Consider the following 57,015-nt stretch of genomic DNA (forward strand, 5'->3'; position numbering starts at 1 on the left):
ACGCCGATATCGATGAATTGCGGGTCGAGCACCACCCGGCAAAAACTTTCGCGCACGGCTTTCATCGCGGCTTCAGCGTTCTTGGGCCCGGACAGGCTGATGGCCTGGACGTTGACCATCGGGTAGGCCGCCCGTGCCAGCGCCTGTTGCAGGTCGCCGACGCTGTTGACCGGCAACACCAGCCGCGTGTCGCTGGCCAGTGGTGGCAATTCCTGGGAACCCTGGTTGCCGCAGCGCTGGACCTGGCTGCGGTATTGATTGATCGAGTCGACCAACAGGCTTTCTTCACCCGCCTGCGCCTGGGCGGTAAACACCAGACTGGCGGCCAGCGTCGTAAGACCCATCATCAATGACAGAACGCGCATGGACGTTTCCCTTGAGCTTGAAAGTGCCCATGATGCGTGATGAAGGGGCATCCATGCACCCGTTGGTCCGAACTTTTTACCTCAGTTCTTGAATGCCGAGTGTTTACGGCCCTGATCGCACAAGGCAAACACCACCACCAGCAGGGACGAGATGGCGAGAATTATCACAACGCCATCAGTGGAGTGGGTGGCCGACGCCGCGACCATCGACAACGCCCCTAATGGCGCGAGGCCACCTGCGATCGCGGTGCCGATTTCACGCCCGGTGCCAAAGCCTGAAGAGCGGGTTTGGGTCGGGAACTGGCGGCTCAGGAACGAACCCTGCGGCGCAAACATCATCGGTGCAAGGATGCCGGTGCCCACGCCGATGGCAATGTAGATCATCAGGCTTTCACCGGTGTTGAGCAGCGCCAGGAACGGGTAGGCAAACAGCAGCGAGAACAGCCCACCGAGCATCAGCACGGTCTTGCTGCTCCACTTGTCGCACAACCAGCCGAAGCACGGCACGGCGACGATGGCGATCAGGCTGGCGATGGTCACCGACAGCGAGGTGACGTGCACATCAACGCCCTTGAACTGGGTCAGGTACGCCAGGGAAAAGGTCTTGAAGATATAGCTCAGGGCGTTGTAGCCAATCGCCACGAAGAACACCACGGCCAAACCCTTGAGGTCGTTCTTGAACAGCGCCTTGAGCGGCGAGGCCTTGGCCTTCGCGGTTTCCTTGCTCAGCTCTTTGAACTCCGGGGTTTCCGGGATGCTGTTGCGCACCCACAGGCCCACACCCACCAGCGCGATGCTGCAAATGAACGGAATCCGCCAGCCGCCGGCCAGCAGGAACTCGTTGCCGTTGATGGTCAGCAGGTACACGGTCAGCGACGACAGCAGCAAGCCCAGGTTCAAGCCCAGCGCCGGCCATGCACCCTGGCTGCCGCGCTTGCCTTCCGAGGCGTGCTCGTAGGACGTAACCGCCGCGCCGGACAATTCGGCACCGGCGCCCAGGCCCTGGATGATGCGGATAAACACCAGCACGATCGGCGCCCAGATGCCGATGGAGGCGTAGCTGGGGATCAGGCCGATCAGCGTGGTGCACACGCCCATCATGCAGAAGGTCAGCACCAGCACTTGTTTACGCCCGAACTTGTCGCCCAGGTAGCCAAACAGAATGCCGCCGAACGGGCGGGCAATAAAGCCGATGGCAAAAGTGGAAAACGCCATCAGCGTGGCGGCTTTCGGGTCGCTGTTATCGAAGAAGATTTTCGAGAACACTATCGCCGCCATGGTGGCGTACAGGTAAAAGTCATACCACTCCAGCATCGAGCCGAAGATCGTCGCGGCCGCGACTTTGCGCAGGCGTTTCTTGGTTTGCTCGGGCGTTTCAACGTCCGGGGTGTGGGCGGTTGCCGTCATTCTGGAGTTCCTTCCTGGTCATTATATTTATTGTCAAAGTGAGGCGTGTTGCGGGTGTCAATCGGGCTTGAACATGCGGTCGGCGATCATCGCGCCGATGGGGATTGCGGAGGTGGCAGCGGGTGAGGGCGCATTGCACACGTGGAGCATTCGCGGGGTCTGGGCAAACAGGAAGTCGTGCACCAGGGTGCCGTCGCGCATCACGGCCTGGGCGCGGATGCCGGCTTCGTAAGGCAGCAGGTCTTCGATGTTCAGCGACGGACAGTACTTGCGGCATTGCTCCAGGTAGCCGGATTTGAACAGCGAGTTCTTCATCTCGACGCTGCCGGAACCGAGGTTCTGCCAGAGGGTTTTCCAGAAGCCCGGGAAGCTGGCGTACTGCGCTACATCGCGCCAGTTCACCGAGAACTTGCGGTAGTTTTCGCGGCCCAGGCCGAGTACGGCATTCGGGCCGACGGTGACGCTGCCGTCGATCATGCGGGTCAGGTGCACGCCGAGGAACGGCAACTCCGGATCAGGGATCGGGTAGATCAGGTGATTGACGATGTTGTTTTTCGATTCCGGCAGGCGGAAGTACTCGCCGCGAAACGGGATGATCTGATGGTCGATCTTGACCCCGGCCATCTTCGCCAAACGGTCCGATTGCAAGCCGGCGCAGACCACCAGGTGCTTGGCCTGCCAGCTTTCGCCACGGGTGTTGACGGTGACTTTGTCGGTGTCTTCAACGATCGAGGTCACCGTGCGTTCCAGGCAGATTTCCCCACCGGCACGGCGGATGACCCGGGCCATGGTTTCGCAGACTTCGCGGTAATCGACGATGCCGGTGGCGTCGAGAAACAACCCGCCCAGCCCGACGATGTTCGGTTCGCGCTGGCGCAACTGGTCGGCGTCCAGGCGTTCGACCTTCATCCCGTTGAGCTGCGAGCGGGCGTACAGCGCTTCCATCCGCTGCACTTCCAGCGGGGTCGAGGCCACCAGCAACTTGCCGCACACCTCAAACTTGATCCCGTGCTCGGTGCAGAACTGCTTGGTGGCCTCGGCGCCGCGTTTGCACAAGTCGGCCTTGAGGCTGCCCGGCGCGTAGTAGATGCCGGCATGGATCACGCCGCTGTTATGGCCGGTCTGGTGCTTGGCCAGCAGGCTTTCCTTTTCCAGGATTACCAGGGAAGCGTTCGGCTGGCGCTTGAGCAACTCCATAGCGGTGGCCAAACCGACGATCCCGCCGCCGATGATGCAAAAGTCATAAATCATTGTTTTAGATACCTACGCATTTCAGTCTGATTATCAGGTTGTCAGACTAATGATTTTGTTAAAAAAACGGCGCGCCACCGGCACGCTTTAAAAGGGTTTGAATCGGTCAGTTGATGGCGGGCAGTTCCAGATGCAGGCGCCGTGCTGCGGCGCGCAAGTGAGCCTCGGCACAGGCGGCGGCGCCTTGGGCGTCACCGTCGACGATGGCCTGGTACAGCACGGTGTGTTCCTGGGTGGCGTCGGCCGAGCCGCTGACAAAGCGGGTGGCGGAGTTTTCCCAGGCGGTCTTGCGCGCACTGGCCAGCTGGCTGCGGAGGAAGTCATGGAAGGCCACGAAATAGTCGTTCTTGCTGGCCTCGGCGATGGCGCGGTGGAATTCCACATCGGCCAGGGCGGCGGCTTCGAAGTCGGCGCGCTTGTCGTGCATTTCCTGCAGGGCGGTTTTCATGCGGTGCAGGTCAGCGGCATCACGGCGCTGGGCGGCAATCGAGGCGGCCTGGGTTTCGATCCACAGGCGTACTTCGAACATCTGCGCCAGGTCCGGACGGCGGCCGTTTTTTTCCGGGAAACGGAACACGGTGCCGGCCGGGGTCTGGGAAATAAATGAGCCCAGGCCACGCCGCGCAGTCAGTACGCCGTCGGCCTTGAGCTGGGCGATCGCTTCACGCACCACCGAACGGCTGACGTTGAGTTGTTCAGCCAGTTGCTGTTCGGTGGGCAGGCGCGCTTCGGGCGCCAGTTGGCCGGAATCGATTTCTGCACGAATGGCGCTGACAACACGCATAACGAGCGAATCTGGGCGCTGGAGCTCAAGCATGGGAAAACCTTGGTAATCAGGTTGTCAGACAATAGTCGTTACGATTTTACCTTGTCAAGACAGCTGTTACGCGGAACCGGGCGCGTAGGGCCAGGAAAAGGCCTACACCAATCAGTGTCACTGCCACGCCGAACGTGGCTCGCATCCCACTTCCCACGTCGGCGGGAGTGGCCGTGGCGAGGTCACCTGAAACGTGCGCAAAGACCGCACCCAATGCCGAGGCGCCCGCGATCAGCCCCAGATTGCGCGACAGATTGAGCATGCCGGCGACCACGCCCCGGAGGTCTGGCACTACGTCGCTCATCACCGCGGTGTTGTTGGCGGCCTGAAATTGGGCGTAGCCGAGGGTGAGGATAATCAGCGGGCCGATGTACCCGGCAATCCCGAGATTCAGCGGCATCAGTGCGAGCAACAGGCCGCCAGCCAACATCGCCAACAGCCCGGCAATGGTCATCGGGCCGCTGCCAAAACGGTCGGTCAAACGGCCCGCCGGTACGCCCATCACTGCCGAAACACACGGCCCGACCGCCATCGTCAGGCCCATCCAGGCGGGATCCAGGCCCGCACCGTGGGTCAGGTAGAACGGCCCGACGACGAGTGTCGTCATCATCACCGCCGACACCAGCGCGCTCATGGCCAGGCCGGCGCTCAAGGTCGAATCCCGTAGCGTCGACAAAAAACTGAACCCGGATTGCACGGGCTGTTGCTCGCGGCGGTCAACGCGCAGATAACGCCGGGCGAGGGCAAAGGTCAGCAACCCCAGCGGCACGGTGGTGAAAAACAGCGCGCGCCAGCCGAACTCCGCGATCAACACCCCGCCAAGGCTTGGCCCCAGTGCGGTGCCCATGGCCGACACGGTGCCCAGCAAACCCATGGCGCGCCCGGTGCGCTCCTTGGCGACGGTCTCGCCCACCAGCGCCATGGTCATCGCCATCATGATTGCCGCGCCCAGGCCTTGCAGGGCGCGGGCTGCAATCAACAGCCCGAGGGACGGGGCCATGCCGCACAAGGCCGAGGCCACGGTGAAGAGCAGTAACCCCGCCAGTAGCAAACGGCTACGGCCTATCAGGTCGCCCAGTCGCCCGACGCTGACGATCACGGCGGTGATCGCCAGCAAGTACGCAAGCACCACCCACTGCGCCGCCTGAAAGGATGCATCAAACGCCTGCACCAGGCTTGGCAGGCCGACGTTGGCGATGCTGGTGCCCAACGACGCCAGCAACATGGACAGTGACAGGGCGGCGAGGGCGCCACGGGGTGCAGGTGATTTCATCAAGAGGCTCCAGGATTTGACCGCTGTCGGAAATCTACGCCGTCACCTAACATGGCGGAAGGCGCAGCATTTGCACTTTATACGTGCGCCAAACGCCATGTGAGGTTTGCCGTGTCGACACCCGATCTGAATTTGCTGGTCACCCTGGATGTATTGCTCGCCGAAGGCAGCGTCGCCCGCGCCGCTCAACGCTTGCGCCTGAGCCCATCGGCGATGAGCCGGGCCCTGGCGCGACTGCGGGAGACCACGGGCGATCCGTTACTGGTGCGCGCCGGCCGCGGGCTGGTACCTACACCGCGGGCTTTGGCGTTGCGCGAACAGGTCAGCCAGTTGGTGCAGGACGCCGAAGCGGTGTTGCGACCGGCGGCGACGCTGGACCTGAGCCAACTGGTACGCACCTTCACCTTGCGCACCAGCGACGGATTTGTCGAAAACTTCGGCCCGGCGCTGTTGGCGCGAATCGCCCGGGAAGCGCCTGGCGTGCGCCTGCGGTTCGTGCACAAGCCAGACAAGGTCAGCACGCCGCTGCGCGATGGCAGCGTCGACCTGGAAACCGGCGTGGTCGACAGCAGCGCCAGCCCCGAAGTGCTGACCCAGGCGCTGTTCCGCGACCGTTTTATCGGCGTGGTGCGCAAAGGGCACCCACTGAGTCAGGGCGAAGTCACACCGCAGCGCTTCGCCGAAGGCCAGCACATCTACGTATCCAGGCGTGGCCACGATCAGGGCCAGATTCATCAAGCCCTTGAAACATTCGGGCTGACCCGGGACGTGGTAACCATCGTCGCCGGCTTCTCCACCGCCCTGGCACTTGCCCGCAACACCGACCTGATCGCCAGCGTGCCGGAGCGCCATACCGCCAACCTGCACAGCGACCTCTACCGCTTTGCGCTACCGTTTGCCTTCCCGGACTTCACCGTGTCGATGCTCTGGCACCCGCGCCTGGACGCCGACCTGGCCCATCGCTGGCTGCGCGGTTGCCTGCGGGAGGTGTGTGCGCAATGAGCCGAGCCTGGAAACCCATTTGGAAAGCACCGACCCATTGTGGCGAGGGAGCTTACTCCCGCTGGGCTGCGAAGCGGCCCCAAAACCTGCATCCTGTTTCCAACTGAAAGAACACGGTGCGCTTAATGGGGCTGCTACGCAGCCCAGCGGGAGCAAGCTCCCTCGCCACAATGGGTGCTTGCGGGTCCACGGCGGCCCTTGAGCAGGTACAATCCGCCGGGCCTTAGAATGAAACACCAGGAATTCGAATGTTCAGCCTTACCCATTACGAAACCCCATGCCCCGAGCCGATCAATGCGCAGATCCTGCAAATGGTGGTCGACAACCTGACTGACATCAGCATGGTCGCCATCCCGCCGAGCAACCTGCTGTACAACGTCTACCAGTACGCGATCGGCTACGAAGTGCACCTGTACCTCGAAGCGCTGGGCGGCTCCAAGGGCATTGCGGTTGAATTGATCGTCGCGCTGGACACACAGGAGCAGGTGATCGGCTTTCTGCTGTACCTGCCGGTGAAGGATGATCCAGAAGCCTGCGGCGTTGCCTACATGGCGGTGCACGCCAGCCATCGTCGCAAAGGCGTGGCGCGGGCGATGATGCAGGACATGCTCGCTCGCTACCCCCATGCCGAACTGACCTGCGCGGTGGAGAAGGTGCCGGCGTTCGAGTCCATGGGCTTTCAACTGCTCGGCGTGCGCGGTACCCAGGTGCTGATGAACACCCGTGACTACAGCACTGACGGTCTGATGGGTTTACTGGATGTGGCGTCGATCTACAGCTCGCTTGAGGTGCGGCAGATCCACACCTACCTGCTGCAAAAGCACGGCAAGCGGGCGATGGTCGATGCGGAGAAGCAGCGTGACCGACACTTCGACCAGATGACCCACAAGGCCCGGATGTTTGTGCACGCAAGGCTGGGTTAACGTACGCCTCGACTCACCATCGACTTGATGCTCGCAAACAGTTCTTCCTGTGCCTCCAGCGCGCTGATTTCCTCGCTCGCTGCGGCATGGGACAAGGCTTCCGCCGCGCCCAACATTCCCCTCAAACCGGCCTGGGTTATCACGCCGTCCACGGCAAAAGGGGCGAGGGCATCGCGGCACTTGCCGAGGAAAATCACGTCGTACTCACGCTTGACGCTCTCCAGTTCCGGGCTGCCGGCCAACGCCGCGATCACCCCCGGAATTTCACGTCCCTGCAGCAACACACAGTCGACATAGCACGAGGCGATCACCCACGCGCGGTCGTCCAGGGTGGGTTCGCTGGCCTCGATTGCGGCGGCAAATACCTGGTTCTGACGGGCGTCGAAATCCTCATACAGCGCGGCCAACAGCCCCGCGCGATCGCCAAAATGGTCATACACCACCGGCTTTGTAACGCCGGCCAACTCAGCCAGATGGCCCAGGGTCAGGGCATCGGTGCCTTCTTCTCGCACCAGTTGCCAGGCCACGTCGAGCAACTGGCGCAACCGGTCATCCCGGGACAGGCGACGGCGAGGGGCAGGGGATTGATCGCTTGACATGCTTATATACCAAAAGTAACTTACCAACGGTAACTTAGCTCAAGCCTACTCAATTTGCCTTCTCATCGCTACCCCGAAGGAGTCACTGCCATGCACGCGCTGATCGTTGTTGCTCATCACGACTCACACTCCCTGACCCACAGCCTCGCCAAACAGGCCGCCGCCGGCATAACCGTAGCCGGCCACACCTTTGAAATCGCCGACCTCGCCGCCGAAGGTTTTGACCCGCGCTACAGCGCCGCCGACCATAAAGTGCACCGCACCCGCGCCACGCCGCCGGCCGACGTACTGGCCGAACAGGCCCGGCTCGACCGCGCCGACGCCTTGGTGCTGGTGTTCCCGATTTTCTGGTGGTCGATGCCGGCCTTGCTCAAGGGCTGGATCGACCGGGTATTCGTCAACGGTTGGGCGATCGACTACAGCCTTGAGACGAAGGTGGTGAAAAAACTCGGCCACTTGCAGGTTCACTTGCTGGGCGTCGGCGGGGCGGACGAAGGTGTGTTTGAACGCCACGGCTATGCCAACGCCATGCACACGCAAATCGACCATGGGATCTTTGATTACTGCGGAGCGAAAGTGCTGACATCCGAGCTGCTACTGGACTCGGAAAGCGGCGCTGCGGAACAGCATCTGGAGACGGTGGCGAAGTTGGGGCGACAACTGTTCGTGACCCTGGAGCCCTGCGAAACCGACTAAACCAGGCTGCTCTGTATGAGCGCTGCCAACTGTGCTACCGCAGCGCCTGGCGCTGGATGGCTGCAATGCAATTCATAGCCAAGGGACGGCACCGGCGGCAGGCCGTCGAGCACCCGCAGGTGCGCAGGCAAACCGATGCGGGTGCGCAAGGTCACGCCCAGCCCGGCATCGACCGCCGCCCAGATCCCACCCACGCTGGGGCTGGTCAATGCAATACGCCAGGCAATGCCGGCGCGGTCCAGGGCTTCGGTAGCAGCGCTGCGCAATACGCAGGGCGCCTCGAACATCACCAGCGGCAGCGGCGCGTCTTCGGCGCGCGGTAGTTGGGGTTTGTCCCGGGGCCCGATCCAGTGCATGGGTGTTTGCCCCAGGCGGGTGCGGCAGGACGATGTCTGACCAGTTTCCCAGGTCAGTGCCAGGTCCAGGCTCGCGCTGTCGATCAGGGTCAGCAACTCGGCATTGCGGCCAATCCGCACTTCAAGACTGATCATCGGATACAACCTGGCGAAGCGTCGAAGGATGTCACTGAGCACGTGCTCGCCAAAATCCTCCTGCAAGCCGAGGCGCAAGGTGCCTGCGGTTTGGGTTTCGTTAAGGCTGCTGAAGACAGTGTCATTGAGGTCCAGCAACCGCCTGGCGTGGCCGAGCAGCGCTTCACCCACCGGCGTCAACACCAGCCCGCGCCCGGATTTGCTCAGCACCGGCGTCCCGACCTGTTCTTCGAGTTTCTTTAATTGCGCGCTGACGGCTGAGGTCGAACGGCCCAGGCGGTCCGCCGCTTTGGCAAAGCTGTTCAGCTCCACGCCGGTGACGAAGGTGCGCAGTACATCAAGGTCGAAGGTGGGGCGGCGCATCGAATGGTCCATTAAAACGGGATGGTGGATGCCATTAAATCTGATATTCGGAATGATCCTGGCTTGCTAGTTTTTGCCCGTCAACTGAATTGTCGGAGCGAGCGTCCATGAGCAACAAATTTACCGAGCTGACCCGCGACGTGCTGTTCGCCGATATCTGGGAGCGCGAGGGCCTGTCGCCCAGGGAGCGCAGCCTGATCACCGTGGCGGCACTGGTGGCGATGTACCGTCTGGAGCAACTACCGTTTCACTTGCAGCGGGCGGTTGGCAATGGCTTGAGCGTCGAGGAACTGGGTGAAGTCATCACTCACCTGGCGTTTTACTCCGGCTGGCCGACAGCGGCGTCGGCGCTGAACCTGTTGGCAGCCATCCATCCTGCGGAGTAACCACCATGCCTTACGCCCGAATCTCACTGCACCGCGGGAAATCCCCTGAGTATCTGCAAGCGCTTTCACAGGGACTGCATGACGCCCTGGTTGAAAGCTTCAAGATTCCTGACGCGGATCGCTTCCACGTGATCCACCAGCACGAAATTGGCGAGATGATCATCGACCCCAACTACCTGGGCGGCCCGCGCAGCGATGACTATGTACTGATCGCGATCACTGGTGGTAAGCCTCGTGATACCGAGACCAAACGGCGGTTTTACCAGGTGTTGGTGGAGCGACTGGAGGCCGCGATTGGGCTGAGCCCTGAGGATGTGATGGTGGTGATTACGACGACGGCGGCGGATGAGTGGTCGTTTGCAGGTGGCAGAGGGAATTAGCAGCACGGGCGTACTTTTCCAATTGGAATGATTGCCCACAAGGTATGGAGAGGTGATCGGGAAATGTCATTCTGGAAAGGAGGACCTTTCTGACAACCTTTCAGGCGGCTCAGTCTTACTCTTTGCGCTCTTGTGGAATCCTGGAGTAAAGGAATGACTTCCAGCGTCTTGAAGGACGGTTTTCCAGCTGCCTATCGCACCACCCGCGAACGGATCGAAGGCAGTATCGACCTCGGCCGGTTGTTTGCCGCGATCGATGCTGACCCGGCGATTGCGGACGAAGGGGTGGTGTACCTCGACGATCAACTGTGGCCGGTGACGTTGCGTGAGTTTCAGCCGGTTTGCAGTGTGTTGCCCAAACGGGTGATTTTGCGTGAAGCGCCGAGGTACATGGCGCGGCTGGATTTTATACGGGAGCTGCAGCAGTAGCCGAGGGAGTCGCAATGGGTACTTGAGGCCGTCGGTATGGGTGCAACCATGAGTGTCATAGGCAGCGGCGTCTCCGGGAATATCCGGACACTGGCCATCGGCCTATATGAAGAGTTTGAATAATGGAACTGAGAAATTCCCCTAGAGCTTTTATGGCTCACTATTTTCCGGTTTTCGTCTGTGCTTTTATGTTTGCGCTTTTCGCTCTTGCGGTAGCGGGGTCGTCGATGGGTAGTACCTACATGCGAGGCGTGCCTGCTTATCGTAGTTACACGGGGCTGGATGTGGGCATCGCTTCCATTATCTTGTCAGCGGGCAACTTTCTTATCCTCCGAGGTCGCGCCTGGGGCGTCTGGATACTGGCAGGCAGTTGTGTGATGAGCTTTTTCATTGTGCTGTTCACCTACAGCTATCAGCCCCATCCTTTTATCTACACAACGGGGCTGTTGTTCCCGCTGCTAAGCCTCTACCTGCTCAATACCCACCGCCACCGCCAAATGCGCGCAGAACTCGTTCTACTTCGTCACGAACGCGAGCGCTACAAAGCCGGCTTTCGGCCCCCGCGTACTCAGGAGATGGCCCAGGCTCGCCTCGCATACCAACAGGCCCGCAGGCTCAAGCGAGAAAATCGCCGCAAATGGAACGCGGCCCTCAACCCTCGCGAAACAAGTCATGAGCATCCAGCAACCGATACGCAATCTCCGGCCGCTTCTCCATGCCCTTGCGAATCGCTGCCGGGATCGACTGCCGGGTCTTGCGACACAACCCCGGCAAGTCATCGATAACGATCTGAATCCCGCGCATTGTTTTCACCTCTGTATGACCCGGCGCGACATGCACGCGAATGCCCAGTTGCAGGTACATCAGCTGTTGCATGCGTTCCAGGTCGGGCAGGCTTTGCAGGTTTTCGAGGCGTTCGAGCAGGCGTTTTTCTTCCTGGCGCGTCAGGTGCAGGATGCGCGCATCGGCGCCGGGAAGGTCGAGCAGTTGCTCACGATTGCAGTCGCAGACGCCGGGTGGGCAGGGTTGGCGAATCGTCATGCAGTCTCCATCCCGTTCCCGGCGCCGGCGGCTTAATAGGTCAGATGGACCCCAAGGCTTTCCAGCTCTTTCCAGTACTCAGGATAGGTCTTGCCGACGCAATCCGGGTCTTGAATCCTGATGCCTGAAACCTTCAGGCCCGCCAAGGCAAAGCACATCGCGATGCGGTGGTCGGCGTGGGTGTCGATCAGCGCGTTGCACGTGGTGCCTGCCAGTGCTGGATCGCTGGCCACCAGCAAGTCATCACCTTCAATGGTCGCCAGGCCCGGACGGATTTCATTCAGACCGTCATGCAGTGCCTGCACCCGATCACATTCCTTGACCCGCAGGTTGGCCAGTTCCGTGAAACGTACCGGCGTGTTGTTGAACGCGGCCAGTACGGCGAGGGTCGGGATTGCGTCCTGCATCTGCGAGCCAATGACCACCGGCTGCATCTGCGGGAACTGCGCGATCACTGCCTGGGCCTTGGCATCGGGCTGGGTGAAATCCTGCGGGGCGACACCGAGGTCGATGCGGCCACCGGTCAACACTTCGGCAGCCCACAAGTAGGTGGCGGCGGAAGCGTCAGGCTCGATCAGGTAATCGTGGGCGGTGTAGCCGGTCGGGGCCACGCGCCAGGTGCTTTCATCAACGATGTCCACCTGGGCACCGAAGGCGCGCATGCAGTCCAGGGTCAGGTCGACGTAGCCACGGGCGCCGATGTCCTTGCCGGTCAGTGCCACTTCAATCGGCGCTTCGCCGCACGCCGCCAGCATCAACAGCGCCGACACGTACTGGCTCGACAGGCCGCCGTCGATCTCGAAACGCTTGGCTTGCACGCGGCCAGTGCCATGGACGGTCACGGGTGGGCAACCGGTAGGGCTGTCGACCTGGATGCCATTCTGGCCGAGGGTCGCCAGCAGCGGGCCGATCGGGCGTTTTTGCATGTAGGCGTCGCCGTCCAGCACCACGGTGCCTTGTACGGTGGCCACGGCGGCAGTGAGAAAGCGCATCGCGGTACCGGCGTTGCCAAGGAACAGCGGTTGTGCCGGCAATTGCAGCGTGCCAACGCTGGTGACGACGAACGTGGTGTCGTCCGGCTCATCGATCACCACGCCCATCTGCCGCAGGGCCACCGACATGTGGCGGGTGTCATCGCTTTTCAGCGCGCCGCTCAAGCGGCTGGTGCCCTTGGCCAGGGCCGCCAGCAGCAAGGCACGGTTGGTAATGGATTTGGAGCCGGGGGGCGCTACCTTGCCGTTCAGTGGAAAGTTGGGCGGTGTAACGGTCACGGTTTTCTGCGAACTCAAGGTACAAGGCTCCTGCTTCAAGGCGGGTGGCGTTTGGCGGACACGAATAATCGGCCAAACACGCTACCGTTGTCGAGCGTGGATCGTTGAGAGTCGCGGGTTATGGCGCCATGCGGCCATTCAAGTCGCCATACGCTCGCACTCGTGAAACCACCATTGGTCGACATTTCCCTCCTTGATGTCGATTGAGCGCCTGATGGATCGACTACAAGCACAACAACCCGCCGAATCAGGAGAGTGATCATGTCTTACGTAGATGGCTGTGTCATCGCGGTGCCCACCGCAAAACGCGAACAATTCATCCAGCACGCCAAGGCCGCCGCCGTGGTGTTCAAGGAGCATGGCGCGCTGAATATCGTTGAATGCTGGGGCGATGACGTGCCCCAGGGGCAGGTGACCTCGTTTCCCATGGCGGTCAAGCTCAAGGAGGATGAAACCGTGGTGTTTTCCTGGATCGTCTGGCCGTCGCGGCAGGTGCGTGACGCCGGGATGAGCAAGGTGATGGAAGACCCGCGCCTGAAGGCAGACGTCAATCCGATGCCGTTTGATGGGCAGCGGATGATCTATGGCGGATTTGAGATGATCCTGAACACCTGAGGCCAGGCGTTCATGGACGGCCGCTGTAGTCCGATCGCCTGTCGCAGGGTAGGACCGACGACAACTCTGGTGCAAGACCGGTGCGAAAGCTACGCAAAACAAGGACATGACGCGATTTGTCTGACAGAACCGTCGGGTAGACAACCCCGCGGGGTGGGCTAAGTTCAAGGCGCTTCCCATGACGGGAGGTCTTCAATCAAGGAGTGACTGAAATGAACAAACCCCAGACTCAACTCAAGCATGGTCGCGTCGTGACCCCCGCCAGCCGTGGCGCGGTAGCGGTAGAACGCGGGCTGCTGGAAGGCTGGCAAGTCAACGAAATGGAAGGCGGCAAGAACTTCCCGGCCCTCAACGCAGGCCCGTTTCCGGCGCCTTACGAAACCGACGATCAAAGTGTCACGCCACCCGCTGACGGGCACATCCTCAGCGGCGGCAAGACCGATGCCCGCGACTGCGTCAACTTCACCGACGAAGAAATGGGTAAAAAGCTCAACACCCCGTTTAACTGGCCGTTACTGAATGTTGAAGCCGGCCAGGTGTTCAAGGTGCAGTGGGCTTACACCGCCGCGCACGTGACCCGTGGTTATCGCTGGTTGATCACCAAGGACGGCTGGGACCCCAAACAGCGCATCAGCCGTGCTCAACTGGAGCCCAAACCGTTCTTCGAGGACTTCTATACCCAGGTGCCGTATTACCAGCACTCGGCCGAACTGAAGGCCAAGGTTGAACATCAGGTGACATTGCCCAAGGGCAAGAAGGGCCGGCATGTGCTGGTGTTGATGTGGATCGTAGCCAATACCGGCAATGCGTTCTATCAGGCGTTTGACGTCGATTTCAACTAGCGGCAACTGAACCTGGAGGCAAAACATAACGTGGCGAGGGAGCTTGCTCCCGCTGGGCTGCGGAGCAGCCCTAAAAATCAGGGGCGCTTCGCACCCAGCGGGAGCAAGCTCCCTCGCCACAGGTGTTGCGTTCAACACAAGATCAATCAGCGCTGGGCCAACCAGTAGTCATGCAGCGCACGGGCCGCAGGTTCGATCGCTGCTACTCGTTGCTGATGGGCATCAACATCCAGGTCTGCCGGCAGTTCGAAGTTGTCCTGCTCGGCGCACCAGGAAATCTTCTCCAGTTGCCCGGCCTGTTCGGCGGGCAGCTCTGGCCAGTTGCCAATGGCGGCGCCACGGATATAGCCAAAGCACCATTCTTCCGCCAGGGTCAGTGGCTGGTCCTGATGCTCGGTTTCTTCGAAACGCGCTTTAAAGCCTTGGGCATCGGTCGCCAGTTGCGTGGCGATGGCGTTCATATGCCGCACGCACAGTTCAAGGAACTGCCCGGCTTCTTCCGGGCTTTCCCAATCCGGGTTCTGCCCACCAAAGATCCCCGGGAACCATTCGGCAACGTCCACTTGGGCAGGGCTTGAAACCAGTGCGGTGAAGTAGCCGTCAAGTTCGGCCAGGTTCAGCACCGAATGGTCGTCGCCGTACTTGAGCAGGGTTTCGTCGATGAACTCGAAATCGGCGGGGGTGAGGGGTTGGTCGTGCATGGGCATATCCTTTGTGCGTAGAACGCCGCTGATGGGGCGGCTTAAAGCGCGGAGGATGGCGCGTGTCGGGGTTTTAATCCAGTTCTTCAGCGCTTTTCCCACAACACGCACAGCTTGCTCATGCACATCGAACCCGCCACCGCGAGGATGATCGGCACCAGGAAGTCATGGTCGATGCGGGTGAATTCCGCCACCAGCACAATCGCCGTCAACGGCATGCTCATGCTCGATGCCAGGAACGCCGCCGCACCGATGATCGCGAACGCCCCCAGCGGCACGCCGGGCCACAGCAGGTTCCAGGCGCCACCGAGGATGATCGCGAGCAACGCGCCGTTGGCCAGCGCCGGCGTCAGCAGGCCGCCTTCGGCACCGGCGCGCAGGCTGCTGGCGGTGATCAGCACCTTGACCACCAGCAGCAGGGCGGCCAGGGCGATGGTCAGCTCGTTGTCGAAGCCCAACTGCGCCGGGCCCTTGCCGTTGCCGAGGATTTGCGGGAGGAAAATCGCCAGGCCACCGATGAGGGTGAAGTTGATCAACGACAGCACCGGCAGCCGCCAGCCACGGGCGGCGTTGCTGCGGGCTGCGCCGGTCAGGCGGGTGAACCCGTAGGCGGCGAGGCCAAACACCGGGCCGCAGATCAATGCCCAAGCGATCAGAGCCGGGCTGAGCACAAAGTGCGGCACCACGTATTGCGCCTCAGCCCCAAGGCCGATCCAGGCCACTGACGCGCCGATGGCCGAGGTGGCCAACGCAATCACCGCCGCCGGCCAGCTGAACACGCCCACCAACACTTCGAGCACAAACACCGCGCCCCCCAGCGGCACGTTGTATACCGCCGCCAGCCCGGCACCCGCGCCGCAGGCAACAATCAACCGATGCATGTCCGGTGCCAGGCGCGCCCGTTGTGATAACCAAGTGGCGGCCAGTGCGCCGACTTCCCGTGGCGCCACTTCACGGCCCAAGGGCGAGCCGAGGGCCACGGTGATGATTTGCAGCACGGCGTGGGCGAGGGTGGTCTTGGGCGGCATGATCGGCGCGTCGGCCGAGACCGCTTGCTTGATGCTCACCAAGGGGCGGCCATAACGGTAGATCAACCACCAACCCACGCCGGCCACCAGGCCGCAGGTGATCAGCACCAACACCCGGCGTTCGGGCGCGGCGGCGGTGACGCCGAGCAAAAAGGTTTCATGGCTGATCAGGCTGTCGAGGCTGTAGCCGTAGGCCAGGTGCTGGATGCCGTGCAGCAGCAAGGCGAGGAGCATGCCGCCCAGGCCGGCGCCGATGCCGGTAAAGATGACGACAAGGGCAAGAATCAGCAGCGAACGGATTTTTGAGGGCATGAAGGGTCCAGGGAGCCGGGTTTTCGAGCCCGATTCTATAGCGCAACGGTGACGCCATAGCCCCGAGATGTAATGCCAGTGCACAAACTGGCCTTCCACAACATTGCATTACGTTCAGATTACTTTAACGGCCCGGCCAATTGCCTGAATCGGACCTGTCGGCTTGCCGGTTTTCGATCCGCCCGGATTTTCCAGGGTCAGCTCAAACAGCTGGTTCGGCGCCAGTGGCGGGAGTTTGTCAAGCGGCACCGACAACGTCTGCCCGGGCTTGACCAAGCCCAGCGACACGGGGCCTTGCCAGTCTTCGCCCTTGGTCCAGAACTGCAAGGTCTTGTCCGCCGGCACTTCCATGACGCCCAGTGGGATCAGCTGGATTTCCTGAGTATTGCTCGCCTGGATCACCCAGCCCGGCGCCTGGTTTTGCGGGGCTACCAGCACCACCAGATAAGCGGTCGGGTTGATGGCTGCCGTACGGGTCAGTAGCAGCGTCGCCAATACCAGGCTTGCCGCGATACCGGCACCGGCCAGCCCGCGCCACAGGGCCAGCCGGTTCCACCACGAGACGGGCGAATCGTGAGTGGCTGAATGCCCAAGGCTGCGTTCGATGCGTCGCCATAAATACACCGACGGCGTTGCGGGCGCGGCCTGCTCGGTCAATGACAACAGGCGCTGCTCCCAGGCGTCCACCGCTGCGCGCAACGCGGTGTCGGTTGCCAGGCGTTGTTCCACCTCGGCACGCTGCTCGGCGGGCAAGGTGCCGAGCACATATTCGCTGGCCAGTTCATCGATGCTGTTCATGCCATGCACTCACGCAATGCCGCGAGGCTGCGTTTGATCCACGCTTTCACGGTGCCCAATGGGGTGCCGAGTTTGTGCGCGATTTCGCTGTGGGAATAACCGTCTACATACGCATGCAGGATGCAGTTGCGGCGGGCCGGGTCGAGTTGTTCGAGGCAACTGTAGATGCGCCCCGAGCGCGCCTGATAGTCGAAGGTGTCGGTGTGCTCTGCGCTTTCATGCTCTTCGCTGAGGGGCACTTCGCGTCCATTGCTGCGCACGGCATTCAATGCCAGGTGCCGGGTCACGCTGTACACCCAGCCGCGGGCCGAGCCTTTGTGCGGGTCAAAGCTGGCGGCGCCCTTCCAGATCTTGATAAAGGCGTCATGCACGATGTCTTCGGCCACCGCCTTGTCGCGCACGATGCGCAAGGCGACCCCCAGCAGCCGGCTGCTTTCCTGTTGGTACAATCGGCGCAAGGCCGGTTGTTCGCCACGGCCGCAGGCCAGCAGGCAGGCTTCATAGTCAAAATCGGCTTCAGGCAAAGACAGGGCTTCCAGGTGGAGGCCCCGGCGGTGAGCTCGGGGCGCTTTCGCAGCAGCGTAGACGAGTTTGGTTAATTGGCCGCCCAGAAGATGTAGTCAGCCTGGTACTTCACCACTTCCTGCTTGCCCTTGTTGGCCGCGGTGCATTCGGTGCTCGGTGCCACGCCACCCTTGAGGGCGACCCGTTGAATGTAGGCGACGCCACTCATCGCGCCCTTGCCTTCGGCGGGGTTGGCCTTGACCAATTGATAGGGCAGGTTGCCGGGGCTGGACGGCGCCACCGCCAACTGGGTGCCGGTGACTTTCGAACCGTCCTTGGCCTGCCAGGTGGCCGGTGGGCCGAAGTAGCTGCCGACCTGCTGGCCATTGCGGTCATTGAGCACGGCCTTGGGCCCGACGAAAAACCATTCGGTCTGGCCGGCAGCGTTGGCCTTGTCGCGGCACTCGTAAGTGATTTCGCCGACCCCGGTGGTTTCCATTGCCACCTTGTGACCGTCCGGCACTTTGATGCTGTCGGGTAAACCGGTCTGGGCAAAGGCGGTCGGTGCTGCGGCGAACAGGCAGGTCACGCAGAACAGGGCTTTGGCGTTCATCAGTGTCTCTCCGTAGGGGCAGCAAGGCGCTGCTACCTGTACTACCCACGACACGCGAAAACGGATGCAGCGATTAGAAAATAAATCGCCAAGGGCGCACACTGTGGCCCCCCGCACTACCAGAGGAGAGATTGGCAATGACCGGTGTTCACAAGTCTGCTCAACAGGGATTCTCTACTCAGGCCGTCACGTACGCCCAAGGCCGGCCTGACTATCCACGGCAACTCACGGGTTGGCTGACCGATGCCCTGCAAATCAATCCCCAGTCCACGGTCATCGACCTGGGGGCCGGCACTGGCAAGTTCACCCGCTTGCTCAGCACCGTGGCGCCAACGTTGATTGCGGTCGAGCCGGTGGAGGCGATGGGCGCGCAGTTGAAGAAACTGCTGCCGGATGTGCGCCTGCTGTCGGGCACCGCCGAAGCCATCCCCCTTGAAGCGGCCACCGCCGATGCGCTGGTGTGCGCCCAGGCATTCCACTGGTTCTCCACGGAAGCGGCCCTGGCGGAAATTCACCGGGTGCTCAAGCCGGACGGCCGCCTTGGGTTGATCTGGAATGTGCGGGATGAGTCGGTGGACTGGGTTGCAGCGATCACCGAGATCATCACGCCCTACGAGGGTGACACCCCGCGTTTTCACACCGGGCGTTGGCGCGAGGCGTTCACGGGTGAGTATTTTTCCGCGCCCGAAATGACCTGCTTCCCCTACAGCCACGTGGGCAGCCCCCAGGAAGTGATCATGGATCGCTTCCTTTCCGTGAGCTTTATCGCTGCGCTGCCGCCGGCGGAAAAAGCACAGGTGACCGAGCAGTTGCAGGCGCTGATCAACACGCATCCGGCGTTGCGCGGTCGTGAGACAGTCGCCTTCCCGTATCAGACCCAGGCCTACCGCAGTCAGCGATTGGCAAGAAAGGCATAAAGTCAGAACGTTTTGATATAAGTGGTTATAAGAAAAATCGCTATGCTGCGGCCAGAATTTTATAAGGCCGCAGGTAGTGGTAATGGATGTAGGTAATTTTGGTTTCTCGATTGCTGGCCTGATTGTTGGATTTATCGTGGGGATGACCGGTGTCGGCGGCGGCTCGTTGATGACGCCGATCCTGCTCTGGTTCGGCATCAACCCGGCCACCGCCGTGGGTACCGACCTGTTGTATGCCGCCATCACCAAGTCGGGTGGGGTGCTGGTTCACAGCAAGAATCGCAACATCGACTGGACCATCACCGGCTGGTTGACCCTGGGCAGCGTGCCTGCAGTGTTGCTGACCTTGTGGTTCCTCAAGAGCCTGGACACCGATCCCGCCGCCTTGAACGCGGTGATCAAGCAATCCCTGGGCGTGGTGTTGCTGCTGACGGCCACGGCGATCCTGTTCAAGAACAAGCTGTTGGCCTTCGCCCAGCGGCATGCCGGCGACGACTACAAGATGGCGCCGCGCAACCTCAATGCGCTGACCGTCGTTACCGGCGCGATCCTCGGCACCATGGTTGCCCTGACCTCCATCGGCGCCGGCGCCCTGGGCACCGTGGCGCTGTTTATCCTGTACCCGTTCCTGGCCACCAAGCGCCTGGTGGGCACCGAAATCGCCCATGCCGTGCCACTGACCCTGGTCGCCGGCCTTGGCCACGCGAGCATGGGCAACATGGACTGGACCTTGCTGGGCTTCCTGTTGCTGGGCTCGCTGCCGGGGATTTATGTCGGCAGCCACATGGCCGGCAAGGTCCCGGACGGGATATTGCGGCCTTGCCTGGCGTTCATGCTGGTGATGATTGGATTCAAGCTGGCGCTTTAACGCGCCGGCCCATTGCCGATCTGCCATACAAACGGCGGCTCGGTGCCATTGATCACCCAGTCGCCGACAATCCGCGCCTTGTAGATCACCGGGTTGTGGGACGACACCGTCCGTGCGTTGCGCCAATGCCGATCGAGGGCTTTGCCCTGGCGCACATCCGAAGCCCCCAGCGCGTTGAACAGTTCAGTGGTGGCGCGCTGGATCAGTTCCGAGACCACCACCTGCGCCGTGGCTGACTCAATCTCGGCCGTCACGTTAGCTTCGCGCTCGACGGCATCGTCCCCACCAAACCGCGCCACATAAGCCCGCTGCGCCGGAACCGCGGCCTTCAGCGCGCTGGCTTCGGCGGCATACACCAGTGCTGCGACTTCGCCCACCACCTGCTGTATCTGGGAATCCTGGCTCACATGGGCTGCATTGCCGTGGCTGTAGATCCGCTTGCGGCTGCGCACCTGATGCGCCACATCCTTGAGGGCCGCGCGGCCGATACCGGCCAGGGTGGCGAGCAGTACCAACTGGTAGAACGCAGTCTGGTATTTAAAGCGGGTAGCAAAGTCGATGACGTTTTCCGCCTCCACCACCGCATCGGTAAAACGCGAGGTACCGCTGCCGGTGGTGCGTTGGCCAAAGCCGTCCCAGTCATCGCTTTGCACCACGCCGGGCTGGCGGGTGCGGGTGGCGGCAATCACGTCGCCGCCGGTGTCGCTGCGTTGGGCGTAGACGTCGATCCAGTCGGAAAACAGGCTGCCGGTGCTGTAGAACTTCTCACCGTTGAGTTTCCATTTATCGCCGTCGGGGCTGACTTGGGTGACCACGTCGCCGATGGCCACGCTGCCGATTTCGGTCCAGGCGCAGCCGACGATGTCACCGTCGACAAAGCGTTTGAACCAGATGTCCCGCGCTGCGCCAGGTGCGGCGTTCAGGCGGTCTTCGGCAAACGCGAAATGCCCACGCAGAGCCTGGGGCACGTTGGAGTCGGCTTCGGCGAGCTCGATCAGCAGTTCAAACAGCTGGGGCAGGGAAGCGCCGCCACCGCCGTATTCCACCGGAACGCGCACGGCGCCAAAGCCGGCTTGCTTGAGCCATTGGATCGGCTCGTAGGGCAGGGCGCGGGTGTGTTCGCGTTCTACGGCACCCTCGGCGATGCGCTGGAAAATCGGCCGGAAGCGTTCGGCCAGGGCGTGATAATCGACGCCGGTGGACAGTGGATTGATCACGTGGTGTTCGGTCATGGGGACGGTTCCTGGGCAGTTGGACAGTGGAGCTATTGCACGGTCCATGCCGGGTGCCAACGGCCGTGTTTACGGGCGCGGGGCGGATTCAACTGTTGCTGCGGCAACAGCAAAACGACAAACCACTGCAATCCATGACACCTTTCCGCAGGTCGTTTTCCGCCCATTTGAGCGCGCCAGGCCCCTTGGTCCGGGCCTCTCACGGTGACTGGCACAGTTGCTGCTCCTTACGCTGTACATGCCAATCCGCGAGGTACAGTCCGATGAGTCAGCAAGCCGTTAAATTTGCCTACTGGGTGCCCAACGTCAGTGGGGGGCTGGTGGTCAGCAAGATCGAACAGCGCACCCACTGGGGCATCGACTACAACCGCAAGCTGGCGCAATTGGCCGAAGAAGCCGGCTTCGAATACGCCCTGACGCAGATTCGCTTCACCGCCGGTTATGGCGCTGAATACCAGCATGAGTCCGTCGCGTTCAGCCACGCGTTGCTGGCGGCCACCACCAAGCTCAAGGTAATCGCGGCAATCCTGCCCGGCCCTTGGCAACCTGCGCTGGCGGCCAAGCAACTGGCAACCATCGACCAACTCACCAACGGCCGCGTCGCCCTGAATATCGTCAGCGGCTGGTTCAAGGGTGAGTTCCAGGCCATCGGCGAACACTGGCTGGAGCACGACGAGCGTTATCGCCGCTCCGAGGAATTCATTCGCGCCTTGAAAGGCATCTGGACCCAGGACAACTTCACCTTCCGCGGTGATTTCTACCGCTTCGACAATTACAGCCTCAAGCCCAAGCCACTGGGCGAACCGCATCCGGAAATCTTCCAGGGCGGCAGTTCACGAGCGGCGCGGGACATGGCCGCGCGGGTATCGGACTGGTACTTCACCAACGGCAACACCCCGGAAGGCATCAAGGCCCAGGTGGACGATATTCGTGCCAAGGCCGCTGCCAACCACCATTCGGTGAAAGTCGGGGTCAACGCGTTTGTGATCGCACGCGACACCGAGGAAGAAGCCCGCGCCGTGCTCGCGCAAATCATCGAGCAGGCCGACCCGGAAGCCGTCAATGCGTTTGGCGACGCGGCGAAGCAGGCGGGCAAGGCATCGCCGGAAGGCGAGGGCAACTGGGCCAAGTCGACCTTTGAGGATCTGGTGCAATACAACGACGGCTTCAAGACCAACCTGATCGGCACCCCGCAACAGATCGCCGAGCGCATCGTCGCCTTGAAAGCGGTCGGCGTGGACCTGGTGCTGGCGGGCTTCCTGCATTTCCAGGAAGAAGTCGAGTACTTCGGCCAGCGCGTGTTGCCGCTGGTGCGCGAGCTGGAAGCCAAGGCCGGGATCAAGCAAGTCGCCTGAACACCACCACCGCCGCACGCAATTTGTTATTGCCGAACCGGCACATTCGCTCGAACTCCCCGTGGCTGACCGGCAGGTGCTGGCAGTCCATGGGTTGGCGGTGCTGGCTGTGGTCCACGTCCGGGTCGTGCAGGTAGACGAAGTCTTCGTCGCAGTCGGTGACGATCACCCAATGGGGCGATTTGGAGCGGGTCAGCCGGTAGCTGCTGATCAACACCAGCGGCTGCCCACCGTCGCGCAGTACCTGGGGTAGATCCAGCGGGCCGCCGAGTACTTGCTCAACGTCGCTCAAGGCCAACTCTTCCTCGAAGGCGTCATGCACCAAGCGCATGACGTCTTTTTTATGCGCATCACGCACTCCGTCGAGAAATAACGGCCCGCTGACGTTGACCTGCATGCGCACCCGAAACCCGCGGCGCCAGGCGGCGAGTGCCAGGCCTTGGGGGCTGCAACCGCCATGGCCGGCGGTCATGAACACGGTGGTTGCTTCGCGCCAGATCTGCAGTTCTTCGCGGCGCTGGGCCACACGCGCAGGTTCCAGGGCGCCCATGGCCATCAGCAGGCTGGCGGCGCCACAGGTGAAGTCGGTGGTCTGTTGGTAATAGGGCACGCTCAAGGCCCGCGCGTCCTGGTGCTGGAGGATGCGTTTCTCCAGGCGCAGTGCCGGGGCGTGGTCTTCGTAGTAGTCGTTGATCAGGGCAAAGCGCCGGTAGCCGTTGCGCTCGTACAGGGCGATGGCGCCGGGGTTGTCGGTGCGCACTTCCAGGCGCAGGTAGGCGCAGTCATGTTCTACGGCGCAGGCTTCGATGCGCGTCAGCAGTTGCTTGCCCAGCCCCAGGCCCCGGGAGGACTCGGCGATGGCGATGGAATACAGGCGCGCCAAGGAGGTGCCCCGGTGGAACAGCACCAGGGCGTAGCCCAGCAAATCGTCATCTTTTTCTGCCACCAGCAGTTGCCCGTGGGCGCGGCTGACCATCCACTGGAAGCTGCGGGTGGAGAGCCGGTCCGTGGTGAAACAGTGCTGTTCCAATGCCACCAATGCAGGCACGTCATCGGGTGTTGCAACGCGAAAGGAAAGAGCCATGTGACCGCCGTAAAAGTTGCGTAACGAAACGGGACTTCTCTAAAAGATCGTGCTTAATAGAAAAGGTCTAGTTCTCTAAAGCGGATCAATCAATATGTCAGCGGTACAAGGTCATTGGCGTGAAGTATCCGAGCAAACAGTGGCGGCGACAATAACTTCCAACGGTTATTTTTCCAGCCCTCCCAAGAGTGCAAGTCAAGTCGTGATCATTGTCGAGCGCAAGGAAGACTGGGCGTCGTACTTTCCCAGCGAAGACATCGTCACCGCCCAGGAATACCTTGAGCAAACCCGGGAAAGCGAGACGGGCAAGCGGGTCCAGGTGATCAACCTGTGCCGCAGCTACAAGTACCTGGGGCACGGTTACTACTGCTCGCTGCTGGCCGAGGCGCGGGGCCACAAGGTGATTCCGTCGGTGCGCACCATCAGTGAACTGACCAAGAAATCCCTGTATGGCCTGGCCCTGGATGACCTGGATAAAACCCTCGACAAAGCCTTGAGTCACCATCTCTACAGCAACACCGAAGGCTTCACCCTGACACTTTACTTTGGCCGAACCAATATTGAACCCTTGCAGGATTTGGCCCGGCAGTTGTTTGAAGCGTTCCCTTGTCCAATCCTGTTAGTTGAGTTTCGCAAGAATAACGGCTGGCACATCGAAGGCATCAAGTCTGGCGTATTGCACAAGTTGCGCGATGACCAGGAAGATCAGTTTGCCAACGCGCTGGACAACTTCAGCCGCAAGATCTGGCGCCAACCGCGCTCCCGACGTTTGGCCCGCTACGACCTGGCGATCCTGCATGACCCGCAGGAACAATTGCCGCCGTCCAATGCCCGCGCTCTCGAGAACTTTGTACGCGTCGGCAAGGGCCTGGGCATCGATGTGGAACTGATCGAACGCAAGGACTACGCCCGCTTGGCCGAATACGACGCCTTGCTGATCCGCGAGACCACCAGCGTCGACAACCACACCTACCGCTTCGCCAAAAAGGCCGAGAGTGAAGGGCTGGTGGTGATGGATGACCCTGCGTCGATCCTGCGCTGCACCAACAAGGTCTACCTCACCGACCTGCTGAAAAGCCACCAGTTGGGCATGCCCGCCACCGAAATTCTCTACAAGGAACGACCCGAAGACTTTGAACGGGTGGGCGAGCGCCTCGGCTTTCCGCTGGTGCTGAAGATCCCCGACGGGTGTTTCTCCCGTGGCGTGATCAAGGTCGAAAGCCAGCAAGCGCTGCTGACCGCCACCGCCGAACTGTTCGAGCATTCAGTGTTGCTGCTGGCCCAGGAATTTTTCTACACCGAGTACGACTGGCGCATCGGCGTCCTCAACCGCAAACCGATTTTTGCCTGCCAGTACTTCATGTCCAAGGGCCATTGGCAGATCTACAACCACAAGGCTATCGGCCAGGACATCAACGGCGAGTGCCGCACCCTGGCGGTTCACGAAGCACCCAAGGCCGTGGTGGAACTGGCGGTAAAAACCGCCAACCTGATCGGCGACGGCCTGTACGGCGTCGACCTCAAGCAATCCGGCGACAAGGTGGTGGTGATCGAGGTTAACGATAACCCCAACATGGACGCCGGTATCGAAGATGCCTACCTGCAAGACGACTTGTATTCCCTGGTACTGGAAGAGTTCGTACGACGCCTGGAGTTGAAGCGTCAAGGCCAGGTGTGGTGACGCGCGATGATCCAGCGCTTTGAATTAACCGATGGCAAGTTGTACAACAGCCTTGGGGACGGCGGGGATGTCTTGCTGTTCAGCAATCCGGACCCCCACGAGCGCAAGTACCTGCGCGACTGCTACAAGCTTGATGAGCACGCCCTGGCCTCGGCGCTCGACCCGGACGAAGTGTCCCGCATCGAGTTCCACCCCGATAACCTGTTCCTGATCTGGAAGCGCCCGGAGAACTATTCCGGCGGCGGCAACCTGGTGTTTGAAGTGTCATCCTGCGGCCTGCTGTTTTCCGGGGACCAACTCTTGGTGATCGCCACCGACGACAGCCAACTCTCCGGGTTGGGCTCACGCCGGCCGTTACGCACGCCACTGGATGTATTGCTGGACCTTCTGCTCAACAACATCCACCACTACCTGGGCCACCTCAAGGTGATCAAGATGGTCGCTCGGGAGTTGCAGCAGCAGTTCAACGCATCGATGAGCAACCGCCACCTGATGCAGATGTTCAACCTCAGCGAAAGCCTGATCTATTACATCAACGCCCTGCACAGCAACGGCGCGGTGCTGGCGCGCCTGCGTAACCATGGGGAAAAAGAACATTTCAGCGCTGAGACCCTGGGCTTGATCGATGACCTGATCATCGAGAACAACCAGTGCTACAAGCAGGCGGAGATTTACTCCAACGTGTTCTCCGGGCTGATCGATGCCCGGGGCAACCTGATGAACAACAGCATGAACAACCTGCTGCGCAAGCTGACGTTGATCAACGTGGTGTTCTTGCCGCTGAACCTGATTGCGAGTGTGGGCGGGATGTCGGAATTCAGCATGATGACGGCGGGGACGCCGTGGTGGATTTCGTATCCGTTGTTTTTGGCCGCGATGGGGCTGGGGGCGGGGTTGATGGTGTTGGGGTTGAAGCGGATTGCGGGGAGCGGTGATAAGGCGGTTTGACTGAAATCCTGAGTATCACTTAGGTCTAAATGTGGGAGCGGGCTTGCTCGCGAAAGCGGTGTGACAGTCGCCATCTACAGCGACTGATCCACCGCTTTCGCGAGCAAGCCCGCTCCCACAGGGGATTTGCGCCATTCAGACGTCCGGCTGCAACGTCAACACCTCAAACCCATCCCGCGTCACCGCCACGGTATGTTCCCACTGCGCCGACAGGCTGTTATCCCGCGTCACCACCGTCCAGCCGTCTTTCAAGCTGCGCACCTTGGCGCTGCCCTGGTTAAGCATCGGTTCAATGGTAAACACCATGCCTTCACGCAGTTCCAGACCGGTGCCGGGGCGGCCGAAGTGCAGGATCTGTGGCTCTTCGTGCATCTCGCGGCCAATACCATGCCCGCAATATTCACGCACCACGCTGTAGCCGTTGCTCTGGGCATGGCTCTGGATGGCGTAGCCGATATCCCCCAGGCGTGCGCCGGGCTTGACCTGGCGAATCCCGGCCCACATCGCTTCAAAGGTCATTTCCACCAGGCGCCGGGCCTTGGGGGCGACGTTGCCGATCATGTACATCTTGCTGGAGTCGGCAATGAAACCGCCTTTTTCCAGGGTGATGTCGATGTTGACGATGTCGCCATCCTTGAGCACCGCCTTGGCGCTCGGCATGCCATGGCACACCACCTCGTTGATCGAGGTGTTGATGCAGAAGGGGTAGTCGTACTGACCCAGGCTCGCAGGCCGCGATTGCAGGTCGTGGCGGATGTAGGCTTCTACGGCGCTGTCGATCTCCAGAGTCGACTGGCCGGCGGCGACAAAGCCGTCGAGCATGGTAAACACCTGGGCCAGCAGGCGGCCGGCTTCGCGCATCACGGCGAGTTGTTCCGCAGTCTTGATCATTGCGCGCGCCCCCGGATCAGGTCGGGTTTGTCCAGCAACAGTTTGTTGATCAGGTCGTTATAGGCCAGGTGCGGATTGAGCTCGGCGAGCAGGCCGATCTTGATCCAGAACTCGGCCTGGGCGTTGATGGAACGGTCCATGGTGGCGCTGGCCAGACGGAGTTGTTCGTGCAATTGGTCGGTGATCTTGACGATGCCCATGAGTTTCACTGTGCAGGGTGGATATACAAAGCGTATACGTTTCGTATGCTCCGCGTAAAGCCTGGCGTTGCGCCATTGACTTGCCCGGCACCGCCGGTTAATTTTGATTCATGACATTTCAAACCTATCTTCGCCAGCCAAGCATTATTACCGCCATTCCTCATCTGGCGGGATAGCGCTCGGCTGTACCCAAACCCGCCCTAGAGGCGGGTTTTGTTTTTCCGTCTCCAGGGCTCTGTAAATTCCCAGGAGACACCCATGAGTACCCACCCGGCGGCGAGCCAGACTCAAGATTCCGGATTGCTTGAGCACTACGTGAAAAAGATCCTGGCCGCCCCGGTCTACGACCTGGCGGTGCGCACGCCGTTGCAGGTGGCGCCAGCGCTTTCGGCGTTGCTGGGTAATCAGATCCTGCTCAAGCGTGAAGACCTGCAACCGACCTTTTCCTTCAAGATTCGTGGCGCCTACAACAAGCTGGTGCAGCTCACGGAGGCACAAAGGGCCCGGGGTGTGATCACGGCGTCGGCGGGCAACCATGCCCAAGGCGTGGCATTGGCGGCGCGGGAGTTGGGGATCAAGGCGACGATCGTCATGCCGTGCAGCACCCCGGAGCTGAAGGTGTTGGGCGTGCGCTCCCGAGGCGGCGAGGCGGTGTTGCATGGGGCCAGCTTTCCGTTTGTCCTGGCCCATGCGTTGCAGTTGGCCGAGGCCACCGGCAGCACGTTTGTCTCGCCGTTCGACGACCCGGATGTGATTGCCGGGCAGGGCACCGTGGGTATGGAAGTGCTGCGCCAACAGCAAGGGCCGCTGGACGCGATCTTCGTCCCGGTGGGCGGCGGCGGCCTGATCGCGGGTATCGCCGCCTACGTCAAATACCTGCGCCCAGAAGTGCGCATCATCGGCGTCGAGCCCGAAGGCTCCAGTTGCCTGCTGGCAGCACTGCGCGCAGGGAGCAGGGTGGTGCTGCCGAGCGTCGCCAGCTTTGCCGATGGCACCGCCGTGGCCCAGATCGGCGCCTATGGTTTTGAAATCTGTCGGCACCACGTGGATGAAGTGATCACCGTCAGCAATGACGAACTGTGCAGTGCCATTAAGCTGATCTACGATGATACGCGCTCAATCACTGAGCCTTCAGGTGCCTTGGCTGTTGCCGGTATCCGCAAGCATGTCGCAAAGACCGGCATCCAGGGGCAAACATGGGTAGCGATCAACTCGGGGGCCAATATTAACTTCGATAGTTTGCGGCATGTTGCTGAACGCGTGGCAGCTCAGGCAGGTTAAACGTTTAATCTAACGAATGTTTAATTTAGTTACATTCACCCATTTGGATGGCAGTTATCAAAGTAGAAAAAGGTTCTTTAGGTGCACTTATAACGAGCGGTCTTTCATTTTGCATGATGCCAGGGCAGGTGCATTGCAAGACGCATGAACCGGTAGGCGGTTTTTTGTCCGAAAGCTGCAGTTTGTCTGGGGCGCTCCGCAGTGGGCCTGACGGCATGTTTAATGCTTTATAAGATCCTGTTACAACTCTGAATGAGCAACAAACACGGCGGCAAACACCTCGAACGGGTGAGTTAATGGCGGTCTGCCACGTAACTTATATAAGTAACGCTCTTGCTTATGAGGAAAGGATCCAACGCGTTTCAAACGAGCCTAGTACGCTGGGTCAGTGAAGCCGTCTGCCAAGGCTGGTAAGGCGCAAACGGCGAGCGTGTCACCGCGTTCGCCAGCAGTACGAAGATTGATAACAATCGATTGGCAATCTCATAAAAGGAGAGGTCGGCCATGCTTTCGGATCTGGAATTACGCGGCATTATTGAAGGAAGTTTCCTGCCCAAGCGCTGTGAAGTCACCAAGGCGCCAGACGCCTCGCTGACGGTGAAGGTTTATCACGAGATCGACCATGACCGGGTCGACCTGGTGGTCACCGGCATTTGCGCGAACAAGCTCGACAGCAGTCGGGCGATCTGCAACTTGATTACCGAGTTGCGCGAAGACCTCAAGCACACCCACACCCATGCGCCGGCCCTCAAGAGAGCCGGTGCGCGTCCCTTCTATTAACGGACGGCTGAGCTTCAGTCAGTGAAGATGTGCGGGCCTGGATAAACACCAGGCCCAATGCCGTTTCCGTGATCACTGTGCGCATTGGATCAATTCTGGAAATCACAGGCTTCTGACAGTTTGTGATAACCCACGTCCTGGATTTTGCCGGCGCTGTCCACGAACTTGATATCGGCCTTGATCACTTTGCATTCATTGGTATCGGTTTCGTGCATGGCAAGCACCTTCTGCACATCCATCTTCTCGCCGTAGTGATAAGGCGTGATGACAGGGGCGCTATCAGCCTGCGCCATCCCCGTTACAGCCGTCAGGGCAAATGCGCTACCGAGCATTAACGTACGCAGTTTCATGGTGTTTCTCCGCAAGCCGTTCGCAGGCTCTCGAGGTGATGAGCCGCGGCCGCCCTGGGCATCGGCCGGAGCCGTGCGAGTGCGGTCGATTCGACTCTCGTCCCGGGGGATTAACCATCGATTAAGTGAGGCTTTACTGACAAAAGCTTCATCTTCAGCGTAGTCGTAACGTCATGCACACAATCCGGAAAACTCCGATACGGGCCAGGACAACGCGCTTGCTACCGTCGCTCGCGGGTCCATCAATCGGATGGCGTGTGTAAAAGGCGGAGTCGGGTTTGCAAAAGAAAATCGCAGCAGAGTTTCTCGGAACGTTCTGGCTGACCTTCGGCGGCTGCGGCAGCGCGATACTGGCGGCGGCCTTTCCAGAGTTGGGTATTGGCTTTGCCGGTGTGGCCCTGGCCGCTGGTTTGACGGTGCTGACCATGGCCTACGCCGTGGGCGGTATTTCCGGTGCGCACTTCAACCCCGCGGTGACCATCGGCCTGTGGGTCGGCCGCCGGATGGCGGGTATCGATGTAGTCCCCTACATTATTGCCCAGGTGGCCGGTGCGATGGTCGCTGCCGCCGTATTGGCGCTGATCGCCAGCGGCCGTCCGGATTTCGAGATAGGTGCATTCGCAGCCAATGGCTATGGTCAGTTGAGCCCGGGGCAATACAACCTGCTGGCGGCAGTGGTGGTGGAAGCCGTAGCGACGTTCTTTTTTGTGTTCATCATCATGCGCGTCACCGGTCCTGGTTCGGCAGCGGGATTTGCGCCCATCGCGATCGGCCTGGCGCTGACCCTCATTCACCTGGTGACCATGCCCGTCACCAATACCTCGGTCAACCCGGCCCGCAGCACGGGGCCGGCATTGTTTGCCGGGGGTGAGTACGTGATGCAACTGTGGCTGTTCTGGGTGGCGCCGATCGTGGGCGCGGTAATCGGCGCCATCGTCGCGCGAGGGGTCACCTGCCCCAGGGAGGCGTGAGCCTACCAGCTCACGCGTACCCCCGCGTTGCCGCTGAATCCTTCCAGGGTGTTGCTATCCAGTTGAGTGTTGTAGTCCGCCGCCAGGTACACGCTGACGGTGGACGACAGCTTGGCCACAACGCCCACGCCGAGGTCGGCGGTGGATGACTTGTGATCGGTTTTAATCCGGTCCACGTCATCGTAGGTCACCGTGTCACTGCCACCGAACGTGCGCCAGGCGTTGGCCCGCACATACGGCTCGATTGGCGTGTTCTGCACCAGGTAGCGGCCCTTCAAGCGTGCACCGAGGCGGCCGGTCCAGTAATCCTGGGAGTCGAATGAGACCTTGGAAATACCGTCGTGCTGGCTGTCCATGCCAATCTGCTGGTTGATCACCTGGACCTGGGGTTCCACCACCCAATGTTCGGAAACAGTAATCGGGTAACCGGCTTCTGCCGACAGGGCCAGGGCGTGGCCCTTGTTGTCGATCTTCACGTCACGGTCGGATTTGCTGTCACCGTCGAGACGCGTGCCCATGGCCACCAGGTCCACGTACCAGCCCTTGGGGTCGGTGAGGGTCCAGTAGGCGCCGAAGTTATCACCGTCCAGCTTGACGCGCCCGGAGCGGTTGTCCTGGAAGCCCATTGAAAAGCCCTTGATGTCACCTTGCAGGCGGCTTTGGCCGATGAACAGGCCGAAACGCTGAATCTGCCCGCCGCTGGTCTCGGAGGCGTAGAGGTCGTGGCCGACTTGATAGCCCTTGATGGAACCGTCGAAACTCGGCGACACCGTGCCCGACCAGCTCTTGTTGAAGTCACTGCCATAGGCACGGCCCCAGCCCGCCGGTACCGGCCCGGTTTCGCTGAGCAGGCTTTGCTCGCCCTGGCGGTCATGGAAGGTACCCAGGGCTTGCAGCGTCATCAGTTGCGCGGCCGGTACGACCACCGAGTACACCGGCACCTCCAGGCGATACAACGGAATTGGCTCGGCCCCGGCGATGGCGGTAGGCAACACCTGGTTGCTCGCGGCCGACTCCGGTGAGGTTGCCGCCGCTACCTGGCTGGGCGCAGGAGCAGGGGGCTCCACCGGCGCGACGGGTTGCGAGGTCGGCGGTTCCACCGGCGGTTCATCCGGCGCTACCACGGGCGGCACCGGGGGGATGGGCGGCACCGGCACAATCACCGGTGGTGTGGGCGGCGTTGGCGGCACCACCGGCGGCTGCACAGCGACCACCGACGAGCGCAGGTACCAGTTATTTTCCGTGCCAGCGGTTACACCACCTTTGAACAGAAGATATTCATAGGCCCCGGCGGATACCGACCCTTTCAGGGCAAAGGCGTCGGTGCTGCTGGTGGCGCCGTTGAGCGCTTGCACCACCTCGATCCCGTTGTTCTGCGTAAAGCCCCCGGCGCCGCCGAGGTTGGTCACGGCCAGTTGGGTATTGCCGCTGATGGACCCATCTGAAACCACCAGTTTGTCACTGGCGGAACTGTCGTCACCGAGTACCGATTGCAACCACAGTTGGCCATTGTTGCCGACGTAGTTGCCATACACGGTCAACGTATCCGTGGCGCTGTTGCTGCGGGTGGTCATGTCGAGGGTGCCCGCGTTGTTCAGGGTGGCCAGGGCGCCCGCGGTGTAAGGGCGGATGCTGCCTTGAGTCACGCCGAGGGTACTGCTGCCATCGATGTTGAAGGTGCCGGTATTGCTGGCACTGTCGCCGAGGAAAAAGTCGCCGGCCAGGTCGAAGCGCGAGTTGTTGTTGAGGTTGACCGTCTCCCACCCGATGTAGCGTGCAGCGGTGCTGGAGGTGGCGTTGTCGAAGGTCAGTTGGTCGTTACCCAGACCGCCGTCAATCGAAGGCGTGGTGCCAAGCAGGGTTTCGTTGAGGCCGCTGAGCAGTGCGGTATCGTCGCCATCGCCCATCAGCACCGCGGATTTGATCTGGCCGCCATTGAGCCAGTTGAGTGTGTCATTGCCGACACTGGCGCGGATCTCGCCATTGATGACCCCGCCACTCACGGTAATGCTGTCGTTGCCACCACTGGTGCTGATATTGCCGCCGATGTTGCCGCCGGAGACGATGATCGTATCGGTCCCGAAAGCGGTCACCAGGTTGCCGAGAATCGACCCACCGGACATGTCATAGATGTTGTTGTCGAGCTTCATGTCGACCCGGCCGATGGTGCCGCCGGTTTGCCTGGCCACGTCGCCATCTTCGAAGGCGCCGACGATGGTGCCGCCAGTCATCAGGAACGTATCGCGGCCATCGCCCTGGGCCAGGGACTGGATCTGCCCGCCGCTCATCACGAAATCATCAATGCCGTTGCCCTGGGAAACGGCGCCGGTCACGGTACCCGAGCTGATCTGGAAACGATCAGCACCGTCACCCTGAGTGATGCTTCCTACGATGCGTCCGGAATTCATATCGACGAAGTCGATGCCGGCGCCGAAGGTGATATTGCCGTTGATGGTGCCGGTGCCGCCGGCGGGCAGGGCCAGGGTGTTATTGCCGGCAAGGTCGGTCAGGCCGGTGGCGCTGGTGCCGCTGTCGCAGGTGAAAGTGTCGTTGCCGGGGCCCGGGGTGAGTACGCAAGCCGCCAAGGCTTGTTGGGGGGCCAGGTAATGCAGTGAGAGGATGCCGACAGCCAAAACGGCGCGAGGATGAAAAGTCCGTTTATTGCGCATTTATCTGCCCTGTTTTTGTTATAAAAACTGCACATGTTTTTTGGGTTTAGTACAGTTTTTGACACAATGCAGGATTTTCTGACAGATAACCGCAGGGCTATAAGCCACGTAATACGTGGCTTATATGGTGGCATATTGATTTCTATCGTGTATTTGTCAGTCCAACTGATGACGATAGGGCAGGTCCGGACCGGTCTTGCCGCAGGTCAGTGCCGCGGCTTGAATGGCGAAGGTGAGCATGCTGCTGATCTGTTCGCGGGACAGCTGTTGCAGGCCCTCGACCGAGTCCAGTTGCTGCTCGGTGAGCCAGGTGATCAGTGCCGCCTGGAACGTATCGCCAGCGCCGACGGTATCGGCCATGACGACCTTAATCGCCGGTGCCGACCAGGTGCCGTGTTGACGGCTGAACACCGTCGCGCCATCGCCGCCACGGGTCAGGAATACCAGTTGGCAACGGTGTTGCAACCAGCCTTGCAGGATGCTTTCTGGAGCCTGGCCGGGGTAGAGCAGGTGCAGGTCTTCGTCGCTGACCTTGATCAGGTCGGCATGCTTGACCAACTCGGCCACGCGGGCGCGCCATAGCTCGATGTTCGGCTCCGGGTTCAGGCGTACGTTGGGGTCGAGGCTGATCAGGCGCTTGCCGCTTTCCCGGCGGACCAGGGCCAGCAAGGTATCGGCAATCGGTTGCACTACCAGTGAGAACGATCCAATGTGTATCCCACGCACCTCGTCGCCCAACTCCGGCAAGTGTTCAAGCTGCAACTGGCGGTCGGCGCAACCTTCACCACGAAAGCTGTACTGCGGTGAGCCATTGGCACCCACGGCGACCATTGCCAGGGTGGTCGGCGCGGCGAATTCCAGCAGGAAATCCTCGCGCACACCTTCGACCTTGAGCACCTGCAACAGGCGCCGGCCGAGGTAGTCGTCGGAGATCCCGGCGAAAAAGCCCGCGTCGATTCCCAATCGACGCAAACCTACCGCGACGTTGAACGGCGAGCCGCCGGCAATCGCCTTGTAATTGACCCTGGACGCCTTGCCGCTGGCATCGTCCTCGCTGAAAAAATCAAACAGCGCTTCGCCACATACCAAATACATATTCGTTCGCTCTTAAAGGGATGCCACGTGCTGTTGATAACGCTCATAAGCCTGCTGGTAGGCGCTGACGCTGTCGGCGTCCGGCAGCGTGCGGCTGGCCGCGTCGACGCTGACGCAACGCTGGCACAGCTGCGCCAGGCTTTCACCGGACTGGCACCACGCCGCCTGGATCGCCGCGCCCAGGGCAGCGGCTTCGCTTTGTTCGGTGCAGATCACTTCGGTGTTCATGATATCCGCGACCATCTGCCGCCACACCGGGCTTTTCGAACCGCCGCCAATCAGGCGGATACTCTGGCTTTGCAGGCCGGTCTGGCGCAACAGGTCGAGGCCGTAGCGCAGGCCGAAGGTGGTGCCTTCGACCACGGCGCGGCACAGGTTGGCGCGGGTCAGGTTGGTCATGGTCAGGCCGTGCAGGCTGCCGGTGGCGTGGGGCAGGGCGGGCACCCGTTCGCCATTGAGGAACGGCAGCATGCTCACGCCGTCGGCGCCAATCGGTGCCTCGGCCACCCGCGCGTTGAACGCCGCCAGGTCCAGGTCGAACAGCTCGCGGATGACGCCGGTGGCGTTGGTCAGGTTCATGGTGCAGATCAACGGCAGCCAGCCGCCGCTGGAGGAGCAGAACGTCGCGACCGACGCCTGCGGGCTGACGTTGGCCTGATCGGCAAAGGCATACACGGTGCCGGATGAGCCCAGGCTCATGGTGATCACGCCGGGGGCGATATTGCCGGTGCCGATGGCGCCCATCATGTTGTCGCCGCCGCCGCTGGAGACTTGCGCATTCGGGTTGATGCCCAGGCGCTCGGCGATGGCCGGCAGGAGGGTGCCCACTGGCTGATTGGCTTCGATCAACTTGGGCAGTGCGGCTTCCAGGCGTCCTTCGGGGTCGATGTGGCGCAGCAGTGCCAGGTCCCATTCCCGGGTGCGTACGTTGAAATAACCGGTGCCCGAGGCGTCGCCGTATTCGGCGCAGGCGCGGCCGGTGAGCCAGTAGTTCAGGTAGTCGTGGGGCAGCAGGATATGCGCAATGCGCGCGAACACCTCCGGGTGTTGTTCGCGGGTCCAGAGCAGTTTGGACACGGTGTAGCCGGGAGCGATGGCCACGCCGAGGCGCTCCAGGGAGCCGCTTTCACCGCCCAGGTGTTGCAGCAGGCGATCGTTTTCCGGCGCGGTTTCGGTGTCGCACCACAGCTTGGCCGGGCGCAGCACTTGGCCTTGGTCGTCGAGCAGCACCAGGCCATGTTGCTGGCCGGAGACGCCGATGGCGAGGATGTCCTGGCCGTCCACACCGGCTTGTTGCAAGGCGCGGTGGGTGGCTTCGGTAAAGGCGTCGAGCCACTCCTGGGTGTGTTGTTCGCGGCGGCCATTGGCGCCGCTGATCAGCGTATGGCTGGCGGCGCCCAGGCCCAGGACTTTGCCGCTGCTGGCGTCCAGCACGATGGCCTTGGTGCCCTGGGTGCCGCAGTCGATACCGAGATAGAGGTTTTGCTGGGTCATGGTGGGTCGCTCAGCCTATTTTTATGGAGAACTCGGTCAATGTGGGAGCGGGCTTGCTCGCGAATACGGTGTGTCAGTTAACGCAAATATTGACTGATCCACCGTATTCGCGAGCAAGCCCGCTCCCACATTTTTGATTCGGTTCCGTCAGTTGAGTTTGGCGAGCAGCCGCTCCAGCGTTTTGCTCACACCCACATCCTGCAGGCTCTCGAAACACCGCTCAAACGCTGCCACAAACTCGGGCGAGTTGGGAATAGCCGTACCAAAAATCTCTTCCACCCCCAGCAGCCGCTTGCTGATCAACGCATCTTCCGTCACCAGCCCCTGGCAAAACTCGGCGCGGGGATCCGGGATGCGGTAGATCACGCCATTCTCATCCACACCTTTCAAGTACAGCGCCCACGCGGCCACCACCAGTGCGGCACGCTCGGTCTCGCGCCCGTCGGCAATCAGGCGGTTGATGGTGGGGACGGTGAACTTGGGAAACTTCGACGAGCCATCGGAGCACACGCGCTCCAACTGATCGGCAATCGCCTGGTTGGAAAAGCGGTCCACCAGGGTCTGCTTGTAGTCGGTCAAGTCGATCCCCGGCACCGGCGCCAGGTTTGGCGTGACATCCAGGTCCATGTAGGCGCGCATATAGGCCACGAACAACGGGTCGTTCATGGTTTCGTGGACGAAGCGGTAGCCCTTAAGGAAACCCAGGTACGTCAGCGCCAGGTGGCTGCCGTTGAGCAGGCCGATCTTCATCTCTTCGTACGGCGTCACGTCATCGGTGAACTGCACGCCTACCGTTTCCCATGCCGGGCGGCCGTTGACGAACTTGTCTTCCAGTACCCATTGCACAAACGGTTCGCAGACCACCGGCCAGGCGTCGTCAATGCCGTGATCGTCGTGCAGTTGCAGGCGGTGCGCAGTGCTGGTCATCGGCGTAATGCGGTCGACCATGGCATTCGGGAAACTGACGTTGGCCTTGATCCACTCATGCAGTTCAGCGTCATGCAACGCGGCGAAGGCCAGCAGGGCCTTGCGAGTCACGGCGCCGTTGTGGGGCAGGTTATCGCAGGACATCACGGTAAACGCCGGCACCCCGGCCGCCCGGCGCTGGGTCAACGCAGCGCAGATAAAGCCGAACACGGTTTTCGGCGAGCCCGGGTTGGCCAGGTCATGCTGGATCTGCGGCAGGTGGGCCATGAACTCGCCGTTGCTGTCGTCGATGCAGTAGCCGCCTTCGGTGATGGTCAGCGAGACGATGCGAATCTCTGGGCTGGCCAGCTTGTCGATCAGCGCCTGGGCGCCGTCTTCGGCCAGCAGCATGTCGCTGATGGAACCGATCACACGCACTTCGGTATCGTCGGTGTCGCCCAGTTCATACAGGGTAAACAGGTAGTCCTGGCCGGCCAGGTCGTCCCGTGCCTTGCGGTCTTCGGCGCGCAGGCCGACCCCGCAAATGCTCCAGTCCAAGCCCACGCCGGTATTCATCAAGGCGTCGGTGTAATACGCCTGGTGCGCGCGGTGGAAGCCGCCGACGCCAATGTGCGCGATGCCCTGGCGGGTGTTGGCAATCGCATAGGCTGGCAGTTGCACTTCAGGGGCCAGTTGCGTGAGGTTTTGCTTATTCAGTTTCATCAGGAAATTCTCGCGAAATCAGGCGGCGGCGCGCAGTGGGCGGGCGACCGCAACGCCGTCAGCGTCGAACAGGTGGCATTGGGTCGGGTCCAGGTACAACTGCAGGGTTTCGCCATACTGGCTGGCCATGTCGCCACGGATCCGCAAGGTCAGCGGCTCCTTGCTGTCGGTAATGACGTGGCAGAAGGTGTCGCTGCCCAGGCGCTCACCGACATCGGCGGTAACGGTCAGGGTGGCCTGGCCAGGGGTGGCGATTTCCAGGTGTTCCGGACGAATGCCCAGGGTCACTGCGCTGCCAACGCTCAAGGTTGCGCTGCTCAGGGGCAGGCTGATGCGGCCGCCGGCGTCCAGTTCGACGTCGCAGCTCTGGGCATCCACGCGGTTGACCTTGCCTTTGAGGAAGCCCATTTTCGGCGTGCCCAAAAAGCCTGCGACAAACAGGTTGGCCGGCTGGTGATACAACTCCAGCGGCGAGCCCACCTGTTCCACGCGGCCGCTGTTGAGTACCACCACCTTGTCGGCCAGGGTCATGGCTTCGACCTGGTCGTGGGTCACGTAGATCATGGTGGCTTGCAGTTCTTTATGCAGGCGCGACAGCTCCAGGCGCATCTGCACCCGCAGGGCCGCATCGAGGTTGGACAGCGGTTCGTCGAACAGGAATATCTTCGGATTACGCACAATCGCACGGCCGATGGCGACACGCTGGCGCTGGCCGCCGGACAACTGCTTGGGCTTGCGCTCAAGCAGAGGGCCCAGCTCGAGGATCCGCGCCGCTTCGTTGACCTTGCTCTCGACAATCTTCTTGTCGACGCCGGCCAGGTCCAGGGCAAACGACATGTTCTTGCGCACGCTCATGTGCGGGTACAGCGCGTAGGTCTGGAACACCATCGCCAGGTCGCGCTTGGCCGGGGTGACTTCGGTGATGTCGCGACCATCCAGCTCGATGGTGCCTTCGGTGACTTCTTCCAGGCCGGCAATCAGGCGCAGCAGGGTGGATTTACCGCAGCCCGACGGGCCGACGAACACCACGAATTCCTTGTCGTTCACTTCAAGGTCGATGCCCTTGATGATGGAGAAACCTTCGAAGCCTTTTTGCAGATTCTTGATTTTCAGGTTGGCCATGATGGGCCTCCGCTTTTAAATATTTTTAAAGGAGCCGTTACTTCACGGCGCCGAAGGACAAACCGCGGACCAGCTGTTTCTGGCTGATCCAGCCAAAGATCAGGATCGGCGCACAGGCCAGGGTCGACACGGCAGACAATTTGGCCCAGAACAAACCTTCGGGGCTGGAGTAGGAGGCGATCAACGCGGTCAACGGCGCGGCGTTGGACGAGGTCAGGTTCAGCGACCAGAACGCCTCGTTCCAGCACAGGATCAGCGACAGCAACACCGTGGAAGCCAGGCCGCCCTTGGCGATCGGCAGCAGCACCCGGACCATTTCCTGCCACAGGGTGGCGCCGTCCAGGCGGGCGGCTTCGAGGATGTCCTTGGGGATGTCCTTGAAGTAGGTGTAAACCATCCAGACCACGATCGGCAGGTTGATCAGGGTGTAGATGATGATCAGCGCAATGCGCGTGTCCAGCAGGCCGAAGCTCTTGGCCAGCAGGTAGATCGGCATCAGCACGCCCACCGGCGGCAGCATCTTGGTGGAGAGCATCCAAAGCAACGTGCCCTTGGTGCGCTTGGTCTCATAGAAGGCCATGGAGTAGGCGGCCGGTACCGAGATCAGCAGGCACAACGCGGTGGCGCTGAAGGAGATCAGCACCGAGTTCCAGGCGTAGCTGAAGTAGTTGCTGCGCTCGTTGATGTGCAGGTAGTTCTCCAGCGTCGGCGTGAAGATGAACTGCGGCGGCGTGGCGAACGCGTCGATTTCGGTCTTGAAGCTGGTCAGCACCATCCAGAAGATCGGGAAGAAAATCAGGATCGCGATGGCCCAGGCCAAGGTGCCGAGCAACACGCTTTGCAGGCGGCGGGATTGTTGAAGCGTCATGGCGCGGCCCTCAAGGCTTGTCAGTCAGGTTTTTGCCGATCATCCGCACCAGGATGATCGCCGCGATATTGGCGATGACCACGGCAATCAAGCCGCCGGCCGAGGCCATACCCACATCGAACTGCACCAGCGCCTGGTTGTAGATCAGGTAGGCGAGGTTGGTCGAGGCGTAGCCGGGGCCACCGTTGGTGGTGGTGAAGATTTCCGCGAACACCGAGAGCAGGAAGATGGTTTCGATCATCACCACCACGGCAATCGGGCGCGCCAGGTGCGGCAGGGTCAGGTGCCAGAAGATCGCGATGGCGCCGGCACCGTCCAGGCGGGCGGCTTCCTTTTGTTCCTGGTCAAGGGACTGCATGGCGGTCATCAGCAGCAGGATCGCGAAAGGCAGCCACTGCCAGGACACGATGATAATGATCGACAGCAACGGGTAATGGGCCAGCCAGTCCACCGGCTGGGCGCCGAACAGCTTCCACACGTAGGCGAGAATCCCCGACACCGGATGGAAAATCAGGTTCTTCCAGATCAGCGCACCGACGGTGGGCATGATGAAGAACGGTGAAATCAGCAACACCCGCACCAGGCCGCGACCGAAGAACTCGCTGGCTTCCAGCAGGGCGCCGATCAGTACGCCAAACACCACGCTGATCAGCAATACGCTGCCCACCAGCAACAGGGTGTTGGTGGCGCCGGGCAAGAAGCCCGAGTCGGTGATGAAGTAGGTGAAGTTCTCCAGCCCCACGAATTGGTTTTCGCCGGGGTAGAGCAGGTTGTAGCGAATCAGCGAGAAGTACAGGGTCATGCCCAGCGGCACGATCATCCACAGCAGCAACAAGGCCACCGAGGGGCTGACGAGGAACCAGCCGGGGTTGATCAAGCGGCTTTTACGCGGCTTGTCCGGCGAAGCGGTTTGCACTTGGGCAGTGGTGGTATTCATGGTGATCAGGACCGATTAGAGACAGGTACGCAAAGCCCCTGTAGGAGCGAGGCTTGCTCGCGAAGGTATTCCAGGCGCATCGCTGCGGTGGATGTACCTTTTTCGCGAGCAAGCTCGCTCCTACAGGTGTTGGGGGTTACTTGGGATAACCGGCCCGCTTCATTTCGCGTTCGGTGAAGGTCTGTGAATCTGCCAGGGCTTTGTCCACAGTGGAGCCACCGGTCAGTGCACTGGAGAAGAACTTGCCGACCTGGGTACCAATCGCCTGGAATTCAGGAATGGTCACCAGCTGGATGCCCACATACGGCACCGGCTTGGCCGACGGGTCTTTCGGGTTCGCGACTTTCAGCGATTCCAGCGTCACCTTGGCAAACGGTGCAGCCTTCATGTATTCGTCGCTGTAGGTCGACGTGCGGGTACCTGGCGGTACGTTGGCAATCCCGTCGGTCTTGGCGACCAACTGGCTGTATTCCTTGGAAGTGGCCCAGGTGGTGAAGACCTTGGCGGCGTCCTTGGCTTTGGAGCTGGTTGGAATCCCCAGGGACCAGGAGTACAGCCACGAAGTACCTTTTTCAGTTTTCTCGTGCGGTGCAAAGGTAAAACCGACGTGGTCAGCCACCTTGCTTTGGGTCTTGTCGGTTACAAACGAGCCGGCGACGCTGGCGTCGACCCAGATCGCGCACTTACCGCTGTTGAACAGCGCCAGGTTTTCGTTGAAACCGTTGCTGGAAGCGCCCGGCGGGCCGGACTTCTTCATGTTGTCGACGTAGAAGTTCAGCGCGTCTTTCCACTCCGGCCCGTTAAATTCCGGCTGCCACTTCTCATCGAACCAGCGCGCACCGTAGCCGTTGGCCAGGGTGGTGATCAGCGCCATGTTCTCGCCCCAGCCGGCTTTGCCCCGCAGGCACAGGCCGTACTGTTCCTTGTCCTTGTTGGTGAGTTTGGCGGCGAACTCGCCGATCTGCGTCCAGGTGGGGTGCTCAGGCATGGTCAGCCCGGCGTCCTTGAACAGGTCGGTGCGGTAATAGGTGATGGAGCTTTCGGCGTAGAACGGCAGGGCGTACAGCGAGCCCTTGACGGAAAGGCCGTCACGCACGGACGGGAAAACGTCGTCCAGGTCGTAGGAGGCAGGCAGGTCCTTCATCGGTTCCAGCCAGCCTTTGGCGCCCCAGAGTGCAGCTTCGTACATGCCGATGGTCAACACGTCGAACTGTCCGCCTTGGGTGGCAATGTCGGTAGTGAGGCGTTGGCGCAGGACGTTTTCTTCGAGTACCACCCAATTCAGCTTGATCTCCGGATGCTCGGTCTCGAAGGTTTTCGAGAGCTTCTGCATGCGGATCATGTCGCTGTTGTTGACGGTGGCAATGGTCAGGGTTTGCGCGCCAAGACTGACGGCGCTGAGGGTCATGCAGGTACAGGCAAGCAGAGCTTTAGCTGTGAACTTCATCGCGCACTCCATTTCTGCGCCCAGTGGCTACAGAAGGACAGTTATTGTTGTTGTGTCTTCCACGACTGCTGGAAGAGTGTGCGTTGATTACAGCCTTCAATTGGCGTGCTGACAAATCCTTGGGAGCACTTTTACTGATACTTTTTTGCACTCGGTCGTAAATGCGCTGAAACGGTTTATCGCGCAGGGCTTTACTGTAGGAGCGAGCTTGCTCGCGAAAAAGGTACATCCACCGCAGCGATGCGCCTGGAATACTTTCGCGAGCAAGCTCGCTCCTACAGGGGGGAGTTGAATTGATTAAGCTAGGTTTTGCTCGGTCAGGCGCTGCACCGCCAAACGCCGGTAGTGCGAGGGCGTCATGCCTTTGAGCTGCTGGAACCGGCGATTGAAGTTGGAGATGTTGTTGAAACCCGACTCAAAGCACACATCCGTCACGGCCTTATCGCCATCGGCCAATAGCTCGCAGGACTTGCTGATACGCAGGCGATTGACGAACTCGATGAAGGTGCGCCCGGTGGCTTGTTTGAATACGCGGGAGAAGTAGGTGGGCTTCATGCCGAGGTATTCAGCCACTTCTTCCAGGGACAACTCCCGGGCGTAGTGGGCAAAGATGTAGTCCACCGCGCGGTTGGTGCGGTCGATGCTGTGTTCATCGGCCAGTTGTGGGGTGGTCACGCCCGAGAGCAACTGGTAATCCTCACAGGCACTGAGCACCTCCAGCAGGATGAAGAAGTGCCCGAGGCGCGCCATGCCCTGGGCGTCCTCGATGCGCTGCATCAGGTTCATGGCCTGGGCGATGGTCTTTTTGCAGCGAAATTCGATACCGTATTGCGCTCGTTCCAGCAGCGGCGTCAGGGTCTTGAGTTCGGCGAATATCTGACCGCCGCCTTCAAACAGGTCGTCAGTGAAGTTCACCAGCATGTCGCGCTTGGGCACCACTTCGTCCTCGGCCACCTGGCTGATCCAGTTGTGGGGCAGGTTGGGGCCGGTGAGGAACAGGCTTTCCGGGTAGAAGTTGCCGATGTAGTCGCCGATGAACACCTTGCCGGAGCTGGCGACGATCAAATGCAGCTCGTATTCCTTGTGGAAATGCCAGCGCACTAACGGGCACGGGAAGCCGTGTTGGCGATAGATGATGGACAGACCGTTGTGATCGTCCATCAGCTCGTAGGAAGGATCGGTGATTCTCGCTGCTCGGGTCATGCTGCAGTCGCTTTATTGTGTGGTCGCAAAAAGGATAATGCCCCCTTGTGCGCCAGCTCGCCAGCGTCGGTGTTTATAGGCTGCGGTTTTTCGCCTCGCAAAAAACGGCGCGATCATCCATAACTGGCCAGGCATCGCGCCGTCATTTGACTGGGTATCGGCGGGTCAGGCGCTCAAGGCGGGTTGGCTGTACCCATGGTCATCCGGGGTTTTCGGCAAATTGAACAGCGTGTCAGTCCAGTTGTTATCGAGGGGGCTCATGTTTGGGTTTCCAATTTCCCGGATCTTCCACCCCAATGCGTCCCATCTTTTCATGGTGGCCTCCAGTTCGGCGGTGTATTGCCTGGCGGGGCAGGCTATTTCGGCCCAAGGGTCAACGATCCAGGCATCAGCCCATTGGGGTTGCGAGAAGTCGACGGTACCGCCAGGCAAGATAGACGGGCCGCCAACGACGGTGAATGCGTGAGCGTCGCCCGCCGCCCAGGTATAAGCGCGCCCACCACTTTCGATGATGATCTCCTGGGCGAGCAGGCTCATCTCCCCACAGTTTCCGGCGCCACTTTTCAAGGCCTGGGCTCCAAGGTCATTCGTGCGGGGATTCGCGGTTTTACGCAACCATACAAGGGCCTCGTTCGCGGCATCGGCGCGTTTTATGTCGGAAACTGAGCGTATCTGGTTGCTGGGACCCAACCCTGTGGCTTTCATCGCTCGGTCCACCGATTCCTTTGCACTCAGCGCATAAAACCGGTTTTTTTGTTCAGTGGTCATGCTGGCAAAGTCATTGGGTTTTGTCAGGACGGAAATCTTGTTCGGCATCATTGAAACATTGGTTTTGCCGAGCGCGCCTCGCGTTTGCAACTGGAACACTGCCTCACGCTGCTGCTCAGGGGTCATCGTGGCGGTCTTGTTTTTCAGGTCATTGATTTGAGCTTTTGAGTAGCCATTTTTTTCCAGTGACTTATACGCGTCGTTCAGTTTCGGCAGCGCGATGAAGTTGGCGTCGTTCGGATGTGCTGAATTGCCCTGCCGTATATAAAATTTTGATCGATATTTTTGTGCTAACGCCAACTCAAATTCTGTAGCGTTGCATTTGAGGAATGACACATCCGTTGCGGGTGGCGTAGTGAGCTTCACGTAATAGAATTCAGCAGTATCAGCCTCAATCACCAGATATTTCGATGGATCACCCGCTTTAGGGCTGGACACCACTATGCCCCTCATCTCACGTTGATCGTTGACGCTGCGGGTTATGCTGCCGAGCTTCACCACACGCGTTTCTTTTTCAAGAAACGGATTGGTTTTCTCAAAGGGGAGGCCGAAACCTGGATCGTTGATTATTTTTCCATCGATATGCATTTTGTATTCGATGGGCTGGCTGATGGGCAAAGGTACAAGCTTGGTGCCCATTTCAGTGTCGACCATTTTATGTATGCGCCTTTCCCTGACAACGAACCGGTCGCTGTTGAATAGTTTGCGCGGGGAAGGAAAAAGACGCTCATGCTCCAATGCCTGCAACTCCTGCTGCAGTTCGTTGCCGGTGCTGACGATGATCCTGGAGAAGCACTCATCGTTGGTGCCTCGTCTCACTCTCGCGCCCGGCGCGGGTGGCAGTGGGCAAACGGCTTCGAAGTTCTCCAACTCCGCCTCGTGCCCGGCTGATTCCACGTCCGTCAGTTTGCCAGGCCGTTTGGCGTTATAGCGGTAGACTTTCTCGCCATCCACCACATCAAAGCCGTCGGAGCGTGAGATGACATAGGCATCTTCCGCCAATGATTGCTCGGTGACCAACGCCTTGGTGCCGTCAAAGAACGTTTCTTTTTGCAGCAGGAGCGTTGATGGCGCTCGTGTGCCTGGCGCGATGAAAGGATCTTCAGGAACACTACTGGCACCCACGGAAAACAGGGTGTTGAGTGCACCGTCCAACGCTTTCATGGTGCCGTCACGGCGCTCGGACAAGGTGTCGCCCGAAACGGATTTCTCTATGCCAAGCGCCATCTCAGCGAGCGCGGCGGCTGCGGTAGCGCCGGCGGCGAGGAAGCTTGTGGGTGACAGTTTTCCCAGCAGTTCCGCCGTCGTTGAGACGTCATTGAGCCACGTGTCGCGAATCACCTCGCTGTTTGATTTGATTGCAGTGTCTGCGTCACTGCTCAGGCGTTTTTCGGTTGTGCCTGTGATGTGCTTGAACACATCACCGTGAATCCTGATGTTGCCGCGATCAATGGTGGTGCCCTCCAGCGAATCCCAGCCGCGAGTTGCCAGATGAGCCAAGGATGCGTCGACCCCGTAATAGCTGGTGCCGTCTTGCCGGTCGGACAGCGAGAAGTGAGAGGCCAGGGCCTTGCGTTTGTCCGGATCCTTGGCCTGGTCGACGATCCACTGATCCATTTTTTCCAGAGAGTCGAAGCGCACGAAGGCCGGATCTCCACCAGGCACGTACAGCACCTGCCTGCCGTCACGCCGACCGTTGAGGTACAGGTACTGCCCATCGTCCTGGGCGGTAAAACGCACGATATCGTTAGAGCCATAGCCGTTGATGTCCAGGGCGTGGGCACGGACAAGGCCACGGGTCGATGTTGAAGCCCTCAACTGCTCTACGGTTGTTGCGGCATCCTGCTCTACCGAAATATTCGACGCTGCGGCCATCACCAGCCGGTAGTCATCGGCAGTGAATTTATGTTCATCCGCAAGCTTTGACTGTTCCGCAGGCGTTTTCGCTTCATAGGCCTTCAATTGCTGGCGGGCCCGCGCAATAAACTGGCCTTTGAGGACTGTGCGGTAGTCGTCACGGTGCTTGTCCCAGAAGTCACCGAGTTTGGCAGTAAAATTCTTCTGGATATCGGTTTTCCAGCTTTCGTTCATTACGCTCGAAGGGGCGAGTGCCAACTTGTGGTGTTCACCGTAACCCGCGGCATCCGTGTAAAAGCCCGATGTCGCATCGAGCATGCCAGGCTCCCAGTCGGCTTCAGTGAAGTTCTTCAGTAATGCATCCGGCAAGCGTAGTGAACTGTTGATACGGCGGTGATTAAGCTCTTCGGACGTGCGGGCCGTGCCAAAACGGTTGTGATAAATCGTATCGGCATCCACGGTTTTGCCGGTGAGCTTCAGTATGATCGCCTCGGCCAATTTCTTTGCCTCGGCACGTGGGTTTGGCAGTGCCTTGCCGGTTGTGTCGGCAAGGCTTTGAAACATGGCTTTTTCAGCCTCGGCGCGGGCCAGGCTGTCGTAATAGCTCGTACTTTGCTCTTGCTGTTTTTTTAGGGAGGGGATCGAATGCCCAGGAGCGGCCAGCACGGAATCGAATGCCCCCCGTTGTACCAGGTAGTCAGCCCTTTCCCGGGCTTGAGCGACAGTGCTACTGCGGGGCTCATTGTAAAACCCGGCGACGATACTTAACGGTACGTCAATGAAACGACTCAAGCTGGGCATCTGTAGCGATTGTCCGGAACCTGGCACGATTATTTTGCCTATCGTCAGGATCGGGCCGGCGATAGACGCCCAGCCTGAATCATCTGTCAGCTCAAAGGTTTTCGGGGAGCCGCCCACCATGGCTGTCGCTTGCCCGGTCGAGGGAACAACCTTGAAGGTACCTGGATCGACGTGTTGCCGGACCAGCCATTCCTTGATCGCTACGTGGTCAAACAAATCGCGATAGGCTTCGAGCCAACGGCCCAGCGAGGAGTGACTTGGAACGGTGACTGTTTCCTCTGATAAACCGTCGGCCGCTCGTCTCAGTGCGCGGGAATAGCCGTCCACCAAGAGCGTTTCTTCGGAAAAAAGCTCGGCACCACCGGTGAGGAATGTCACAAGCGCGTCGACTTGTTCCCGGTTCTCCGGCAGTGGCTTGCCCAAGGTTTTCAGGAAGCTTTCGACGCTGGCAGAGGCCCCAGGCTCGGTAGTGTGCAGTTGACTGTAGGTTGAACCGGGGTGGATATTCACACGGTGGCTGGCCAATACATCGGGGAGTGTGTTTGGCGTGATTCGGCTCGCGTCCAGGCGAGCACGAATCAGTTTTAGTTCCTTCCCAAGACTGTCCCGATCATAGATATCGCCAACGACTCGACGATGAGAGGCCAGCGCCTGTGGACCGCGGGCTTTCTCCGATTTGAGAACGGATTTGAAACTGTCGTCGTAGAACGCTTTTACCATCGATGTTTTCAGCGTACCGCTCATTACCTCAGGGTAAGACAACGGCGCAGGCAGTCCGCCGCCGATGACGACGGCTTCGGCGATTGCCAGGGTCAGGATCGCGGCATTCGAGATACTTCCATTGCTGATGGGGATCTTCACCCATTTCCCGTCGACCAACCCGCTGACGCTTGAGTCGCCAGGATGAAACTGGATGCTGGAGGCTATAAAGCGGTTGTCTCGGATAAAGTCCTGAAAAGCAGGGCTGCCCAGTGCGCTACGCAATTGGGTTAACCATTGCCCCAGCGTCGACAAGGGAGACACCTGCATCGATGCGTCGGCCTGCTGAGCGGTGGCTTTTGCCAGGTTTTGCACCACCTCGGCGTCGGCCTTGGCGTCGGCTTCGTCAACAACGGCCACTGTCGTGGCCGGGGGCGGGCTATGAGATGGTTGCGAGGCGGGTCGCGGGAAGCCGTTTTGCAGGGCGGCGCTCTGTTTGAGTACGTCCAGCAGGTCAGTGCCCAGTGTCGGCTGGGCGTAGAAGCCCAGCACTTGTTCAAGCGTGGCCGGCTTATGAGCCGGGTGATGTACCCGCGCCGTTGAACCACCCACCATGCGTTTGGCGGCCTGCTGGATCGCCCCACCTACATCTGACCATCCTGAAAGGTCATTGAGGCTGAACGTTTTGTGTGTGCCATTGACCAGGCCGCTCAGCTCACCTGTGCCTGGATCAATACTGACACTGGACATCGAAATGCTGTGCTTCCTGACAAATTGCACGAACGCATCAGAGGACAGTGCGGTTTTCAACGCTTCGCGCGCTTGCCCGAAGCCCGAGTGTTCCGGTAGGTCGGTCAGCTCGTTCGTTGCCGTTTGGCCATAGGGACGGATTTCAGGGCGAAGGTAGAGCAGCTCCCGTGCGCAGATTCGGGCCAGTTGTTGATCAGCCAGTTCTGTCCGCGCTGAAGGTATCAATGCTTCATTGACGGGGGCGAGTGCGCTGAACTGCTCAGGCGATAAACCGACAAGGTGTTGCTTGGCACTTTCCTGGCGCTGGCGAATAGCATCGACGTGTGAATTGCTTGAAGTCTGCGGTTGCAGGGCGTCGAAATCACCCTGGTTCAGTAGCTGGCCAACGCGACCAAGCAAGGCTGCGGCAGGGTATCTATCCGTTTCACCATAGAACGCGGCAACCACATTGGCAGGCGCACTGTCTTTGCTGAAATATTGAATCGGGCCGTGCTGCCTGTCGACGGACAACTCGCCCAGGGCGGCAAAAACGTCGCCGGTCAGCGTGTTCCAGCCGGGCGTATTGTGGGCGTTGAACTCAGAGGCCTGGCCACTGAGCCGGATGGTTTGGGAGTCGGGATACAGTAATAGTGTGGAAAGGTCGATGTTCTTTGCTTTGGCAAAACTGGCAAAGGGCTCTGAAGTCAACGCCCTGTCCAGCCGTGACCAGGGCTGGCTAAACGTTGAGTAAGGCGCGACGCGCACGGCTTCCTTGAGCGGGAGGCTTTGGGTGGTTCTGATGGCGAGCGAGCGCGCACTCAGGGCCTCGGCATACCCCAGGGCCATTTCCTTGTCACCTTGTTCGACCAGTGCGCTACGGGTTTGTGTCAGCGTCGGCGGCGAGCTGGTTGTCGGTGGAGTGTCGGTTGAGCGGCGGGTCCGAAGGGTCTCGCCATTGTCTTGGGGGAGGATGTATCCGTTGGAGGCAAGGAAACGGGACTCAACACTGCTCATGGAACCACCTTGAAATATTCGACACGGTCTGTGCAGGCCGGACGATACGGCCGACTTATCCAACTATGTCGCTTCGCGCTCTGCAGGCGTTCCGAAGAATGCCCGCGGGAGTTTGGCGGAGTATTTCAAGATAAAGTGCAGCCCGTTCGCGGCGCGCCCCCGCCAGCGTGTGTGTTTACAGGCTGCGGTTTTTCGCCTCGATCCATTGCGCCATGTACTGGGTACTTTTGTGCAGGTGATGGCGCAACATGCTGCCGGTGAAGTTGTTGCGACGATGCTCGCTCAGCTCATTGCGGCACTGCTCCAGGCGCGCCACCAGTGCCGGGCCATGCAGGTCCTGGGCGTAACGGCGGGCAAGTAATTGCCGGCCGTCTTCCTGGGCCTGGGTCCAGCGCTCCTGGTCTTGATACAACGCAACCGCTTGCGCTGCCAACGCACTGGCGCTGCGCTCGACCCCGCCGGGCCAGGGTTCACCCATGGCTTCGGCACCTACTGGCGTGGTGACGCTCGGTGTGCCACAGAGCATCGCATCGGCCAGCTTGCCCTTGATCCCGGCGCCAAACCGCAACGGCGCCAGGCAGATACGTGCAGCAGTCATCACCTGCAACGCATCCTCAGCCCAATTCATTACATGGAAGCCTTGGGCCGGGTTGTGCAGGGCAGTGGCCTTGGGCGGTGTGTAGGCGCCATAAACGTGCAGTTGAGCACCCGGCAGTTGCTGGCGGATCAGCGGCCACACGCTGTTCTTCATCCACAACACCGCATCCCAGTTCGGCGCATGGCGAAAGTTGCCAATGCTCAGGAAGTGCGCGCGGTCTTCAAACGGCGCGAAGGCCACGGTGGGCGGCGTCAGCATCAGCGGGCACCAGTGGAGCAGGGCGGCGGGCACCTTGAAGTGCTCGGTCAGCAACTGGATTTCCACATCGGAGATCATCAGGCTGATGTCGCAGCGGTAGATCGCGGCGATCTCACGCTTGGCCAGGTCGGTGTCGGCCATGTAAGCGAACTCGGCGGCCAGGTCCTGGCTGAACAAAGGGCTGAAGTCGTCAGCCTCGGGTTGCGTCTTCAGGAAATCCTTGAGGCGCTGGTGCCGGGCATCCCGCAGGCTCTGCAGGTCCGAGCTTTCCAGTACGCGAAGGGCATTCGGGCAGCATTTTTCTACGCGCCAGCCGAACTGTTCTTCCATCATGAAACGGTCGAACAGCACGATGTCCGGGGACAGTTCCCGGATAAAGTCATCGAAGCTGCTGTTGTTCAATTCAATCGCACATTCGCGAATGCCCAGGGCGGGCAAGTCGGCCTTGTGTTCGCCCGTGACGGCCGGGCTGCTGAAGGTGATGTCCCAGCCCTCGGCCAAAAAGCTCTCGAGGATCTGCATCATGTGTCCGCCTGCTGCTGAAGAGCGGGGTTCCGGCCAGACATAACCAATGACCAGTACTTTGGTGGCGGGCAGGCTCATGGATAGCAGTTTCCTTCGGGGTGGCAAAAAAGGGTGCAATTAAACCATGAGCGCCCTGGCACCGCTAAAGGATGTAACGGTGCCTTGGGCAACTCGATTGTTTATGCAAGCGGCTGAGACAGGCCTTTGATGCGGTTGATATCAAAGGTGTGTGTCTTGGTGGAGTCTATGCTGAAGTTGCGCTGCGCAAGCTCACTTACATCGAACTCACTGGTCTTGTACATCCGCCCTGTCAGGATAGTGCCGAAAGCACTGAGGCTCTTGCCAACCGTGCCGCTGTTCAAGGTTTTCTCAAGACCTTTCGCCATCGACTTCGCTGACGGGAATGTCGCCAAACCATAGTTGGGGTCGTAATAGAACCAGGTTTTCAGGCTGGCATCGTTCGGCGACACACGGACGCCGGCGAGCATTCCATGGTTTGAAGTGCTGATCATCAGGGTTTTCGATGCCTTGGCATTGCTCAGGCCTGCAATGATGTTTGTATAAGGGATGGCTGCCGTTGCGTTCGCGCCGTGAAAGTTGATCTCAGTGACGACTTTGGACTGGAGGGCTGACAGGTCGTTGATGAATGTTCTGGCTTCAGCGGAATCGGGGTTCGCCATGGCATAGGCCAGGTTATCCAACAAGGTGTTTTCGGTGCCTTCCCCGAGTGCCACGGCCATTGCGCTGGAGAGGGCTGCGCACTCACCCTCCACATCGAAATTGGTCAGCGCCAGGTAAAAGCTTTGCGGCATGCCCCGAGTGGTGCCGCCAGCGGCTTCTATTTCACGTTTGAATACTTCGGCGCCACTACGCGCGTGGGCGATAAACAGTTTTTCCCGTTGCCGAACCAGGCTTCCGATCTGCTCCGCGGTGAGGTTGCCGTTCACAATCAGTTCCTTGATTCTGTAAGGGCTCATCCCCGTGCTGTAACCGGGTACACCGTCGGGTTTTAGCGTGTCATAACCTCTCTTGAAGGCCGCCTCGTCGCCGTACTTGGTTTTGCTGATTTTAACCACAAAGAGATCGGACAAATCATTGTCTGCTGGCGCGGCAGGAGAGAAGAAGTCTTGGAGGTTACGCGTATTGGTCTCGGCCACAAAACCCTCCAGCGGCGTACCGTAGGCGGTGCCCGAATTGGGGTTGACGGCATACCATTTGTCACCCTCGAACTTCGCCAGCAGTGCAGTCCTTTCAGAGCCGTTGCCTATCGAACTGATGGTGCCTTTGGCGATGCTGGCTTCCTTGAGCAAGTTGTTGGCAACAGCAAATTTGTGCCCGAAGGCGGGAATGGTCGAGTAAAACGACTTGGCGTTTTTGTGGGATCCCGCCACCAGTCCCGCCAAGTCATCGGCGTGGGGTGTGGCTTTCTTCAGCATGACTCTGAGGGTATTCAGCGATTTGACGCCATGGCGCAGTGCCATACCCATGCCTTTGGGGGCCGGTAGCACCATCATGGTGGCGTCGGTCAGGAAGCTGCCGATAGCTTCTGCCGCGTTGCCTTCAATTGCATATTTCACGGTGTTGGCAAAAGGGATGAGGCCGAGTGCGGCGGCGGCACCGGCTTCGGCGTAACGCTGCTGCAACTCGATGGCGCTTTCGCCTCCGGCCATGCTTGTGAACATCTCCTTGGGCAAGACCAAATGCTGATTCGCGGCGACACTGGCCAGGTAGGCTGTCTTACTGTTTGAGTAGGACAGGGCGGGCGCCTTTTCGTGGGGCGGTGGGGCCCAGGCCGTCTGGGGAATCAGTTCTTCAATAATCAGTCCCGACTGTGCATCGGCTACAGGTTCTGTGCCGCTGCTATAGGCGTTCCAGTCGAAAGCCTGGCGTTTGTCGGTTTCAAAATTGCTGTAGGGAACGATATTTCTCCCCGCCGGCAGGTCCGCTGGCAGGTCGGTGCGCACGACGATTTTCTTCAGGCCGGGGAACACCTCGTAGTAGCGCACGTCTGCGCCGAGTTCCGAGCGAATAATGATTCCATGGCGACCTTTGGCATTTTCGATGGCCTCCTGTCTGACCAGGTGTGACGCGCCGGAAATAGCCTTCCTCAGCCCGTAAAACTTCTGCGTGCCGAGGTTGAGGTGTTCCCGATGGGTTTCAGGCAACTGCGATAGAAGATGTTGGACCAAAATGGCCTCGGATTTTTGAAGGTTCAAGTGATGAGAATCGGAAGTGGACTTGAACCGCCATGGAATATTGCTGAGGCGTGGGAACTGTTGCTCAAGCTCTTTCATGGAGACCTTGCTGCTGATTGAGCGCCAGTCGCCCTTGTGCAGCGAGCTCGACATGTGTGCGTCCAACAGGCTGTAAAAACGATTCTGGTCGCCGTCGATGCTTTGCAATACCGGGGTTTCCAGATTGACGGACTCTCCATAGACACGCTTCAAATCATCGAGCGCCATTTGCCTGCGGGTGGGTATGGCCTTGAGCAAATGCTGGCCGGCAAAGCCCAGGTCCGAAAACTCTTTTTGGTAGGCTGCTTTCGCGGTGCTGATGTCACCTTCCGAGTAATTGCCGTCATCTTTTTTTGGCAGGGCACCGTTGGTAATCGCCCAATCAATCATTGCTTCGCGCCGGGTGTACAGGTCCAGCTTTTCTTCATTGTCGGTAATCGGCTCCAGTTCTGCGAGATCGTTGATTTGCTGGTAGCCCATGGTGGCGCTTGCGCCCGGCGCCAGGTGCTCTATTTTCGATATGGCACTGCTCAGCGCGGCCCACTGATGGGTCCCATAGCGCAGATCGTCGGGCAACCCCTGGACCAGAAGTGCTGGCGCTACGTGAGACAACATCAGGTAGGCGGCGACACCCTTGTGCGCGGGTTGTACGCGACTCTGGTTCATCAGGTGTTCGCCGAGAGACTGAACAATGTCTGCCGGTTTCTTTCCCCAGTTATCGGGTTGATCAAGTTGATATTGCGCAATCTTGTTACGGGTGGCTCCGGCGTCGGGGTCCAGGCTCAGTACCAGGGCCGACAGCACCAACTCGCGACGGCTGGTGGGGGTGGGCAGGACGCCCAGTTCGGCCTCCAGTCTTTGCCCGAGCGCCAGGGCTTTGGGGTGAGTGAGCATCTGTTCGAGTTGCTCGCGGGGGGAGGTGGGCGTAGCGCTATTGGTGGGGCCCATCAAGGTGGAAAGCAATGTTTGGCCGGGGGCGATTTCTGCTTGTGTTGCGGCGCTGAGTCGCCTGCGCTGAGCGGCGCTCAATGGCACTGGCGTGGACAGAAGTCCCCAGAAATCAGCCAGGGGCGGGCTTTGTGGAACTGGCGTGCCTAATACAGCCAACAGGTTATCGAATCCCTCATTTGTGGTTGGCAGCTTCCAGCCTTTGCCGGTGATGAAGTCTTCGGCGCTGGTAAATCCCTTGGGTTGGTGGGACGAGTGGGGGTCGACGTTGAAGCCGGCCAGGCGCATACCCGCGCGTACCTTGTTATGCAGTTTCAACCTCAGCGTTTTACGGTCATTGATGTCACCCAGTGCCTGCTGCTGGTTTTGCAGGGCCTGCTCGCTGCGTGATGCGGCCAGGCTTTCGACGGGCGGGGCGAAGGTGTAGGTGCTGGCCAACCGCGCAAGGCTCGTTGGATCAAGGTCCTGCCCGTAGAAGTTTGCCACCAGCCAATGCGGAACGTCGGTTGCGTTGCTGTGGTAGTGCGCGACAGGCCCGTTAATACCGCCGGCAAAGATCTTCGCCGCAGCCAGTACCGGGCCTGCAACATCGCGCCATCCGGATTGATCGTCCAGGGTGAAGACCTTTGTCCGATTGTTAATGGTGGCGGTGAGCTGGTTGAGATCCGGGTAAAGGTTGATGCTCCCGGGAGGAATGCCCTGGGTTTTCACCCAATACTGAAATTCCGGGTTCTTCAGTGCGTTGTTCAATTGGGCTTGCCACACGCCCAGGGTCGAGTGAGGCGGAACCACGATATTCGTTTGCCCCTGAAGACCATTTGCCAAGGCATTGCACAGGTTTTGTGCCAGGGCCTTGTCGCCTGCTGCGCGGGTGTTGTCGCTGGAGAGCGGCGGGGTGGCTGGGGCTTGCGCCAACCTCTCGAGGGGCGCCCAGTTTATGTTCGGTGCGCGCCCGGTGGTCAGGCTGGCGCTGAGTAGGGTCATCAATGAGTTCCCGAATTGGTTTTCAGACAGGGCACAGGCCGCTGGCAGCGACCTGTGGTGTCAGCTATGTAGTGAAAACCGAAGGGGCGATTCCAAAAAAGCACAGATGAAGGGTGACCGGGTGTTGCGAGGCGGCGCGCAACAAAGCCTCGACGACCTTGTTGCGTGGGGTGGCGGGGTTAGTGGGGCGTCTTCACGGGCGTCGGCAAGGTCACGAGGTTGACGTAGCCATCCCAGAACTTCTTCTGGTCCACGGCAAACACCACCTTGGCCTTCTGCGTGCCCACGGGTGCACCTTTTTTGTAGCCCAGTGCCCGGCCGTAATCGGCGCCGAAGGTGGTGTCTACGTCCACCCACAGTTCACGGGATTCGGTGACGATCTCGGGGCTCACGAGAAACAGCGCCGGCAGACTGTCCCAGGTGAAGCTGTGGTAGGCGGGATCTTTGTCGAACAGTGGGCCGAACTCGTGCTTGTACAGCTCGGCAATCGCGCCTTTGTGGGCAATCACCCGCTGGTACACCGACTTGTCGAAGGTGACTTTCTCACAGACATCGTTGGGGAAAATCACGTGTTCGATCGGCGAGCGCAACACGATCTTCGCAGCCTCCGGGTCGAACCACCAGTTGAACTCCGCCGCCGGCGTGGTGTTGCCCGGAATCTCCAGGGCACCGCCCATGTACACGATGCGCTTGATCAACGGCACGATGTCCGGTGCCGAGCGAATCGCCAGGGCAATGTTGGTCAGTGGGCCGACCGCCAGAATCGTCACCTCGTGGGGGCTGGCCCGCACGCTGTCGACGATGAACTGGGCGGCGGTTTCTTTGCGCAGCTTGGTGTGGGTCGCCAGGCCATCCGGTGGTGCTACCAGTTGTGATGCATTCGTTGGGCGCGGGTTCTTGAACGCACCCGGCCAGCCGGAGCCGAACAGGGATTTTTCCGCCTCATAGGTGGCGTAGTCATGCAGCAGCGGGTAGGCGGCGCCGGAGTAGACGCCGATTTCCTTTTCCACGCCCATGCGTTCCACGGCCTTGAGGGCATCCACCTGTTCCTGGTCGACCCAGGCATTGCCGCTGACCAGGGTCATGCCCAGCAGGTCGATGCGTTTTTGCCCATGTAGCTGGGCAAGCATGATAAAGGCCTGGCCGTCATCGTTGAGCACGTTGAAGTCGGTGTCGAAGATGACCTTTTCTGCGGCCTGCGCCGTACCGGCACACAGGCCGACGGCGACAAGCAGGGCACAGCGCTTGATGAAACCTTGCATGGAGACTCACCCCAGGAATTGTTGTTATTAACGGTTCACCAGTTTCGCCGGCAAGGCGATGACCAGGAAGCTGCTGAGAATCAGGCAGCCGGCGAAAAACCACAAGGCGCCTGCGCTACTGCCAGTGACGTCAATCGCCACCCCCATCAACGAGTTGCTCACCAGGCCTGCGATGTTCGCCAGCGAGCAGGCCAGGGCGAACCCGGTGGCGGCTGCGGTGCCTTTGAGAAAGGTCGCCGGCAGGCTGAAAAACACCGGCACCGCACCTATGATCGCCGCCGAGGCAATCGCAAACAGGGCCACGGTGGCGACCACGTTATGGGTGAAGAAGGTGCTGGCGGCCATCGCCGCCGCGCCGATGAAAAACGGCACGATGATGTGCCAGCGGCGTTCGCGGTGTTTGTCGGAGCTGGCGCCGATCAGCAGCATGCCCAACAGTGCGGCCACGCTGGGCAAGGCGGTGAGGATGCCGATGTGGAAGGTGTCGGTGATACCCGCGTTGCGGATGAACGTCGGCATCCAGAAGCCCATGGCGTAGGCGCTGAGCAGGATCGAGAAGTCGATACCGCCGAGCATCCACACCTTGAGGTTGAAGAAACCATCACGGAAGCTGTGCTTGCTGTCGGCACCGTCGGCGTCGTCTTTGCGCAGCTCGCTTTCCAGCAGGGTCTTTTCTTCCGGCGACAGCCATTTGGCTTGCTGGTAGGAGTTGGGCAGTGCCCAGAAGGTCCAGATACCGAGCAGCACGCTGGGCACCGCCTCGATCAGGAACAGCCACTGCCAGCCACGCAGGCCGCCCGTGTTGTCGAAATGGCTCATGATCCAACCGGACAATGGGCCGCCGATCACGCTGGACAGCGGCAGGCCGATCATGAACAGGGCGATGATTCGCCCTCGGCGATGGGTGGGAAACCAGGTGGTCAGGTAATACAGGACGCCCGGCAGGAACCCGGCTTCGGCGGCGCCCAGCAGGAATCGCAGGATGTAGAACTGGGTGGTGGAGGTGACCAGCATGGTGCAGGCCGAGAGCAGGCCCCAGGTGATCATGATGCGGGCGATCCAGATCTTCGCACCGACCTTTTCCAGGATCAGGTTGCTCGGGACTTCGAAGAGGATATAGCCGACAAAAAACAGCCCGGCGCCGAGGCCGAACGCGGTTTCGCTGAAGTGCAACTGGTCGAGCATCTGCAGTTTGGCAAAGCCGATATT

General features: G+C 60.3%; 49 protein-coding genes (2 of these 49 only partly in view). 16 read left to right on the forward strand and 33 right to left on the reverse strand.

The annotated features are described in order from the left end of the window. The 5 genes from ACA046_RS15410 to ACA046_RS15430 form a co-directional block, all read right to left on the reverse strand. A protein-coding gene (locus tag ACA046_RS15410; RefSeq protein WP_076013647.1) for a CAP domain-containing protein crosses the window boundary here: on the reverse strand, positions 1-365 show its 5' end (the start). The gene continues 490 nt to the left of window position 1, outside the view; only the first 365 of its 855 coding nucleotides appear in the window; it begins with the start codon at positions 363-365; its stop codon lies beyond the left edge, outside the window. 81 nt (positions 366-446) lie between these two features. Further along, positions 447-1,772, reverse strand: coding sequence for an MFS transporter (locus ACA046_RS15415; protein WP_497676951.1), 1,326 nt, complete (start codon positions 1,770-1,772; stop codon positions 447-449). 57 nt (positions 1,773-1,829) lie between these two features. Further along, positions 1,830-3,023 carry an L-2-hydroxyglutarate dehydrogenase gene (lhgD, locus tag ACA046_RS15420; RefSeq protein ID WP_167664692.1) on the reverse strand — a complete coding sequence of 398 codons (1,194 nt, stop codon included), beginning with the start codon at positions 3,021-3,023 and terminating at the stop codon, positions 1,830-1,832. 106 nt (positions 3,024-3,129) lie between these two features. Further along, positions 3,130-3,840 carry a FadR/GntR family transcriptional regulator gene (locus tag ACA046_RS15425; protein WP_497676952.1) on the reverse strand — a complete coding sequence of 237 codons (711 nt, stop codon included), beginning with the start codon at positions 3,838-3,840 and terminating at the stop codon, positions 3,130-3,132. A 46-nt stretch (positions 3,841-3,886) separates the two neighbouring features. Continuing rightward, positions 3,887-5,113, reverse strand: a complete 1,227-nt coding sequence (locus ACA046_RS15430; protein ID WP_497676953.1) for an MFS transporter — start codon at positions 5,111-5,113, stop codon at positions 3,887-3,889. A 111-nt stretch (positions 5,114-5,224) separates the two neighbouring features. Here ACA046_RS15430 and ACA046_RS15435 point away from each other — a divergent pair, with 111 nt between their 5' ends. After that, the gene (locus ACA046_RS15435; RefSeq protein WP_497676954.1) at positions 5,225-6,115 is read left to right on the forward strand and encodes a LysR family transcriptional regulator; all 891 of its coding nucleotides are present in this window, start codon (positions 5,225-5,227) and stop codon (positions 6,113-6,115) included. Positions 6,116-6,363: 248 nt separating this feature from the next. Beyond that, a complete protein-coding gene (locus ACA046_RS15440; protein ID WP_497676955.1) occupies positions 6,364-7,038 on the forward strand; it encodes a GNAT family N-acetyltransferase in 675 nt (224 codons plus the stop codon). On the opposite strand, the gene ACA046_RS15445 is transcribed toward ACA046_RS15440, so the two are convergent. Further along, positions 7,035-7,637, reverse strand: coding sequence for a TetR/AcrR family transcriptional regulator (locus tag ACA046_RS15445; protein ID WP_497676956.1), 603 nt, complete (start codon positions 7,635-7,637; stop codon positions 7,035-7,037). The two genes, ACA046_RS15440 and ACA046_RS15445, sit on opposite strands and share 4 nt — an antisense overlap. A 90-nt stretch (positions 7,638-7,727) precedes the next feature. Here ACA046_RS15445 and ACA046_RS15450 point away from each other — a divergent pair, with 90 nt between their 5' ends. Then, positions 7,728-8,333 carry an NAD(P)H-dependent oxidoreductase gene (locus ACA046_RS15450; RefSeq protein ID WP_497676957.1) on the forward strand — a complete coding sequence of 202 codons (606 nt, stop codon included), beginning with the start codon at positions 7,728-7,730 and terminating at the stop codon, positions 8,331-8,333. Here ACA046_RS15450 and ACA046_RS15455 read toward each other — a convergent pair. Then, positions 8,330-9,187 (reverse strand): LysR substrate-binding domain-containing protein, encoded by an 858-nt coding sequence (locus tag ACA046_RS15455; protein ID WP_177009435.1) that lies wholly within the window; start codon positions 9,185-9,187, stop codon positions 8,330-8,332. The genes ACA046_RS15450 and ACA046_RS15455 overlap by 4 nt on opposite strands. 107 nt (positions 9,188-9,294) lie before the next feature. On the opposite strand from ACA046_RS15455, the gene ACA046_RS15460 reads away from it, so the two are divergent. From ACA046_RS15460 to ACA046_RS15470, 3 genes are all read left to right on the forward strand, one after another. Continuing rightward, the gene (locus tag ACA046_RS15460; RefSeq protein ID WP_008436391.1) at positions 9,295-9,573 is read left to right on the forward strand and encodes a carboxymuconolactone decarboxylase family protein; all 279 of its coding nucleotides are present in this window, start codon (positions 9,295-9,297) and stop codon (positions 9,571-9,573) included. 5 nt (positions 9,574-9,578) lie between these two features. Next, entirely contained in the window at positions 9,579-9,953 is a 375-nt protein-coding gene (locus ACA046_RS15465) for a tautomerase family protein (protein ID WP_459021199.1), read from the forward strand. Between the two features lie 153 nt (positions 9,954-10,106). Beyond that, positions 10,107-10,382, forward strand: coding sequence for a hypothetical protein (locus ACA046_RS15470; RefSeq protein ID WP_497676958.1), 276 nt, complete (start codon positions 10,107-10,109; stop codon positions 10,380-10,382). A gap of 651 nt (positions 10,383-11,033) precedes the next feature. Here ACA046_RS15470 and ACA046_RS15475 read toward each other — a convergent pair. Further along, on the reverse strand, positions 11,034-11,423 hold the full coding sequence (locus ACA046_RS15475) for a hypothetical protein (RefSeq protein WP_318302605.1): 390 nt from the start codon (positions 11,421-11,423) through the stop codon (positions 11,034-11,036). 32 nt (positions 11,424-11,455) lie between these two features. Further along, positions 11,456-12,712 (reverse strand): 3-phosphoshikimate 1-carboxyvinyltransferase, encoded by a 1,257-nt coding sequence (gene aroA, locus ACA046_RS15480; RefSeq protein WP_497676959.1) that lies wholly within the window; start codon positions 12,710-12,712, stop codon positions 11,456-11,458. A gap of 243 nt (positions 12,713-12,955) precedes the next feature. On the opposite strand from aroA, the gene ACA046_RS15485 reads away from it, so the two are divergent. Further along, positions 12,956-13,309, forward strand: a complete 354-nt coding sequence (locus ACA046_RS15485) for a DUF1428 domain-containing protein (protein ID WP_497676960.1) — start codon at positions 12,956-12,958, stop codon at positions 13,307-13,309. 212 nt (positions 13,310-13,521) lie between these two features. Then, entirely contained in the window at positions 13,522-14,151 is a 630-nt protein-coding gene (locus ACA046_RS15490; protein ID WP_459021187.1) for a lytic polysaccharide monooxygenase auxiliary activity family 9 protein, read from the forward strand. Positions 14,152-14,297: 146 nt separating this feature from the next. Here the strand turns inward: ACA046_RS15490 and ACA046_RS15495 are convergent, their stop codons facing one another. The 5 genes from ACA046_RS15495 to ACA046_RS15515 all read right to left on the reverse strand — a co-directional run bounded on the left by ACA046_RS15495 (position 14,298) and on the right by ACA046_RS15515 (position 18,107). After that, positions 14,298-14,852: a UPF0149 family protein gene (locus ACA046_RS15495; protein ID WP_459021185.1), complete on the reverse strand. Its 555-nt coding sequence runs from the start codon at positions 14,850-14,852 to the stop codon at positions 14,298-14,300. An 86-nt stretch (positions 14,853-14,938) separates the two neighbouring features. Continuing rightward, complete coding sequence (locus ACA046_RS15500; RefSeq protein ID WP_459021183.1) at positions 14,939-16,192, reverse strand: chloride channel protein; 1,254 nt, start codon at positions 16,190-16,192, stop codon at positions 14,939-14,941. Between the two features lie 114 nt (positions 16,193-16,306). Further along, on the reverse strand, positions 16,307-16,990 hold the full coding sequence (locus ACA046_RS15505; RefSeq protein WP_459021181.1) for an anti-sigma factor: 684 nt from the start codon (positions 16,988-16,990) through the stop codon (positions 16,307-16,309). Then, entirely contained in the window at positions 16,987-17,514 is a 528-nt protein-coding gene (locus tag ACA046_RS15510) for a sigma-70 family RNA polymerase sigma factor (RefSeq protein WP_497676961.1), read from the reverse strand. Before ACA046_RS15510 ends, ACA046_RS15505 begins: the two co-directional genes overlap by 4 nt. A 71-nt stretch (positions 17,515-17,585) precedes the next feature. Continuing rightward, positions 17,586-18,107 carry a DUF3455 domain-containing protein gene (locus ACA046_RS15515; protein ID WP_497676962.1) on the reverse strand — a complete coding sequence of 174 codons (522 nt, stop codon included), beginning with the start codon at positions 18,105-18,107 and terminating at the stop codon, positions 17,586-17,588. Between the two features lie 137 nt (positions 18,108-18,244). On the opposite strand from ACA046_RS15515, the gene ACA046_RS15520 reads away from it, so the two are divergent. After that, positions 18,245-19,024, forward strand: a complete 780-nt coding sequence (locus tag ACA046_RS15520; RefSeq protein WP_497676963.1) for a class I SAM-dependent methyltransferase — start codon at positions 18,245-18,247, stop codon at positions 19,022-19,024. Between the two features lie 82 nt (positions 19,025-19,106). After that, a complete protein-coding gene (locus ACA046_RS15525; protein WP_497676964.1) occupies positions 19,107-19,892 on the forward strand; it encodes a sulfite exporter TauE/SafE family protein in 786 nt (261 codons plus the stop codon). On the opposite strand, the gene ACA046_RS15530 is transcribed toward ACA046_RS15525, so the two are convergent. Further along, complete coding sequence (locus ACA046_RS15530) at positions 19,889-21,124, reverse strand: acyl-CoA dehydrogenase family protein (protein ID WP_497676965.1); 1,236 nt, start codon at positions 21,122-21,124, stop codon at positions 19,889-19,891. The genes ACA046_RS15525 and ACA046_RS15530 overlap by 4 nt on opposite strands. A gap of 263 nt (positions 21,125-21,387) precedes the next feature. Here ACA046_RS15530 and sfnG point away from each other — a divergent pair, with 263 nt between their 5' ends. Then, complete coding sequence (gene sfnG, locus ACA046_RS15535) at positions 21,388-22,479, forward strand: dimethylsulfone monooxygenase SfnG (protein WP_497676966.1); 1,092 nt, start codon at positions 21,388-21,390, stop codon at positions 22,477-22,479. Here sfnG and ACA046_RS15540 read toward each other — a convergent pair. Continuing rightward, positions 22,463-23,563, reverse strand: coding sequence for a peptidase C39 family protein (locus tag ACA046_RS15540; protein WP_459021171.1), 1,101 nt, complete (start codon positions 23,561-23,563; stop codon positions 22,463-22,465). The two genes, sfnG and ACA046_RS15540, sit on opposite strands and share 17 nt — an antisense overlap. 94 nt (positions 23,564-23,657) lie before the next feature. Here ACA046_RS15540 and ACA046_RS15545 point away from each other — a divergent pair, with 94 nt between their 5' ends. Together ACA046_RS15545 and ACA046_RS15550 are read left to right on the forward strand one after the other, a co-directional pair. Beyond that, complete coding sequence (locus ACA046_RS15545) at positions 23,658-25,244, forward strand: RimK family ATP-grasp domain-containing protein (protein ID WP_076013623.1); 1,587 nt, start codon at positions 23,658-23,660, stop codon at positions 25,242-25,244. Between the two features lie 6 nt (positions 25,245-25,250). Further along, positions 25,251-26,192, forward strand: a complete 942-nt coding sequence (locus ACA046_RS15550) for a magnesium transporter CorA family protein (protein WP_459021168.1) — start codon at positions 25,251-25,253, stop codon at positions 26,190-26,192. A gap of 135 nt (positions 26,193-26,327) precedes the next feature. Here the strand turns inward: ACA046_RS15550 and map are convergent, their stop codons facing one another. Continuing rightward, entirely contained in the window at positions 26,328-27,083 is a 756-nt protein-coding gene (gene map / locus ACA046_RS15555) for a type I methionyl aminopeptidase (protein ID WP_497676967.1), read from the reverse strand. Then, positions 27,080-27,283: a ParD-like family protein gene (locus ACA046_RS15560; RefSeq protein ID WP_017475587.1), complete on the reverse strand. Its 204-nt coding sequence runs from the start codon at positions 27,281-27,283 to the stop codon at positions 27,080-27,082. The genes map and ACA046_RS15560 overlap by 4 nt, the downstream gene beginning before the upstream one ends. A gap of 258 nt (positions 27,284-27,541) precedes the next feature. Here ACA046_RS15560 and ilvA point away from each other — a divergent pair, with 258 nt between their 5' ends. After that, the gene (gene ilvA / locus ACA046_RS15565) at positions 27,542-28,564 is read left to right on the forward strand and encodes a threonine ammonia-lyase, biosynthetic (RefSeq protein ID WP_497676968.1); all 1,023 of its coding nucleotides are present in this window, start codon (positions 27,542-27,544) and stop codon (positions 28,562-28,564) included. Between the two features lie 504 nt (positions 28,565-29,068). Beyond that, positions 29,069-29,344 carry a DUF1652 domain-containing protein gene (locus tag ACA046_RS15570; RefSeq protein WP_063029815.1) on the forward strand — a complete coding sequence of 92 codons (276 nt, stop codon included), beginning with the start codon at positions 29,069-29,071 and terminating at the stop codon, positions 29,342-29,344. Positions 29,345-29,433: 89 nt separating this feature from the next. Here the strand turns inward: ACA046_RS15570 and ACA046_RS15575 are convergent, their stop codons facing one another. Next, positions 29,434-29,694: a DUF2790 domain-containing protein gene (locus ACA046_RS15575; RefSeq protein WP_076013619.1), complete on the reverse strand. Its 261-nt coding sequence runs from the start codon at positions 29,692-29,694 to the stop codon at positions 29,434-29,436. Between the two features lie 278 nt (positions 29,695-29,972). Here ACA046_RS15575 and aqpZ point away from each other — a divergent pair, with 278 nt between their 5' ends. Further along, positions 29,973-30,665: an aquaporin Z gene (gene aqpZ, locus ACA046_RS15580; protein ID WP_459021162.1), complete on the forward strand. Its 693-nt coding sequence runs from the start codon at positions 29,973-29,975 to the stop codon at positions 30,663-30,665. Positions 30,666-30,667: 2 nt separating this feature from the next. Here aqpZ and ACA046_RS15585 read toward each other — a convergent pair whose 3' ends face one another. The 14 genes from ACA046_RS15585 to ACA046_RS15650 all read right to left on the reverse strand — a co-directional run. Next, positions 30,668-33,334, reverse strand: a complete 2,667-nt coding sequence (locus ACA046_RS15585) for an autotransporter family protein (protein ID WP_497676969.1) — start codon at positions 33,332-33,334, stop codon at positions 30,668-30,670. Between the two features lie 156 nt (positions 33,335-33,490). After that, entirely contained in the window at positions 33,491-34,429 is a 939-nt protein-coding gene (locus ACA046_RS15590) for a carbohydrate kinase family protein (RefSeq protein ID WP_497676970.1), read from the reverse strand. 12 nt (positions 34,430-34,441) lie between these two features. Beyond that, positions 34,442-35,923: a xylulokinase gene (xylB, locus tag ACA046_RS15595; RefSeq protein WP_497676971.1), complete on the reverse strand. Its 1,482-nt coding sequence runs from the start codon at positions 35,921-35,923 to the stop codon at positions 34,442-34,444. A gap of 147 nt (positions 35,924-36,070) precedes the next feature. Further along, positions 36,071-37,552 (reverse strand): mannitol dehydrogenase family protein, encoded by a 1,482-nt coding sequence (locus ACA046_RS15600; protein ID WP_459021154.1) that lies wholly within the window; start codon positions 37,550-37,552, stop codon positions 36,071-36,073. A gap of 18 nt (positions 37,553-37,570) precedes the next feature. Then, positions 37,571-38,674 (reverse strand): ABC transporter ATP-binding protein, encoded by a 1,104-nt coding sequence (locus tag ACA046_RS15605; RefSeq protein WP_497676972.1) that lies wholly within the window; start codon positions 38,672-38,674, stop codon positions 37,571-37,573. A gap of 37 nt (positions 38,675-38,711) precedes the next feature. Beyond that, entirely contained in the window at positions 38,712-39,542 is an 831-nt protein-coding gene (locus tag ACA046_RS15610; RefSeq protein ID WP_003215312.1) for a carbohydrate ABC transporter permease, read from the reverse strand. Positions 39,543-39,552: 10 nt separating this feature from the next. Then, positions 39,553-40,479 carry a carbohydrate ABC transporter permease gene (locus ACA046_RS15615; RefSeq protein ID WP_497676973.1) on the reverse strand — a complete coding sequence of 309 codons (927 nt, stop codon included), beginning with the start codon at positions 40,477-40,479 and terminating at the stop codon, positions 39,553-39,555. Positions 40,480-40,615: 136 nt separating this feature from the next. Next, positions 40,616-41,926 carry an ABC transporter substrate-binding protein gene (locus tag ACA046_RS15620; RefSeq protein WP_076013611.1) on the reverse strand — a complete coding sequence of 437 codons (1,311 nt, stop codon included), beginning with the start codon at positions 41,924-41,926 and terminating at the stop codon, positions 40,616-40,618. 297 nt (positions 41,927-42,223) lie between these two features. Further along, positions 42,224-43,129: an AraC family transcriptional regulator gene (locus ACA046_RS15625; protein WP_076013610.1), complete on the reverse strand. Its 906-nt coding sequence runs from the start codon at positions 43,127-43,129 to the stop codon at positions 42,224-42,226. A gap of 165 nt (positions 43,130-43,294) precedes the next feature. Continuing rightward, on the reverse strand, positions 43,295-48,997 hold the full coding sequence (locus ACA046_RS15630) for a dermonecrotic toxin domain-containing protein (protein WP_497676974.1): 5,703 nt from the start codon (positions 48,995-48,997) through the stop codon (positions 43,295-43,297). Between the two features lie 175 nt (positions 48,998-49,172). Then, positions 49,173-50,456 carry a glycosyltransferase gene (locus ACA046_RS15635; RefSeq protein ID WP_497676975.1) on the reverse strand — a complete coding sequence of 428 codons (1,284 nt, stop codon included), beginning with the start codon at positions 50,454-50,456 and terminating at the stop codon, positions 49,173-49,175. Positions 50,457-50,557: 101 nt separating this feature from the next. Next, positions 50,558-54,544: an Mcf1 protease effector domain-containing protein gene (locus ACA046_RS15640; RefSeq protein WP_497676976.1), complete on the reverse strand. Its 3,987-nt coding sequence runs from the start codon at positions 54,542-54,544 to the stop codon at positions 50,558-50,560. 179 nt (positions 54,545-54,723) lie between these two features. Further along, a complete protein-coding gene (locus tag ACA046_RS15645; RefSeq protein WP_497676977.1) occupies positions 54,724-55,806 on the reverse strand; it encodes a nucleoside hydrolase in 1,083 nt (360 codons plus the stop codon). 27 nt (positions 55,807-55,833) lie between these two features. Beyond that, positions 55,834-57,015 carry the 3' portion of an MFS transporter gene (locus ACA046_RS15650; protein ID WP_459021140.1) on the reverse strand. The gene runs 129 nt beyond the window's last position, so the window shows 1,182 of its 1,311 coding nt (coding positions 130-1,311); its start codon lies off the right edge, out of view — the gene reads right to left on this strand; its stop codon occupies positions 55,834-55,836.

Source organism: Pseudomonas sp. LBUM1641, assembly GCF_059716235.1.

Excerpts from the sequence above, each read along its gene's own strand:
- ACA046_RS15415 (WP_497676951.1), bottom strand. The coding sequence starts at position 1,772 with ATGACGGCAACCGCCCACACCCCGGACGTTGAAACGCCCGAGCAAACC.
- lhgD (WP_167664692.1), bottom strand. The coding sequence starts at position 3,023 with ATGATTTATGACTTTTGCATCATCGGCGGCGGGATCGTCGGTTTGGCC.
- ACA046_RS15425 (WP_497676952.1), bottom strand. The coding sequence starts at position 3,840 with ATGCTTGAGCTCCAGCGCCCAGATTCGCTCGTTATGCGTGTTGTCAGC.
- ACA046_RS15430 (WP_497676953.1), bottom strand. The coding sequence starts at position 5,113 with ATGAAATCACCTGCACCCCGTGGCGCCCTCGCCGCCCTGTCACTGTCC.
- ACA046_RS15440 (WP_497676955.1), top strand. The coding sequence starts at position 6,364 with ATGTTCAGCCTTACCCATTACGAAACCCCATGCCCCGAGCCGATCAAT.
- ACA046_RS15445 (WP_497676956.1), bottom strand. The coding sequence starts at position 7,637 with ATGTCAAGCGATCAATCCCCTGCCCCTCGCCGTCGCCTGTCCCGGGAT.
- ACA046_RS15450 (WP_497676957.1), top strand. The coding sequence starts at position 7,728 with ATGCACGCGCTGATCGTTGTTGCTCATCACGACTCACACTCCCTGACC.
- ACA046_RS15455 (WP_177009435.1), bottom strand. The coding sequence starts at position 9,187 with ATGCGCCGCCCCACCTTCGACCTTGATGTACTGCGCACCTTCGTCACC.
- ACA046_RS15460 (WP_008436391.1), top strand. The coding sequence starts at position 9,295 with ATGAGCAACAAATTTACCGAGCTGACCCGCGACGTGCTGTTCGCCGAT.
- ACA046_RS15465 (WP_459021199.1), top strand. The coding sequence starts at position 9,579 with ATGCCTTACGCCCGAATCTCACTGCACCGCGGGAAATCCCCTGAGTAT.
- ACA046_RS15470 (WP_497676958.1), top strand. The coding sequence starts at position 10,107 with ATGACTTCCAGCGTCTTGAAGGACGGTTTTCCAGCTGCCTATCGCACC.
- ACA046_RS15475 (WP_318302605.1), bottom strand. The coding sequence starts at position 11,423 with ATGACGATTCGCCAACCCTGCCCACCCGGCGTCTGCGACTGCAATCGT.
- ACA046_RS15485 (WP_497676960.1), top strand. The coding sequence starts at position 12,956 with ATGTCTTACGTAGATGGCTGTGTCATCGCGGTGCCCACCGCAAAACGC.
- ACA046_RS15490 (WP_459021187.1), top strand. The coding sequence starts at position 13,522 with ATGAACAAACCCCAGACTCAACTCAAGCATGGTCGCGTCGTGACCCCC.
- ACA046_RS15495 (WP_459021185.1), bottom strand. The coding sequence starts at position 14,852 with ATGCACGACCAACCCCTCACCCCCGCCGATTTCGAGTTCATCGACGAA.
- ACA046_RS15500 (WP_459021183.1), bottom strand. The coding sequence starts at position 16,192 with ATGCCCTCAAAAATCCGTTCGCTGCTGATTCTTGCCCTTGTCGTCATC.
- ACA046_RS15505 (WP_459021181.1), bottom strand. The coding sequence starts at position 16,990 with ATGAACAGCATCGATGAACTGGCCAGCGAATATGTGCTCGGCACCTTG.
- ACA046_RS15515 (WP_497676962.1), bottom strand. The coding sequence starts at position 18,107 with ATGAACGCCAAAGCCCTGTTCTGCGTGACCTGCCTGTTCGCCGCAGCA.
- ACA046_RS15520 (WP_497676963.1), top strand. The coding sequence starts at position 18,245 with ATGACCGGTGTTCACAAGTCTGCTCAACAGGGATTCTCTACTCAGGCC.
- ACA046_RS15525 (WP_497676964.1), top strand. The coding sequence starts at position 19,107 with ATGGATGTAGGTAATTTTGGTTTCTCGATTGCTGGCCTGATTGTTGGA.
- ACA046_RS15530 (WP_497676965.1), bottom strand. The coding sequence starts at position 21,124 with ATGACCGAACACCACGTGATCAATCCACTGTCCACCGGCGTCGATTAT.
- sfnG (WP_497676966.1), top strand. The coding sequence starts at position 21,388 with ATGAGTCAGCAAGCCGTTAAATTTGCCTACTGGGTGCCCAACGTCAGT.
- ACA046_RS15540 (WP_459021171.1), bottom strand. The coding sequence starts at position 23,563 with ATGGCTCTTTCCTTTCGCGTTGCAACACCCGATGACGTGCCTGCATTG.
- ACA046_RS15545 (WP_076013623.1), top strand. The coding sequence starts at position 23,658 with ATGTCAGCGGTACAAGGTCATTGGCGTGAAGTATCCGAGCAAACAGTG.
- ACA046_RS15550 (WP_459021168.1), top strand. The coding sequence starts at position 25,251 with ATGATCCAGCGCTTTGAATTAACCGATGGCAAGTTGTACAACAGCCTT.
- map (WP_497676967.1), bottom strand. The coding sequence starts at position 27,083 with ATGATCAAGACTGCGGAACAACTCGCCGTGATGCGCGAAGCCGGCCGC.
- ACA046_RS15560 (WP_017475587.1), bottom strand. The coding sequence starts at position 27,283 with ATGGGCATCGTCAAGATCACCGACCAATTGCACGAACAACTCCGTCTG.
- ilvA (WP_497676968.1), top strand. The coding sequence starts at position 27,542 with ATGAGTACCCACCCGGCGGCGAGCCAGACTCAAGATTCCGGATTGCTT.
- ACA046_RS15570 (WP_063029815.1), top strand. The coding sequence starts at position 29,069 with ATGCTTTCGGATCTGGAATTACGCGGCATTATTGAAGGAAGTTTCCTG.
- ACA046_RS15575 (WP_076013619.1), bottom strand. The coding sequence starts at position 29,694 with ATGAAACTGCGTACGTTAATGCTCGGTAGCGCATTTGCCCTGACGGCT.
- ACA046_RS15585 (WP_497676969.1), bottom strand. The coding sequence starts at position 33,334 with ATGCGCAATAAACGGACTTTTCATCCTCGCGCCGTTTTGGCTGTCGGC.
- ACA046_RS15590 (WP_497676970.1), bottom strand. The coding sequence starts at position 34,429 with ATGTATTTGGTATGTGGCGAAGCGCTGTTTGATTTTTTCAGCGAGGAC.
- xylB (WP_497676971.1), bottom strand. The coding sequence starts at position 35,923 with ATGACCCAGCAAAACCTCTATCTCGGTATCGACTGCGGCACCCAGGGC.
- ACA046_RS15600 (WP_459021154.1), bottom strand. The coding sequence starts at position 37,552 with ATGAAACTGAATAAGCAAAACCTCACGCAACTGGCCCCTGAAGTGCAA.
- ACA046_RS15605 (WP_497676972.1), bottom strand. The coding sequence starts at position 38,674 with ATGGCCAACCTGAAAATCAAGAATCTGCAAAAAGGCTTCGAAGGTTTC.
- ACA046_RS15610 (WP_003215312.1), bottom strand. The coding sequence starts at position 39,542 with ATGACGCTTCAACAATCCCGCCGCCTGCAAAGCGTGTTGCTCGGCACC.
- ACA046_RS15615 (WP_497676973.1), bottom strand. The coding sequence starts at position 40,479 with ATGAATACCACCACTGCCCAAGTGCAAACCGCTTCGCCGGACAAGCCG.
- ACA046_RS15620 (WP_076013611.1), bottom strand. The coding sequence starts at position 41,926 with ATGAAGTTCACAGCTAAAGCTCTGCTTGCCTGTACCTGCATGACCCTC.
- ACA046_RS15625 (WP_076013610.1), bottom strand. The coding sequence starts at position 43,129 with ATGACCCGAGCAGCGAGAATCACCGATCCTTCCTACGAGCTGATGGAC.
- ACA046_RS15630 (WP_497676974.1), bottom strand. The coding sequence starts at position 48,997 with ATGAGCAGTGTTGAGTCCCGTTTCCTTGCCTCCAACGGATACATCCTC.
- ACA046_RS15635 (WP_497676975.1), bottom strand. The coding sequence starts at position 50,456 with ATGAGCCTGCCCGCCACCAAAGTACTGGTCATTGGTTATGTCTGGCCG.
- ACA046_RS15640 (WP_497676976.1), bottom strand. The coding sequence starts at position 54,544 with ATGACCCTACTCAGCGCCAGCCTGACCACCGGGCGCGCACCGAACATA.
- ACA046_RS15645 (WP_497676977.1), bottom strand. The coding sequence starts at position 55,806 with ATGCAAGGTTTCATCAAGCGCTGTGCCCTGCTTGTCGCCGTCGGCCTG.